50 protein-coding genes (1 of these 50 only partly in view) are annotated in these 56,997 nt (G+C 74.8%); 20 read left to right on the top strand and 30 right to left on the bottom strand.

The window, feature by feature from the left end:
• Window positions 1-19: 19 nt before the first annotated feature.
• Entirely contained in the window at window positions 20-1,447 is a 1,428-nt protein-coding gene (locus AB0O91_RS10805; RefSeq protein ID WP_363430117.1) for an AarF/ABC1/UbiB kinase family protein, read from the top strand.
• 189 nt (window positions 1,448-1,636) lie between these two features.
• Here AB0O91_RS10805 and AB0O91_RS10800 read toward each other — a convergent pair whose 3' ends face one another.
• The 4 genes from AB0O91_RS10800 to AB0O91_RS10785 form a co-directional block, all read right to left on the bottom strand.
• Window positions 1,637-2,038 (bottom strand): hypothetical protein, encoded by a 402-nt coding sequence (locus AB0O91_RS10800; protein WP_363430115.1) that lies wholly within the window; start codon window positions 2,036-2,038, stop codon window positions 1,637-1,639.
• Entirely contained in the window at window positions 2,035-2,352 is a 318-nt protein-coding gene (locus AB0O91_RS10795; protein WP_363430149.1) for a WhiB family transcriptional regulator, read from the bottom strand. The genes AB0O91_RS10800 and AB0O91_RS10795 overlap by 4 nt, the downstream gene beginning before the upstream one ends.
• 219 nt (window positions 2,353-2,571) lie before the next feature.
• Window positions 2,572-3,018 (bottom strand): hypothetical protein, encoded by a 447-nt coding sequence (locus AB0O91_RS10790; RefSeq protein WP_363430113.1) that lies wholly within the window; start codon window positions 3,016-3,018, stop codon window positions 2,572-2,574.
• 295 nt (window positions 3,019-3,313) lie between these two features.
• Complete coding sequence (locus AB0O91_RS10785; protein ID WP_363430147.1) at window positions 3,314-5,482, bottom strand: ATP-dependent DNA helicase UvrD2; 2,169 nt, start codon at window positions 5,480-5,482, stop codon at window positions 3,314-3,316.
• A gap of 308 nt (window positions 5,483-5,790) precedes the next feature.
• Here AB0O91_RS10785 and AB0O91_RS10780 point away from each other — a divergent pair, with 308 nt between their 5' ends.
• Window positions 5,791-6,048 carry a mycoredoxin gene (locus AB0O91_RS10780; protein ID WP_363430111.1) on the top strand — a complete coding sequence of 86 codons (258 nt, stop codon included), beginning with the start codon at window positions 5,791-5,793 and terminating at the stop codon, window positions 6,046-6,048.
• A gap of 25 nt (window positions 6,049-6,073) precedes the next feature.
• Here the strand turns inward: AB0O91_RS10780 and AB0O91_RS10775 are convergent, their stop codons facing one another.
• From AB0O91_RS10775 to AB0O91_RS10750, 6 genes are all read right to left on the bottom strand, one after another.
• Window positions 6,074-6,913, bottom strand: a complete 840-nt coding sequence (locus AB0O91_RS10775) for a GntR family transcriptional regulator (RefSeq protein ID WP_363430109.1) — start codon at window positions 6,911-6,913, stop codon at window positions 6,074-6,076.
• Between the two features lie 232 nt (window positions 6,914-7,145).
• Window positions 7,146-8,087, bottom strand: coding sequence for an NAD(+) diphosphatase (gene nudC / locus AB0O91_RS10770; protein ID WP_363430107.1), 942 nt, complete (start codon window positions 8,085-8,087; stop codon window positions 7,146-7,148).
• 79 nt (window positions 8,088-8,166) lie between these two features.
• Entirely contained in the window at window positions 8,167-9,570 is a 1,404-nt protein-coding gene (locus tag AB0O91_RS10765; RefSeq protein ID WP_363430105.1) for a dipeptidase, read from the bottom strand.
• Window positions 9,571-9,827: 257 nt separating this feature from the next.
• Window positions 9,828-12,731, bottom strand: coding sequence for an ABC transporter permease (locus tag AB0O91_RS10760; RefSeq protein WP_363430103.1), 2,904 nt, complete (start codon window positions 12,729-12,731; stop codon window positions 9,828-9,830).
• Window positions 12,728-13,492: an ABC transporter ATP-binding protein gene (locus tag AB0O91_RS10755; RefSeq protein WP_363430101.1), complete on the bottom strand. Its 765-nt coding sequence runs from the start codon at window positions 13,490-13,492 to the stop codon at window positions 12,728-12,730. The genes AB0O91_RS10760 and AB0O91_RS10755 overlap by 4 nt, the downstream gene beginning before the upstream one ends.
• Window positions 13,493-13,668: 176 nt before the next feature.
• Window positions 13,669-14,298 carry a PadR family transcriptional regulator gene (locus AB0O91_RS10750; protein ID WP_363430099.1) on the bottom strand — a complete coding sequence of 210 codons (630 nt, stop codon included), beginning with the start codon at window positions 14,296-14,298 and terminating at the stop codon, window positions 13,669-13,671.
• A gap of 67 nt (window positions 14,299-14,365) precedes the next feature.
• On the opposite strand from AB0O91_RS10750, the gene AB0O91_RS10745 reads away from it, so the two are divergent.
• The gene (locus AB0O91_RS10745) at window positions 14,366-15,337 is read left to right on the top strand and encodes an endonuclease/exonuclease/phosphatase family protein (RefSeq protein ID WP_363430097.1); all 972 of its coding nucleotides are present in this window, start codon (window positions 14,366-14,368) and stop codon (window positions 15,335-15,337) included.
• A 50-nt stretch (window positions 15,338-15,387) separates the two neighbouring features.
• On the opposite strand, the gene AB0O91_RS10740 is transcribed toward AB0O91_RS10745, so the two are convergent.
• The 4 genes from AB0O91_RS10740 to AB0O91_RS10725 form a co-directional block, all read right to left on the bottom strand.
• Window positions 15,388-16,575: a PP2C family protein-serine/threonine phosphatase gene (locus AB0O91_RS10740; protein WP_363430095.1), complete on the bottom strand. Its 1,188-nt coding sequence runs from the start codon at window positions 16,573-16,575 to the stop codon at window positions 15,388-15,390.
• A 193-nt stretch (window positions 16,576-16,768) separates the two neighbouring features.
• On the bottom strand, window positions 16,769-19,978 hold the full coding sequence (locus AB0O91_RS10735; protein WP_363430093.1) for an ATP-dependent DNA helicase: 3,210 nt from the start codon (window positions 19,976-19,978) through the stop codon (window positions 16,769-16,771).
• A 192-nt stretch (window positions 19,979-20,170) separates the two neighbouring features.
• Entirely contained in the window at window positions 20,171-23,488 is a 3,318-nt protein-coding gene (locus tag AB0O91_RS10730; protein WP_363430091.1) for an ATP-dependent DNA helicase, read from the bottom strand.
• Window positions 23,489-23,572: 84 nt separating this feature from the next.
• A complete protein-coding gene (locus tag AB0O91_RS10725; RefSeq protein WP_363430089.1) occupies window positions 23,573-23,941 on the bottom strand; it encodes an MGMT family protein in 369 nt (122 codons plus the stop codon).
• Between the two features lie 143 nt (window positions 23,942-24,084).
• Between AB0O91_RS10725 and AB0O91_RS10720 the strand changes: the two genes are divergently transcribed.
• The gene (locus AB0O91_RS10720; RefSeq protein ID WP_363430087.1) at window positions 24,085-26,874 is read left to right on the top strand and encodes a lysylphosphatidylglycerol synthase transmembrane domain-containing protein; all 2,790 of its coding nucleotides are present in this window, start codon (window positions 24,085-24,087) and stop codon (window positions 26,872-26,874) included.
• 61 nt (window positions 26,875-26,935) lie between these two features.
• Here the strand turns inward: AB0O91_RS10720 and moeZ are convergent, their stop codons facing one another.
• The 5 genes from moeZ to AB0O91_RS10695 form a co-directional block, all read right to left on the bottom strand.
• Complete coding sequence (gene moeZ, locus AB0O91_RS10715) at window positions 26,936-28,114, bottom strand: adenylyltransferase/sulfurtransferase MoeZ (protein WP_363430085.1); 1,179 nt, start codon at window positions 28,112-28,114, stop codon at window positions 26,936-26,938.
• Between the two features lie 229 nt (window positions 28,115-28,343).
• Window positions 28,344-29,351: an NAD-dependent epimerase/dehydratase family protein gene (locus AB0O91_RS10710; RefSeq protein WP_363430083.1), complete on the bottom strand. Its 1,008-nt coding sequence runs from the start codon at window positions 29,349-29,351 to the stop codon at window positions 28,344-28,346.
• Window positions 29,352-29,434: 83 nt separating this feature from the next.
• Window positions 29,435-30,511: a hypothetical protein gene (locus tag AB0O91_RS10705; protein WP_363430081.1), complete on the bottom strand. Its 1,077-nt coding sequence runs from the start codon at window positions 30,509-30,511 to the stop codon at window positions 29,435-29,437.
• Window positions 30,511-32,205: a DUF3492 domain-containing protein gene (locus AB0O91_RS10700; RefSeq protein ID WP_363430079.1), complete on the bottom strand. Its 1,695-nt coding sequence runs from the start codon at window positions 32,203-32,205 to the stop codon at window positions 30,511-30,513. Before AB0O91_RS10700 ends, AB0O91_RS10705 begins: the two co-directional genes overlap by 1 nt.
• Window positions 32,206-32,534: 329 nt before the next feature.
• On the bottom strand, window positions 32,535-33,437 hold the full coding sequence (locus AB0O91_RS10695; RefSeq protein WP_363430077.1) for an alpha/beta fold hydrolase: 903 nt from the start codon (window positions 33,435-33,437) through the stop codon (window positions 32,535-32,537).
• A 221-nt stretch (window positions 33,438-33,658) separates the two neighbouring features.
• Here AB0O91_RS10695 and AB0O91_RS10690 point away from each other — a divergent pair, with 221 nt between their 5' ends.
• The 3 genes from AB0O91_RS10690 (at window position 33,659) to AB0O91_RS10680 (ending at window position 35,143) form a co-directional block, all read left to right on the top strand.
• Window positions 33,659-34,318 carry a TetR/AcrR family transcriptional regulator gene (locus tag AB0O91_RS10690; protein ID WP_363430075.1) on the top strand — a complete coding sequence of 220 codons (660 nt, stop codon included), beginning with the start codon at window positions 33,659-33,661 and terminating at the stop codon, window positions 34,316-34,318.
• Between the two features lie 134 nt (window positions 34,319-34,452).
• Window positions 34,453-34,680: a DUF3107 domain-containing protein gene (locus AB0O91_RS10685; RefSeq protein ID WP_270144341.1), complete on the top strand. Its 228-nt coding sequence runs from the start codon at window positions 34,453-34,455 to the stop codon at window positions 34,678-34,680.
• A gap of 106 nt (window positions 34,681-34,786) precedes the next feature.
• Window positions 34,787-35,143: a hypothetical protein gene (locus AB0O91_RS10680; protein WP_363430073.1), complete on the top strand. Its 357-nt coding sequence runs from the start codon at window positions 34,787-34,789 to the stop codon at window positions 35,141-35,143.
• A gap of 10 nt (window positions 35,144-35,153) precedes the next feature.
• Here AB0O91_RS10680 and AB0O91_RS10675 read toward each other — a convergent pair whose 3' ends face one another.
• Window positions 35,154-35,882: a ferritin-like fold-containing protein gene (locus tag AB0O91_RS10675; RefSeq protein WP_363430071.1), complete on the bottom strand. Its 729-nt coding sequence runs from the start codon at window positions 35,880-35,882 to the stop codon at window positions 35,154-35,156.
• A gap of 583 nt (window positions 35,883-36,465) precedes the next feature.
• Between AB0O91_RS10675 and AB0O91_RS10670 the strand changes: the two genes are divergently transcribed.
• The 5 genes from AB0O91_RS10670 to AB0O91_RS10650 all read left to right on the top strand — a co-directional run bounded on the left by AB0O91_RS10670 (window position 36,466) and on the right by AB0O91_RS10650 (window position 42,117).
• A complete protein-coding gene (locus AB0O91_RS10670) occupies window positions 36,466-38,637 on the top strand; it encodes a DEAD/DEAH box helicase (protein WP_363430145.1) in 2,172 nt (723 codons plus the stop codon).
• A gap of 141 nt (window positions 38,638-38,778) precedes the next feature.
• Window positions 38,779-39,657 (top strand): alpha/beta fold hydrolase, encoded by an 879-nt coding sequence (locus AB0O91_RS10665; RefSeq protein ID WP_363430069.1) that lies wholly within the window; start codon window positions 38,779-38,781, stop codon window positions 39,655-39,657.
• Window positions 39,658-40,061: 404 nt separating this feature from the next.
• Window positions 40,062-40,220 (top strand): hypothetical protein, encoded by a 159-nt coding sequence (locus AB0O91_RS10660; RefSeq protein WP_363430153.1) that lies wholly within the window; start codon window positions 40,062-40,064, stop codon window positions 40,218-40,220.
• Window positions 40,221-40,560: 340 nt separating this feature from the next.
• A complete protein-coding gene (locus AB0O91_RS10655) occupies window positions 40,561-41,199 on the top strand; it encodes a DUF6758 family protein (protein ID WP_363430067.1) in 639 nt (212 codons plus the stop codon).
• 57 nt (window positions 41,200-41,256) lie between these two features.
• Window positions 41,257-42,117: a PHP domain-containing protein gene (locus AB0O91_RS10650; protein ID WP_363430066.1), complete on the top strand. Its 861-nt coding sequence runs from the start codon at window positions 41,257-41,259 to the stop codon at window positions 42,115-42,117.
• Window positions 42,118-42,147: 30 nt separating this feature from the next.
• On the opposite strand, the gene AB0O91_RS10645 is transcribed toward AB0O91_RS10650, so the two are convergent.
• Entirely contained in the window at window positions 42,148-42,789 is a 642-nt protein-coding gene (locus AB0O91_RS10645; RefSeq protein ID WP_363430064.1) for a suppressor of fused domain protein, read from the bottom strand.
• Between the two features lie 437 nt (window positions 42,790-43,226).
• Here AB0O91_RS10645 and AB0O91_RS10640 point away from each other — a divergent pair, with 437 nt between their 5' ends.
• Window positions 43,227-44,348 (top strand): magnesium and cobalt transport protein CorA, encoded by a 1,122-nt coding sequence (locus tag AB0O91_RS10640; protein ID WP_363430062.1) that lies wholly within the window; start codon window positions 43,227-43,229, stop codon window positions 44,346-44,348.
• A 6-nt stretch (window positions 44,349-44,354) separates the two neighbouring features.
• Here the strand turns inward: AB0O91_RS10640 and AB0O91_RS10635 are convergent, their stop codons facing one another.
• Window positions 44,355-45,200 (bottom strand): DMT family transporter, encoded by an 846-nt coding sequence (locus AB0O91_RS10635; protein WP_363430143.1) that lies wholly within the window; start codon window positions 45,198-45,200, stop codon window positions 44,355-44,357.
• 222 nt (window positions 45,201-45,422) lie between these two features.
• Between AB0O91_RS10635 and AB0O91_RS10630 the strand changes: the two genes are divergently transcribed.
• The 4 genes from AB0O91_RS10630 to AB0O91_RS10615 all read left to right on the top strand — a co-directional run bounded on the left by AB0O91_RS10630 (window position 45,423) and on the right by AB0O91_RS10615 (window position 49,255).
• Entirely contained in the window at window positions 45,423-45,962 is a 540-nt protein-coding gene (locus tag AB0O91_RS10630; protein WP_363430060.1) for a hypothetical protein, read from the top strand.
• Window positions 45,963-46,109: 147 nt separating this feature from the next.
• On the top strand, window positions 46,110-47,399 hold the full coding sequence (locus AB0O91_RS10625) for a CBS domain-containing protein (RefSeq protein WP_363430058.1): 1,290 nt from the start codon (window positions 46,110-46,112) through the stop codon (window positions 47,397-47,399).
• A 123-nt stretch (window positions 47,400-47,522) separates the two neighbouring features.
• Window positions 47,523-48,038: a DUF1003 domain-containing protein gene (locus AB0O91_RS10620; RefSeq protein ID WP_363430141.1), complete on the top strand. Its 516-nt coding sequence runs from the start codon at window positions 47,523-47,525 to the stop codon at window positions 48,036-48,038.
• A 56-nt stretch (window positions 48,039-48,094) separates the two neighbouring features.
• The gene (locus AB0O91_RS10615; RefSeq protein ID WP_363430056.1) at window positions 48,095-49,255 is read left to right on the top strand and encodes an Mrp/NBP35 family ATP-binding protein; all 1,161 of its coding nucleotides are present in this window, start codon (window positions 48,095-48,097) and stop codon (window positions 49,253-49,255) included.
• A 96-nt stretch (window positions 49,256-49,351) separates the two neighbouring features.
• On the opposite strand, the gene AB0O91_RS10610 is transcribed toward AB0O91_RS10615, so the two are convergent.
• The 4 genes from AB0O91_RS10610 to sigE all read right to left on the bottom strand — a co-directional run bounded on the left by AB0O91_RS10610 (window position 49,352) and on the right by sigE (window position 52,656).
• On the bottom strand, window positions 49,352-50,029 hold the full coding sequence (locus AB0O91_RS10610; protein WP_363430054.1) for a hypothetical protein: 678 nt from the start codon (window positions 50,027-50,029) through the stop codon (window positions 49,352-49,354).
• Between the two features lie 200 nt (window positions 50,030-50,229).
• Window positions 50,230-50,664 carry a sec-independent translocase gene (locus AB0O91_RS10605; protein WP_363430052.1) on the bottom strand — a complete coding sequence of 145 codons (435 nt, stop codon included), beginning with the start codon at window positions 50,662-50,664 and terminating at the stop codon, window positions 50,230-50,232.
• Window positions 50,665-50,788: 124 nt separating this feature from the next.
• Window positions 50,789-51,817, bottom strand: coding sequence for a zf-HC2 domain-containing protein (locus tag AB0O91_RS10600; protein WP_363430050.1), 1,029 nt, complete (start codon window positions 51,815-51,817; stop codon window positions 50,789-50,791).
• Entirely contained in the window at window positions 51,814-52,656 is an 843-nt protein-coding gene (gene sigE, locus AB0O91_RS10595; protein WP_363430139.1) for an RNA polymerase sigma factor SigE, read from the bottom strand. Before sigE ends, AB0O91_RS10600 begins: the two co-directional genes overlap by 4 nt.
• Window positions 52,657-52,830: 174 nt before the next feature.
• On the opposite strand from sigE, the gene AB0O91_RS10590 reads away from it, so the two are divergent.
• Window positions 52,831-53,463 carry a class I SAM-dependent methyltransferase gene (locus tag AB0O91_RS10590; RefSeq protein ID WP_030287423.1) on the top strand — a complete coding sequence of 211 codons (633 nt, stop codon included), beginning with the start codon at window positions 52,831-52,833 and terminating at the stop codon, window positions 53,461-53,463.
• Window positions 53,464-53,573: 110 nt separating this feature from the next.
• Here the strand turns inward: AB0O91_RS10590 and AB0O91_RS10585 are convergent, their stop codons facing one another.
• Entirely contained in the window at window positions 53,574-53,741 is a 168-nt protein-coding gene (locus AB0O91_RS10585) for a DUF3117 domain-containing protein (RefSeq protein ID WP_188303543.1), read from the bottom strand.
• Between the two features lie 294 nt (window positions 53,742-54,035).
• On the opposite strand from AB0O91_RS10585, the gene AB0O91_RS10580 reads away from it, so the two are divergent.
• Window positions 54,036-54,836 (top strand): enoyl-CoA hydratase-related protein, encoded by an 801-nt coding sequence (locus AB0O91_RS10580; protein ID WP_363430048.1) that lies wholly within the window; start codon window positions 54,036-54,038, stop codon window positions 54,834-54,836.
• Window positions 54,837-54,863: 27 nt separating this feature from the next.
• On the opposite strand, the gene AB0O91_RS10575 is transcribed toward AB0O91_RS10580, so the two are convergent.
• Window positions 54,864-55,469, bottom strand: a complete 606-nt coding sequence (locus AB0O91_RS10575; protein ID WP_363430046.1) for a DNA-3-methyladenine glycosylase I — start codon at window positions 55,467-55,469, stop codon at window positions 54,864-54,866.
• Window positions 55,466-55,882, bottom strand: coding sequence for a DivIVA domain-containing protein (locus tag AB0O91_RS10570; protein WP_363430044.1), 417 nt, complete (start codon window positions 55,880-55,882; stop codon window positions 55,466-55,468). Before AB0O91_RS10570 ends, AB0O91_RS10575 begins: the two co-directional genes overlap by 4 nt.
• A gap of 180 nt (window positions 55,883-56,062) precedes the next feature.
• Between AB0O91_RS10570 and folP the strand changes: the two genes are divergently transcribed.
• Window positions 56,063-56,875 carry a dihydropteroate synthase gene (gene folP / locus AB0O91_RS10565; RefSeq protein WP_363430137.1) on the top strand — a complete coding sequence of 271 codons (813 nt, stop codon included), beginning with the start codon at window positions 56,063-56,065 and terminating at the stop codon, window positions 56,873-56,875.
• A gap of 50 nt (window positions 56,876-56,925) precedes the next feature.
• Here the strand turns inward: folP and AB0O91_RS10560 are convergent, their stop codons facing one another.
• Window positions 56,926-56,997: the 3' portion of a TIGR00730 family Rossman fold protein gene (locus AB0O91_RS10560; protein WP_363430042.1), read on the bottom strand. Its footprint extends 738 nt past the window's final position; only the last 72 of its 810 coding nucleotides appear in the window; its start codon lies off the right edge, out of view; the stop codon is at window positions 56,926-56,928.

Genomic DNA, 56,997 nt, shown 5'->3' with positions numbered 1-56,997 from the left:
CAGGGGATTGGAGGCCCGGGTGAGCGATCTTCCGCGCAAGGCAGTGACCCGCACGGCACGGCTCGCCGCCCTGCCCCTGGGGATAGCCGGCCGCGCCACGCTCGGACTGGGCAAGCGCATCGGCGGCCGCTCCGCCGAGGTGGTGACGGCCGAGTTGCAGCAGGCCACCGCCGACCAGTTGTTCAAGGTCCTGGGTGAGCTGAAGGGCGGGGCGATGAAGTTCGGGCAGGTGCTGTCCGTCTTCGAGGCCGCGCTGCCCGAGGAGGTCGCCGGGCCGTACCGGGCCGCGCTGACCAAGCTGCAGGACGCCGCTCCCCCGATGCCCGCCGCCAAGGTGCACACGGCGCTCGCCCAGCGCCTCGGGGAGGACTGGCGTGGGCTGTTCCTGGAGTTCGACGACCGTCCGGCGGCGGCCGCCTCGATCGGCCAGGTGCACCGTGCGGTCTGGCACGACGGCAGGCGGGTCGCGGTCAAGGTGCAGTACCCGGGCGCGGGCGACGCCCTGCTCTCCGACCTCTCCCAGCTGAGCCGGGTCGCCTGGCTGCTCGGCCCGCTGATCCCCGGGCTGGACATCAAGCCGCTGATCACCGAGCTGCGCGAACGGGTCTCGGAGGAGCTGGACTACGCGCTGGAGGCGCAGGCCCAGCGCCGGCACGCCGAGGAGTTCGCGGGCGATCCGGACATCGTGGTGCCGGGCGTGGTGGCGCAGGCCGACCAGGTGCTGGTCACCGAGTGGATGGACGGCACCCCGCTGGCCGAGGTGATCGCGAACGGCACCCAGGAGGAGCGCGACCGAGCCGGGCGGCTGCTGGCCCGGTTCCTGTTCGCCGGCCCGGCCCGGACCGGTCTGCTGCACGCGGACCCGCACCCGGGCAACTTCCGGCTGCTGAAGGACGACGGCCCGGCCGAGGGCTGGCGGCTGGGCGTGCTGGACTTCGGCACGGTGGACCGCCTGCCGGGCGGGCTGCCCGCGCCGATCGGGGCCTCACTGCGGATGGCCCTGGACGGGGACGCGGCGGGCGTCCTGAAGATGCTGCGCGAGGAGGGCTTCGTGAAGCCCTCGATCCAGCTCGATCCGGACGCGGTGCTGGACTATCTGCTGCCGATCATCGAGCCGGCCGCGGTGGACAGCTTCCACTTCACCCGTACCTGGATGCGCGCCCAGGCCACCCGGATCGCCGATCCGCGGTCGCCCGCGTACAACCTGGGCAAGCAGCTGAACCTGCCGCCCGCGTACCTGTTGATCCACCGGGTGACGCTGAGCACCATCGGGGTGTTGTGCCAGCTGGGTGCCAAGGCACCGTTCCGGGCCGAGATGCTGGAGTGGCTGCCCGAGTTCTCCGGCGAGCCGCCCGTGCGGCGGGCCGAGCGGGACGAGCGGAACAAGCCGGCTGAGCCCGCCACGACACGCCCGCAGGCGAAGCGGGCCAAGCCCACCCGCCCCTGAGCCCACCGCCTCCCTCCCGGGCCCGTCACCACCCACCGGGCACCACTCACCGCACACCCGTCGGCCAATCGACTCCGGCCGGACGACGACCGACGACAACGACCGCAGGCCGCTCCCAGCGAACGGGGGCGGCCTGCGGCACGACGGGGGTCAGTCGGATCAGCGCTGAGGCTCTCGTGACGGGAGCGACTACATCAGCGCGACGGCGAGCGCCTTGCGGGCCCGCAGCGAGGCCCGCTCGGCCCGCTGCCGGAGCCGGCGCGCCCGCGCGACCCGGCTGACGAGGCGTTGCTCCTCGGCCTCGTGGAGCCTGTCTTGCATATGGGCACGGGCCAGGGATTCATGCAGAAGTTGCATTTCGAGGGTCCTGTTCTGGATCTGAAGTTCGGTGGTCTGCTCAGCGCGGACGGTGGGATCGATGGCGGCGGGGGTCATGTGGTGGTCCTGCTCGTGGTGCGTGCTCGGGAATGGGATGGTGCGGGCTGCTGCGTCGGCCTTGGCGGCGGCGAGCCGTACGGATCGGCGCAGGGCGCTGTCCAGCGGGGGCTGCTCTCCCCGGCGGACGACCCTGGGCTCGTTGGCGGGGTTCACGCCATGACCTCGGTCTTGCGCGGGCGGCCACGCGGCCGCTTGCGGGCCACGACGACACCCTGGACGAACAGCTCGCCGCCCCAGACGCCCCACGGCTCGCGTCGCTCGAGGGCGCCGGTGAGGCAGACGTCCTTCACCGGGCAGGTCCCGCAGAGGGACTTCGCGTACTCGACGTCGGCGGGCGTCTCGGCGAAGAAGACCTCGGGGTCGAAGGCGCGGCAGGGGATGGGAAGGCCAAGCGCCTCGGCCTGCTCGATCGAGTTGAGCTGCATGAACGGAACCTCCGGAGGGTCGGCCTGGTCGGCCTTGGTGATCTGGCTTGTCGGCGGTACGGACGGGATGGGCGGCGTGATGACCGTGGACACTGTGGGCGTCTTCCTCGTCTTCTCAGTGGTTCCGGCCCAGGGGACTGGTGGTGCTGGGCCGGAGGCCCCGGAGGGCCTGGGTGGTCTTGCGTACCGGACAAAACAGAAGGGCCGCGGATCCCGGTGTGACGGGTTCCGCGGCCCTGGAGGTGCCGACCTGAGGCGTGCTCAGGTTCGTTCTCTCCAGGGTTCAGGCCCGCGGAAGGCCCGCATCCGGATGGCCTTGGCGCCGATAAAGGCGGCCACGGCCTGGTTGATCTGCTGCTTGTTCTGCTTCTGGGCGTTTCCGGCACCGATGACCTGCGCATAGTCGCCATGCATGGCGGCCATTACGACTGACTTCGGTGCCTGGAGCGGTCGCTCGTCGCACTCGGGACGCGACGTGCCGACCTGCGCCCAGCCACGGGACAGACCGGTCTCGACAACGGTGCCTTCGACACTCCTGCCGCCCGTGAGGCACAGATCAGTGTGTCCAAGACCACTGACAACGGAGGCGACGGAGACACCGGTGGCGTCGAGACCCAGACCGGTTCCACCGAGCTCGGCGAGCGCCCGCAGACGGGCGGCACGCAGGGAGGCAGCGACAACGGTCTGGCCAGTCATTTTGGTGATCATGATGTTTCCCACTGTCTTCGCCTCCTCTCGGCGTCTCGCGGAGCCTGGTTCCCCTGGCTCCGAATGTTCGGATGTCTGTCTCGGTGTAGCTGTGTGGCGAGGGGGATCAGCACAGGTTTCACCCCGTGCGACCGCGTCCCCTTGACCGCTCCGGCAGGCTATTGCGCTCCCGGTATGCCGCGCAAACTATTTTTCACGCGAGTTCACGCGACGCCATCGACGGCGTGATCCGCGCGACGCCGCGCAGCGGTTGCGAAGTCCCCCGAGCAGTCCCCTGGACCGCGCCCGTGCCGGCTCACGCCGGATCGACCGGACCGTCGTCCTCGACGCCGTCCGGATCCTCCTCGGGCTCCTCCCCCGCACACAACGAGAGCACGGCTGCCCCGTACTTGTCCAGCTTCATGGCGCCGACCCCGGAGATCAGGGCCAGTTCCTGGCGGGAGGAGGGCACGTCCTCGGCGATCGCCATCAGGGTCGCGTCGGTGAACACCACGTAGGCCGGGGCGCCCTGCTCCTTGGCCCGCCCGGCCCGCCACTCGCGCAGGCGTTCGTACAGCCCCTCGTCCATCGTGGACGGGCAGCCCTCGCAGCGGCGCAGCTTGCGTTCGACGGCGTCGGTGAGCGGCTTGTCGCAGACCCGGCACTTGACCGGGCCGCGGACCCGTCGGGCGGCGGAGCGCTCGCCGGGCTCGACGCTCCCCCGGCCGTTCCGCGCGCCGGTGCGTGCGCCGGGGGCGGCGGAGCCGGGGCGCAGCCCGTCCATGAAGCGGCTGGGCTTGCGGGAGGCGCGGCCGCCCGGGGAGCGGGAGAGGGCCCAGGAGAGGCTGAGGTGTTTGCGGGCGCGGGTGACGCCGACGTAGAGGAGGCGGCGTTCCTCCTCGACCTGTTCGTCGGTCTTGGCGTAGATGATCGGCAGGGTGCCCTCGGTGAGGCCGACGAGGAAGACGGCGTCCCATTCGAGGCCCTTGGCGGCGTGCAGGGAGGCGAGGGTGACGCCTTCGACCGCGGGGGCGTGCTGGGCGTTGGCGCGGGCGTCGAGTTCGGCGACGTAGGCGGCGAGGTCCGTTCCGAGGCCTTCGGCGGTGCGGGTGCGCTCGAACTCCTCGGCGAGCCGGACGAGGGCGGCGAGGGACTCCCAGCGGTCCCGGACGGCGCCGGAGCCGGCGGGGGGTTCGGGGGTGAAGCCGCGGCTGGCGAGGACGGCGCGGACCTGGCCGGCCAGGTCGGGGGCGCCGGCGGTGAGCGGGTCGTCGGCGGCACGGGCGGCGCCGCGCAGCAGGACGCCGGCGTCGCGGACCTCGGGGCGTTCGAAGAACCGTTCGGCGCCCTTGAGCTGGTAGGGGACGCCGACGTCGGCGAGGGCCTGTTCGTAGACCTCGGACTGGCCGTTGGTGCGGAACAGGACGGCGATCTCGCTGGCGCGCACGCCGGCGGCGAGGAGGTCCTTGATCCGGCGGGCGGTGGTCTCGGCCTCGGTGGGTTCGTCCTCGTACTCGGTGTAGACCGGTTCGGGGCCGGCCTCCCGCTGGGAGACGAGTTCGAGGCGGTGGCGGGCGGCCTCGCCGCGGGCCTGGGCGAGGAGTCCGTTGGCGAGGTGGACCACCTGGGGGGTGGAGCGGTAGTCGCGGACGAGCTTGACGACGGTGGCCTGGGGGTGGCGGCTGCGGAAGTTGAGCAGGTAGTCGGGGGTGGCGCCGGTGAAGGAGTAGATGGTCTGGCTGGCGTCGCCGACGACGCAGAGGCTGGCGCCGCCGCCGGGGCCGGTCCACTGGTCGAGCAGGCGCTGCTGGAGCGGAGAGACGTCCTGGTACTCGTCGACGGTGAAGTGCCGGTACTGGTTGCGGACCTGCTCGGCGATGTCCGGGCGGTCCTCCAGGATGGCGGCGGTGAGGAGCAGGACGTCCTCGAAGTCGATGTTGCCGCGGCGGGTCTTGGTCTCTTCGTAGACGCGGTAGACCTGGGCGGTCTCGGCCGGGTCCCGGGGGGCTTCGCGGCCGGACTTGGCGACGGCGGCGGGGTAGTCCTCGGGGGCGGTCTGGGTGACCTTGGCCCATTCGATCTCGGCGGTGAGGTCGCGCAGTTCGGTGCGCTGGACGCGCAGCCCGCAGCGGCCGGCGGCCTCGGCGACGAGCTGGACCTTGCGTTCGAGCAGCTGGGGCACGGGGCCGCCGACGGCGCGCGGCCAGAAGTACTGGAGCTGGCGCAGGGCGGCGGCGTGGAAGGTGCGGGCCTGGACGCCGTCGGCGCCGAGCTGGCGCAGTCGGCCGCGCATCTCGCCGGCGGCGCGGGCGGTGAAGGTGACGGCGAGGACCTGGGCCGGCTGGTAGACGCCGCTACGCACGCCGTAGGCGATGCGGTGGGTGATGGCGCGGGTCTTGCCGGTGCCGGCGCCGGCGAGGACGCAGACCGGGCCGTGCAGGGCGGTGGCGACGGCGCGCTGTTCGGGGTCGAGCCCGGCCAGCACGGCGTCGGGGCCGGTGGCGGTGCCGGGGTCGGCCCAGGCGGAGCCGTGGGGGCCGTCGTACGGGCTGCCGCTCAAGAGGTCTTCCTGCATGCGTTCCATCCTCTCAGCCCGGGAGGACAACCGGGGCGGGGTTGTCCACAGGCCCGGTGCGATCGCAGGATGATCACTCGGCACACCGGCCAGCCGCCGCCGGTCGGGCCCGAGCAGTCGGAGTTTCCGGAGCGCCCGGAGCACCGGAATGCCTGCCACGCGGTGGACGTTGCGCCTGTGAGAACGTACGAACCCCCTCTTCCGAAGGAGCCCCCTCGATGTCCGGCACCGTGACGATGTACAGCACGACCTGGTGTGGTTACTGCAACCGGCTCAAGAGCCAGTTGGACCGCGAGGGCATCGGCTACACCGAGATCAACATCGAGGAGGACCCGGCGTCGGCGGAGTTCGTCGAGTCGGTGAACAACGGCAACCAGACGGTGCCGACGGTGCTGGTCCGGCCGGTCGGCGGCGGCGAGCAGGTCGTGATGACCAACCCGAGCCTGATCCAGGTCAAGAAGGCCCTGGCGGCCTGACCCGGCGGTGGCGGGTCGGCGCGCCTCACGGCGCGTCGGCCCGGGCGGGGTCGACGGGGGCGGCGGGGGCGGGCAGGGTGGTGCGCGCGCCGAGGTCGCCGATGCCGTAGACGAGCCGGCTGCGGTCGGCGGAGTAGCGGGTCTCGATGACCCGGACGGGGCCGCGCCGGTCGTAGGTGACGCGGGTCTGGACCATCAGCGGCACGCCCGGGCCGCCCTGGAACCACTGGGCCTCCTCGGGGCCGGGCATCCGGGCGACGAGGTGGTCGACGGCGCCGACCTCGGTGCGGCCGAGGGTGGCGAGCACGGCCTCGTCGCCGCCGTCGACGGGGTCGGGTTCCATCAGCGGGGTGCCGGCGGCGAGTCCGGCCCGGTAGTGGCTCTCCTCGATGGAGTACGGCTCGCGGTCGAGCAGGCGCAGCTGGCGGCGGACGACGATGGCCTCGCCGGGGCGCAGTCCGAGGCGTTCGGCGATGTCGACCCGGGCCCGGACGATCATCATCTCGAAGTCGGTGCTGAGTTCGCGCCCGGCGTCGGCGGCTTCGCCGAGGTAGACGGTGGAGGGCGCGGCGAGGCAGTCGCGCGGCGCGGGGGGCAGGGTGGGCCCGTAGGCGCGGTGGTCGAGCACGGGGTGTTCGCGCAGGTAGGTGCCCTTGCCCTGGAGGCGGACCAGGCGGCCCTCGTTGACCAGGACGTCGACGGCGAGCCGGACGGTGTTGCGGGCGACGCCGTACTGGCGCTCCAGTTCGCTCTCGACCGGCAGGGCGGCGTCGGCGGTGAACTCGCCCTCGGCGATCCGGCGGCGCAGGTCGGCGGCGAGGCGCTGGTATTTGGGGGATTGGGCGGTGCCCCGGGGGATTGTCACCCGAGTGAATGTAGCGAGCACGGTGACACGGTTTCAGCCGTTTCCGGCAATGTCGTCCGGGCGGGTCGACGGTGGGGGCGTCGGGGTGCGCTGCGGTAGCAGAACTGGCCCGTCCGGTCACGAACAGCCGGTCGTGAGGGATTCGGGAAGGGCGTGGAAAGGAATTCGGGGGCGCGCGGTATAAACCACGCGCCCCTCTACCGCCGGGATCGCACCCGGAATTCGTACAGGATTACCAGCGCGCCGCCGACGGCAGCGGTTCGCCGTACCAGAGTTCGACCAGGTGGCGGGCGATCGAGATGCCGGAGGGCGGCAGGATCTCGCCCGCCTCCATCCCGGCCCGCAGCTCCTCGCGGGAGAACCAGCGCGCCTCGGCCAGCTCCTCGCCGTCCACGGTGATCTCGGTGCCGCCGGGCACCGCCTTGCCGGTGAAGCCGAGCATCAGGCTGGACGGGAACGGCCAGGGCTGGCTGGCGACGTAGCGGACCTCGCCGACCCGCACCCCCGCCTCCTCCTGCACCTCGCGGGCGACCGCCTGTTCGATCGACTCCCCCGGCTCGACGAAGCCGGCCAGCGTGGACCAGCGGCCCTCCGGCCAGAGCGCCTGGCGGCCGAGCAGGCAGCGGTCCTGCTCGTCGGTGATCACCATGATCACCGCCGGGTCGGTGCGCGGGTAGTGCTCGGCCGCACAGGAGGTGCAGCGCCGCACGTGCCCGGCGCCGGCCTTCTCGGTCGGGTGGCCGCAGCGCGAGCAGAAGCTGTGCAGCCGGTGCCAGTGCTCCAGGGCGACGGCGTGCACCAGCAGCCCGGCGTCGCGGTCCGACAGCAGCGCGCCGACCTCCCGCAGCCCGGCCGGACGGGCGTCGCCGTCCAGTCGGCCGGGCAGGCTCTCGCCGGCCAGCGCGAAGTAGGAGACGCCGTCCTGGTCGGTGCCGAGGAAGTAGCGGTCCCCGGTCTGCGGCGCCTCGAAGGAGGGCAGCAGGACGAGTTCGGTGCCCTCGGCGGTGTCGACGACGAAGGCCTCGCCGCCGGCGATCGGCAGCACCCGGGTGGTGGGGTGGCTCCAGGCGGCCGCCAGCCAGGGCTCGTCGAACCGGTGCTCGGCCGCCCGGTCCACCCCGGCCCTGGCGAGGGCCAGGGCCTGCGGGCGCTCGGTCTCAGGCACGGTGCTCACTTCGTTCCATCCCCATGTGGTGAATCATCCGGATGAGTGATCTGACTGCCGTGGTGCGAAAACGCGCTCCGGCACGGGCTCACGCGCCGGGCCGGAAGTTCTCGGCCAGGTCGCCCCACAGGTAGGCGGCGGTCTCGACGCCCTTGGCCAGCAGGTCCAGCTCGACCTTCTCGTTGACCGAGTGCCAGCCGTCCGAGGGCACCGAGATGCCCAGGAACAGCACCGGCGCGCCGAGCACGTCCTGGAGGTCGGCCGCGGGGCCGGAGCCGCCCTCGCGGGTGAACAGGATCTCCTGCTCGAAGGCCCGGCCCATCGCGCGCACGGTGGCCTGCAGCGCCGGGTGGTCCAGCGGGGTCAGGCAGGGCCGGGTCGCGCCGGGGAAGACCAGCTCGTACCGGATGCCCTCGGGGACCTGCTCGGCGATCCAGGCCCGGACCGCCTCGCGGACCTTCTCCACCTCCTGCCCGGCGACCAGCCGGAAGGACAGCTTGAGGTGCGCCGAGGACGGCACGATGGTCTTGCCGCCGGGGCCGGTGTAGCCGCCCCAGATGCCGTTGACCTCGGCGGTCGGGCGGGCCCAGACCCGCTCCAGGGTGGAGTACCCGGCCTCGCCGCGGGTGCCGGACGACTTGGCGACGCGCAGCCACTGCGCCTCGTCGAAGGGCAGCGCGGCGAAGAGCGCGCGCTCGCGCTCGGTGAGCTCCACGACCCCGTCGTAGAAGCCCGGGACGGCGACCCGGCGGTCGGCGTCGTGCAGGGCGGCGGCCAGCTCGGCCGCGACCTGGGCCGGGTTGGGGACGGCGCCGCCGAAGGAGCCGGAGTGGATGTCGGTGTCCGGCCCGTAGAGGTCGAGCTGGGCGTCGGCGAGGCCGCGCATGCCGGTGCACACGGTCGGCGTGGTCTCGGACCACATGCCGGTGTCGGAGATGACGACCACGTCGGCGGCCAGCCGGACGGCCTCGCGCCGGACCAGGTCGGCGAAGTGCGGCGAGCCGGACTCCTCCTCGCCCTCGACCAGCAGCTTGAGGTTGACGGCCGGGGCGGTGCGGCCGGTGGCGGCCAGGTGGGCGCGCACACCGAGGGTGTGGAAGAACACCTGGCCCTTGTCGTCGGCCGCGCCGCGCGCGTACAGCCGGCCGTCGACCACGGTCGGGGTGAACGGCTCGGTGTCCCAGCCGTCCTCCTTCGCGGCGGGCTGCACGTCGTGGTGCCCGTAGACCAGGACGGTCGGCGCGGACGGGTCCCCGGACGGCCACTCGGCGAACACCGCCGGCAGCCCGTCGGTCTCCCACACCTCGGCCACCGGGAAGCCGGTGTCGCGCAGCTTGGCGGCCAGCCAGTCCGCGGAGCGGCGGACGTCGCCGGCCCGCGCCGGGTCGGCGGAGACCGAGGGGATGGCCAGCCACTCGCCGAGGTCGGCGAGGAAGGAGGCCTGGTGCCGGTCGATGAAGGAGCGGACGGCGCTGTCCGGGGTTTTCGTCATACCGACGACTGTAGTTCGCCCGCGCGGGTGCCCGCCCCGGCCCTCGGGGTGGCGGACGCGGTCGGGGCTGTAACCTCCGTCACCCCGCCGAACCCCGCCGGCCTCCGTCACCTCACCGGCCCCCGCCACCTCACCGGCCTCCGCCGCCCCCGCCGCCGGGGAGACGGCGGACGGGGGTGACCGGCGGACGGGGGTGACCGGCGGACCGGGGCGACCGACGGACGACGCGGACCGACGCCCGGGCCCCCGCCCCTGCCTCAGCCGCTGCGGCGCAGCAGCGAGATCCGCGAGCGGGTGAGGACCGCGGCCAGGCCCGCCGCGACCAGCGGCAGCACCACGACGGTGGCGGCGACGGTGGGCCAGGGGAAGACCACCGACGACTTGTCGGCGATCTCCTGGGCGCTCATCCCGGCGAAGGTGCTCGCCTGGCCCTGGACCTTGCGCAGGGCCACCGCCGGCAGGATGCCGCAGACGGTCCCGAGCAGGGTCCCCATGGCGGCGATCACCCCGCACTGGAAGCCGGACAGCGAGCGCCGGATGCGCGGTTCGGCGCCGACCGCGGCGAGGGTGGTCAGGTCGCGCTGGGAGTCGGCGGCGGCCAGTCCGGTGGCGATGCCGGCCGCGCCGAGGGCGACCAGGGCGGCGAAGCCGTTCAGGCCGAGGCCGATCAGGCCGGCCCGGGACTGGTAGCCGCGCTCGACCGAGAAACCGATCTGCTCGCTGACCTTGGACAGCGCGCCGGTGGCCTTCTGTTCGGCGCCGTCGGAGGGCGCGGCGGCGGGCAGCCAGACCGAGCCGGTCGGGGTGCTGCCGAAGCCGAGCCGGGTGGCGGTCTCCGGGCTGAGCACGGCCTGGCCGTGGGCCGGGACGGAGGCGGTCGCGAGGACGGCGTCGACGAGGTGCTCGGTGCGCACCGTCTTGCCCCTGGTGCTGCTGGGCGCGCTGTAGTCGATCGGCTCGGTGGTCTCGATGACGAGCTTGCCGTCCTTGACGTACCGCGGGTCGAAGACGACGGCCTTGCCGGCCGCGAGGGCCTTGCCGGCGGCCGGGTCGGTGACGCCGAAGAGGTTGTGCAGCAGGGTGGCGTCGCCGGCCGTGAGGCTGCCGTAGTGGTTGCCGGCGCGTTCGTTGACCTGGCAGCGCGCGTCGGTCCTCATGATCCGGCTGATCTCGTCCTGCGAGCGCGATTCGTCGTAGTCGAGGACGGGGCAGCGCAGTTCCTTGGGAGGCTCGAGCCGGATGTAGCCGCAGAGCCGGCCGCCCGTGCAGTCGCCCTTGTAGGTGACCCGGGCGACGTCGGCGCGCGGGCCGAGGTCGGGCACGGTGTGTTCGACGGTGTCGCGCAGCTGGGGCAGCAGTTTGACGTCGTTGTCGCTCACCCAGCCGCCGAGCAGCACGGCGCCGGCGGGGCCGGCCGCGACGTACTCGCGGCTCTGCTGGTCGTCGTAGCTGGCGAGGTAGATGCTGACCGCGACGGAGCCGGCGACGGCGGCCATGACGGCGGCGACGGCGGGTGCGGTGCGGCCGCGGTGGCGGACGGAGTCGCGCAGGGCGAGCCGGGGGCCGAGCGAGAGCCAGCGGCCGAGCTTGCCGAACAGGCCGACCAGGTACGGGGTGAGGGCGACCATGCCGAGTTCGGCGAGGGCGGAGCCGCCGAGGACGGCGAGGCTGCGGCTGGCGAAGCCGCTGGTCGCGCCGACCAGGGCGAGGGCCGTTCCGGCGGCGAGCATCAGCAGGCCGAGCAGGGCGAGCTTGCGGCTCGGGGGCTTGAGCGTGTCGCGGCCGGTGAGCGCGGAGACGACGTCCTGGCGGGAGGCCTGGACGGCGGGGACGACGGCGGCGAGCAGCCCGGTGACCAGGCCGACCAGGAGCACGCCGAGCAGGTCGAGCGGCTGGAGGTTGAAGTGGCCGAAGCGCACGCCGGCGTACTCCTCGGCCTGGGTGCGCAGCAGGGCGACCAGGCCGACGCCGAGGGCGAGGCCGATGGCGGCGCCGGTGAGGCCGAGGACGATTCCGCCGCCGAGGACGACGGCGCGGACGTTCGCGCGGTCACCACCGGCCGCGGCGAGCAGGCCGAGCTGCCGCCGGGAGCGCCGGGCCCCGACGGCGAAGGCGGGGCCCGCGAGCAGCACGATCTCCAGCAGGGCCATGCCGGCGACGGTGGCCAGGATGACGACGGAGGTGCGGTCGAGGAAGGCGGTGCCGGAGCCGCCGCGGCGCTTGTCCAGGTCGACGTAGAAGGGGACGTCGGCGCGGGCGGGCGGGTCGAGCAGGACGGCGCGGGAGGCGACGCTGTAGCCGTAGCTGTTGAACTCGGTGACCTTGGCCCAGTCGATGGTGGCGCCGGCCGGGAGCTTGACCAGCCAGCGGGTGGCGTCGTCGGGGCCCTGGGAGGGCTTGGCGGCGGTGTCGGCGCCGGGGCTGCGGCCCTGGTCCGGGGCGGCCGGCCGGCCGGCCAGCGGTGCGACCAGGGCACCGGGCCGGGCGATGAGTTGGGTGGCCTTGAGCTCGCCGGGGAACTCGACGGCGGCGGTGATGGTGAAGGGGGTGGACTCCAGTCCGCGCACGCTGGTGCGGTCGCCGAGCTTGAGGCCGGAGCGGTTGAGGAACTCGCGGGTGGCGGCGATCTCGTGGTCGTCGGCGGGCGCGCGGCCCTGGACCAGCTGGATCCGGCCGTTCCAGATCGGGTCGTTCAGGTCGGCTTCGCTGGTCTGGGTGGCGAGCAGGCCCTCGGCGCTGCTGGCCGCGGTGCTGGGGCCGGTGTACTCGGGCACCAGGGTGCTGCCGGCCGGGAGCACCTCTTGGAGCAGCTTGAGCGGTTCGGTGTCGAGGGAGCGCTGCTGGGCGGGGTTGTAGACGGGGGCCGCGCCGTCCTTGGTCGCGTACTTGGGGTTCTCGGACATCGAGCCGTCGTCGGGGTTGGGCGCCTGCTTGACGGTGGCGCCGCGGTCGCTCAGGTTGATCTCGGCGTCGGCCCGGCCCATGATCCGGACGACCTGTTCGGCGGGTTCGAGGGTGGAGCTGCGGTAGAACACGTCGGCGCCGGTGACGCCGAGGACGGGCAGGGCGACCATCGCGACGACCAGGGCGCTGCGGCCCTTGGCGCGCAGGGCGTCACGGCGGGCGATGCGCAGGGCGACCCGCCAGGCGCTGAGCTTCACTCGTCCACCTTCGCGCTGTTGGTGGCGGCGGTGACGAGCAGGCTGGCGGCGTCCTGGCTGACGGACTCGTCGACCATCCGGCCGTCGCGCAGGAAGACCACGCGGTCGGCCCAGGCGGCGTGCCGGGCTTCGTGGGTGACCATCATGGCGGCGGCGCCGGCGTCGCAGCGGGCGCGCAGGACGGCGAGGACGGCCTCGCCGGTGGTGGAGTCGAGGGCGCCGGTGGGTTCGTCGGCGAGGACGAGACGGCGTTCGCCGATCAGGGCGCGGGCGATGGCGACGCGCTGCTGCTGGCCGCCGGACATGTCGTCGGGGAAGCGGTCGGCGAGTTCGGGGATGCCGAGCTCCTCCAGGGCGGCGAGGGCCTCGCGGCGGGCCGCGCGGGCGGACAGGCCGTCGAGTTCGCGGGGCAGCGAGATGTTCTCGGCCGCGGTGAGGGCCGGTATCAGGTTGTAGTCCTGGAAGACGTAGCCGACGGAGCGGCGGCGCACCTGGGCGAGCTTCTTGCGGGTGAGTCCGCCGAGGGCGACGCCCTCGACCAGGACCTGTCCGGTGCTGGGGCTGTCGAGGCCGCCGGCGAGGGTGAGCAGGGTCGACTTGCCGGAGCCGGAGGGGCCCATGACGGCGACGAACTCGCCGGGGTGGACCTTGAGGTCGACGCCGCGCAGGGCCTGGACCTCGGCGGCGCCCTGGCCGTGGACGCGGGTGACGTTCTCCAGGTGCAACACCGGTGTCTGCCGGGGCTGTTGGGTGTGGGACACGGTTCCCCCCTCAGTGCTGGGTACGGGTGCGGCGCCGCGGCGCCCGCCGGTGGTCCGGCAGGTCGGGCGCGACTGCGGCGACGGGTGGTGGTTTCGGGTGGCCGGGCACGGCGGTGGCGGCGGCCGGTGTCGGGTGACCGGGCGCGGCCGGTGCGGCGGCCGGTGGGCGGCGCGGCCTAGGCGTGGCTGCGGCGGCCGAGCCGCTTGGGTTTCGCGGCGCCGTCGCGGGCCGCCTCGGCGGCGCGGGCCTGCTGGAGTTCGGCCTGTTGGGCGAGTCGGGTCTCGCAGTGGTCGAGCCAGCGGATCTCGGCCTCGGTCTGGAAGATCAGTTGGTCGAGGACGAGCAGCCAGGCGAGTTCGTTGCTCTCCGAGGGCGCCGTGCCGGGTCTGGTCTCGCCGGCGAGCGCGCGGCCCTTGAGCCGGGTGTAGTCCTGGAGGGCCTTGATGCTGTGCCGGCGCTGGCCCTGGACGACGGCGGAGACGTCCACGCCCGGGACGGTCACCGCCATGGCGAGCTTGATCGCGAGTTCGTCGCGCGGGGGGTTGGTCCGGGGCACCGGGGTGTCGAACCAGGCCCGCAGTTCGGCGCGGCCGGCGTCGGTGACGGCGTAGAACTGGTGGCCCTCCTCGTCCTCGCCGGCGGCCTCGACCAGGCCGTCGCGCTCGAGTCGGGACAGCGTGGTGTAGACCTGCCCGACGTTGAGCGGCCAGGTGGCGCCGGTGCGCGCCTCGAACTCGGTGCGCAGCTGGTAGCCGTAGCGGGGGCCCTGATCGAGCAGGGCGAGCAGACCGTGGCGGATGGACATACTCAGTATGTATACCCGGTATGCCCTGCGGCCTCAAGCCGCGCGCCCTCCGGTACCGTCGTGCGGTGTGAGCCAGTTGCGCATCGCCACCTTCAACCTGTTGCACGGCCAGCCGCTCGGCCCGGACGGTGCGCCGCTGCCCTACCCGGCGGACCCGGGCGCCCCGTTGGCCGAGGCGGTGGCCGCGCTGGACGCCGATGTGCTGGCCCTCCAGGAGGTGGACCGGCACCAGCCGCGCTCCGGGGGCACGGACCAGGCGGCGGTGGCCGCCGCCGCGATGGGCGCCGGCGACTGGCGCTTCGCCGCCGCGCTGCACGGGCGCCCCGCGCCGGTGGCGGGCTGGCTGCCGGAGCCGGCCGGGCCGAGCGGTCTGCGGGTGTACGGGCCGGCCGAGCTGGGCGACGGCGCCCCGCCCTCGTACGGGACGGCGCTGCTGACCCGGCTGCCGGTGCGGCACTGGCGGGCCCGGCGGTTCGCCCCGGCGCCGTTCGGGCTGCCGCTGCGGGTGGCCGGGCGGCGCGGGCTGACTCCCGTGCCGGACGAGCCCCGGGCGGCACTGGCGGCGGTACTGGAGGGCGAGCGCGGGCCGTTCACCGTGGTGGCCGCGCACCTGTCCTTCGTGCCGGGCTGGAACATGGCGCAGCTGGCCGGGATCCGGCGGTGGATCGCCGACCTGCCGCAGCCGTACCTGGTGCTGGGGGACTTCAACCTGATCGGCGCGGTGCCGCGCACGGTGCTCGGCGGGGCGACGGCGCTGGAGCGCACCGCGCCGCGGGCGCGGGTGCGGGAGCTGCGGGCGGCCCGGCGGGCCCGGCCGGTGCTGGCGGAGCCGCGCCGGCGGCGGGTGCGGGAGCCGCGGGCGCGGCTGCAGGGCTGGTACGACCTGGCGCGCACGCCGACCTACCCCGCGCACCGGCCGGCGGTGCAGTTCGACCACGTGCTGGCGGTGGGGGTGCCGCGCGCGGCGGTGGGTCCGGCGGCGGCGCCGCACGCCGGGGTGTCGGACCACCGGCCGCTGCTGGTCCGGGTCTCGCTCTAGCCGCCGACCCGCCGGGGCCCGTCGGACGGGCCCGGCCGGTCAGCGGGCGCTCAACGGTTCGTCAGGATGCCGATCTGCTGCGGCAGATGGGCGATGGCGGGCGGGGTCGGGTCGTACTGCAGGAGCAGCATCGCGGCGTCGTCGCCGAGTTGGCGGCCGACGTGCCGCACCACGTCCTCGTGCAGGCGCTGGAGGACGTCGGCGGGGCGGCCGTCGGCGCAGCGCGGGAAGCGCTCGGCGAGCGGGTAGAAGGCGCCGGCCCGGTCGCGGGCCTCGATCACCCCGTCGGTGAACAGCAGCACCCGGTCGCCGCCGTGCAGCGGCACCCGGTGCACCGGGGGGCGGACGTCGGCCGGGTCGAGGACGCCCAACGGCGGTACGGTCTCGGCGAGTTCGAGCGGGTGGACGGCGCCGCCGCGGAGCAGCAGGGGCGCCGGGTGGCCGCAGTTGACGAGTTCGGCGGTGCCGTCCGGTCCGACCCCGATCAGGACCAGGGTGACGAACTCCTCCTCCACGCCCGGGTGGTCGTTCTCGTGCAGGGCGCGGTCGAGGCTGACGGCCAGCCAGCCGGCCACCCGGTCGAGGGCGGGCTCCTGGTGGGCGGCCTCGCGGAAGGCGCCGAGGACGGCGGCGGCGGTCTCGACCGCGCCGAGGCCCTTGCCGCGCACGTCGCCGACCACGGCCCGGACGCCGTGCCGGGTGTTGACGACCTCGTACAGGTCGCCGCCGATCCGGGCGTGGGCGGCGGCCGCCTCGTAGTGGACGGCGGCGCGCACGCTGCCGACCCGTTCGGGGACGGGCCGCAGCAGCACCCGCCGGGCGATCGAGGCGACCAGTTGGGCGTCGGCCAGGGCGCGTTCCTGGCGCAGCCGCAGGGTGGCGCTGACCCAGCCGATCGTGGCGACCAGCAGGATCGCGATGACGCTGGCGGCGTGCACGGACTCGCCGAGGGCGTCGCTGCGGATGGCCATCAGGAAGGCCGCCGCCTCGGTGCCCAGTCCGATGGCGAGCGGGTACCAGGTGCGGCGGCTGACCACGGCGGCCAGCGCGGGTACGGCGGTGAGGGCGGGTTCGACCGTCACCTCGGTGCCGCTGAGGTAGTCGAGGGCGACGATCAGCACCATGCCGATGAAGGGCAGCGCGAGCGCCGTCCTCGGCCAGGTGCCGGTCGTGCCCGGAGCGGGTCGTCCCGGGTTCGGCCCGGTGAACCGCTCTCTGATCCATCCGGTCGCGCTCAACGTCGGTCTCTCCAGCAGAAGACGCCGGTGCCGTGGGCACCTGCGGCGATGACTGAGGGTTAGGGAATGCGGGCCTCGCTGGCGGCCGGAGCACGGGGGTTGACCGGTTACCGACCCCACAATAGGCGCGAAACGTGCACGACGCACAGGTTTCGGGCGTCGGCGCGATGACTTGGGTGCTCTGGGTGACTCATTAGTCACTGTTCCCGATCAGGAGCCGTTCCAACTCTTTTCGGCCGGGAAGTCCTTCCGGGCGCACGATCCGGCCACTGCGGACGTACAGGAACGACGCCGTGACCTGCTCGGGATCAACGCCCGCCTGCTCGGCCCAGGCCAATCGGTAGACCGCGAGCTGGAGCGGGTCGGCGGTCTCCTCCCGGTGGGTCTTCCAGTCCACCACTTCGTAGCGTGACGCACCACCGGATTCCGACACCCCGTCATCTTCCCGGTAGACCGCGTCGATCCGGCCGCGCACCACCCGCCCCGCCAGCACCAGGTGGAACGGCGCCTCCACCCGGTACGGCCGGCGCCGGGCGTACGGGGTGCGCAGGAACGCCTCCTTGAGCCGCTCCAGGTCCTGCTCGTCCTCGATGCCGTCGTCGTCGGCGCCGGGCAGCGCGCCGGGTTCGACCAGTAGCAGCGGCTCGATCCGGGACTGCACCCAGGCGTGGAAGCGGGTGCCGCGCCGGGCGGCGGGCTGCGGGGGGCGCGGCATCGGGCGGGCCAGGTCGTGCGCGAAGCCGTCCGGATCGGCGGCCAGCCGCAGCAGTTGGGTGGCCGACAGCGCGGGCGGCAGCGGCACCTCGCGGGCGGTGCGCCGGGAGCGCTCCAACTCGCCCAGCAGCGCGGTCAGGTCGCGGTCCCAGGAGGCGACCTGGCGCTGGTCCTCGGCGGCCAGGGGTTCCGGTTCGGCGGCGGGGGCGCCGGCCTGCCGGGCGCGCACCACCTCGGCGACCCGGCGGCGGGCGTGCTGGGCGGCCGGGTCCAGCGGCAGCGGCCAGGGGCGTTCGACGGCGGCGGCCAGCGCCGGGTTCTCGGCGCCCTTCCCGGGCTGCTCGGCCCAGTGCTCGACCTCGCCCGCGCCGGGCTGCCCGCAGTGGTCGCGCAGCTGCTCCAGGAAGGCCGAGGGGCCGCGGACGGTCCGCTGGCTCGGCCCCCACCAGTGCCCGGAGGCCAGCAGCAGCGACCGCGGGCGGGTGAACGCGACGTAGCCCAGCCGCAGTTCCTCGGTGCCGGAGTGCTCGGCCAGCTCCTTGCGGAACGCGGACATCGACTTGGCGTTCCAGCCGCCCCGGACGTCGGGCAGGGTGGCGGCGTCACCGCGCAGGGCGTGCGGCAGGACCCGCTTGGTGCTGGTCCAGCGCTCGCGCGCGGTACCGGACGGGAAAGCGCCCTTGACCAGGCCGGGGACGGCCACCACGTCCCATTCCAGGCCCTTGGACTTGTGGGCGGTGAGCACCTTCACGGTGTCCTCGCCGCCGGGCAGGCTGCTGTCCAGGCCGCGCTCGTACTCCTGGGCGGCGCGCAGGAACCCGAGGAAGGCGGCCAGGCCCGGGTCGCCGTCCAGGTCGGCGAAGGAGGCGGCGACGTCCAGGAAGGCGTGCAGGGTCTCCCGGCGGCGGGCGGCCAGCGCCTGCGGGGAGGCGGCGAGTTCGACCTCCAGACCGGTGACGGTCAGCACCCGGTGCAGCACGTCCATCAGCGGGTCGGCGAGCGAGCGGCGCAGCTCGCGCAGTTCGGCGGCGAGCCGGGCGAAGCGCACCCGGGCCTCGGCGGAGAACGGCAGGTCGTCCGGCTGGTCGGCCTCCAGGAAGGTCTCCACCGCGTCGGCCAGCGAGACCACCTCGGTCGGGTCGGCCTCGGCGACGGCCGCGGCCAGCGCCTCCACGCCCTCGGGGCGCTCGGTGCGCACCAGGTCGGCGGCGCGGCGGCCGAGCAGGGCGAGGTCGCGCGGGCCGATCCGCCAGCGCGGGCCGATCAGCAGCCGGACCAGGGCGGCGTTGGCGGTCGGGTCCTGGAGCACCTCGCAGACCGCCACCAGGTCGGCGACCTCGGGCAGTTGCAGCAGCCCGCCGAGGCCCACCACCTCGACCGGCACCTCGCGGGCGACCAGCGCGGCGTGGATGTCCGGGAAGGCCCCGCCGCCCCGGCACAGCACCGCGATCCGGCCCGGCGCGGTGCCGGTGCGCACCAGGTGGGCGATCGAGTCGGCGAGCCAGTCGACCTCCTCGGCGTGGGTGGGCAGCAGCGCGGCGCGCACGTAGCCGTCGAGTTCGGCCCCCGGGGCCGGGCGCAGCGCCTCGACGCCCTCGTGCGCGGCGCGCAGCGGGGCGGCGAGCTCGTTGGCGAAGGCGAGCAGCCGGCCGCCGCTGCGGCGGTTCTCGCTGAGCGCGTAGCGGTCGGCGGGACGGCCGTCGGCCCCGGGGAAGTGCCGGGGGAAGTCGTCGAGGTTGGCGACGGAGGCGCCGCGCCAGCCGTAGATGGCCTGGCAGGGGTCGCCGACGGCGGTCACCGGGTGGCCGGTGCCGCGGCCGTCCGGGCCGGCCCCGAACAGGCCGGCGAGCATCAGGCGCTGGGCGACCGAGGTGTCCTGGTACTCGTCCAGCAGGACGACCCGGTACTGGCCGCGCAGCAGTTCGCCGACCTCGGGGCGCTGCTGGGCGAGGCGGGCGGCGGCCGCTATCTGGTCGCCGAAGTCCATCAGCCCGGCGGCCTGCTTGCGGCGGCGGTACTCCTCGACCAGACGTAGCAGTTCCAGCCGGGCACGGGCGGTGACCGGGACGGCCCGCAGGTCGTCGTTGGTGAGTTTCACGGTGGCGAGGGTGTCGAGCAGGTCCTCGTCGTGGGCGCGCAGGGCGGCGGGCTCGACCAGGTGCTCGGCGAGTTCGCCGTCCAGCGCGGTGAGGTCGGCGACCAGGTTGGCGAAGGTGCCGGTGAGGGCGGGGAACGGGCCGCGGGCGGTGCGCAGCACCTTGGCGGCGAGCTGGAAGCGGGTGGCGTCGGCGAGCAGCCGCACGTCCGGTTCGATGCCGATCCGCAGGCCGTGCTCCTTGAGCAGGCGGCCGGCGAAGGCGTGGTAGGTGGAGATCTCGGGCTCGCCGAGCGGTTCGGCGCCGTCCCGGTCCGCCACGCCGGCCCTGAGCAGGGCGGTGCGGACGCGTTCGGCGAGTTCGCCGGCGGCCTTGTTGGTGAAGGTGAGGCCGAGCACCTCCTCGGGCCGCACGGCGCCGGAGCCGACCAGCCAGACCACCCGGGCGGCCATCACGGTGGTCTTGCCGGAGCCGGCGCCGGCCACGATCACGGCCGGGGCGAGCGGGGCGCCGATGGCCGCCATCTGTTCCCGGTTGAACGGGATCCCCAGCAGCTCCTTGAGCTGGTCGGGATGGCTGAGCACGGCGGTCACCCCGCAACCGTAACCGGAACGGCGGACAACCCGGATCGGGCCGTGCCCCGAGCCGAAGGGCGCGCCGGTGCCGAAAGGGTGGGCCCCTCCTGCCCGATGGCGGGCAAGGAGGGCGAGCGAGGGAGCGACGCAGGAGCGAGGGAGCGCCGACCGTCGGCACCGGACCGGAGCGCCCGGAGGCGAGCGGGCACCTCAAAGAAGCTGCGCGCCGTCCCGTACGGCGGAGCAGCTGCGGCGGAAGGAGCAGCGGTCGCAGCCGCCGCCGGTGCGCGGGACGAAGCGTTCGGCGAGGACCTGGCCGGCGGCCTCGGCGAGCAGGTTCTCGATCCACGGCTCGCCCTCGGGCGGTTCCTGGCGCTGCACCTTGGGGGCGTCCTGGTCGGTCCTGGCGGCGGCCTCGCGCAGGTGGACGAGTTCGGCGCCGCCGGTGGCCGGCGGGTGTTCGGTGAAGCCGGGCAGTTCGTTGAGGGCGCCGGCCCGGACGGCGAGCTGGTAGACGGCGAGCTGCTTGTGCTCGGGCAGCGACTTGTCGGTGGGGATCTGCTTGCCGGTCTTGAAGTCGACCACGTAGGCGCGGCCGGCGCGGTCCTTCTCGACCCGGTCCATCGAGCCGCGGATGCGCACCGAGACGCCGCCGACGTCGAGGGTGACGTCGAAGCCGTGTTCGGTGGCGACCAGCTCGCGGCCGCGTTCCAGGACGTGCCAGTTGAGGAAGCGCTCCAGGGCGGTGCGGGCCTGGGTCTTCTCCTGCTGGGACTTCCAGGGGGCGTCGAAGGCGAGGGCGTCCCAGACGGTGTCCAGGCGGGCCATCAGGACGGCGAGGTCGGCGGGGGTGCGGCCGGAGCCGACCTCGTCGGCGAGGGCGTGCACGACGTTGCCGAAGCCCTGGGCGGCGGTGCCGGGGGCCCGGGCCCTGACCTCCTTGTCGAGGAACCACTGGAGCGAGCAGTTCTCCAGCTGTTCGAGGCCGCTGCCGGACAACCGGACGGGCGCGTCGGCGTCGCGCAGCGGTTCGGGGGCGGTGGTGGGGTCGTCCAGGCCCCACCAGCGGTCGGGGTGGGCGGCGGGCACCAGCGGCAGCCCGTCCTGGTCGGCGGCGGTGGCGAGGACGGCGAGGCGTTCGGCGGCGGCGCGGCGCAGTTCGGGCGAGCGGGCGGGGTCGACGGTGACGGCGCGCAGTTCGGCGACCAGGGCGGCGACCGACAGCGGGCGGCGCGGGCGGTGGGTGACGTCCTCGACGGTGACCGGCGGGGTGCGGCGCAGGACGCGGCCGGTCCTGGGGTCGACGTCCTCGCGGTAGAGCTCGCGCAGGAAGCGGGAGGGCTCGTCGCCGTCGTCGGCGGGGGCCTTGACGGCGGTGACGATCAGCCGTTCCTTGGCGCGGGTCGCGGCGACGTAGAACAGTCGGCGCTCCTCGCCGAGCAGGGCGGCCGGGGAGAGCGGTTCGGCGAGGCCGTCGCGGCCGATCCGGTCGGCCTCCAGCAGGGAGCCGCGGCGGCGCAGGTCGGGCCAGAGGCCGTCCTGGACGCCGGCGACGACGACCAGGCGCCATTCCAGGCCCTTGGAGCGGTGGGCGGTCATCAGCCGTACCGCCTCGGGGCGGACGGTGCGGACGGTGAGGGTGTCGGCGGCGATGTCCTGGGCTTCGAGTTCGGCGAGCAGGTCGAGGGCGCTGCGGTGGCCGGTGACCTGTTCCTCGGCGCGGGCGGCGGTCTCGAACAGGGCGCACAGCGCGTCGAGGTCGCGGTCGGCGTTGCGGCCGGCGGCGCCGCCGCGCAGGGCGGCCCGCTCCAGGCGTTCGCGCCAGCGGCGGCTGCCGTCCCAGAGCTCCCACAGGGCGTCCTCGGCGGTGCAGCCGCCGGCCAGCAGTTCGCGGACCTTGCGCAGCAGGGTGCCGAGGTCGCGGGCGCGGCGGGCGGTGGCCGGGTCGAGGGCGATCAGGCGCTCGGGTTCGGCGAGGGCCTCGCGGACGAGTTCGCCGGCCGGGCGCGGGGCGGCGGCGGGGTTGCCGTCGGCGCGCAGCGCGGCGCGCTCCTCCTCGCGCAGGGCCCGGCCGAGGCGGCGCAGGTCGGCGCCGTCGAGGCCGCCGAGCGGGCCGGTGAGCAGGGCGTGGGCCAGTTCGACGGTGAGCGGGTCGGGGGCGTCCGGGTCGCCCTGCCGGTCCCGGGCGGCCTGTTCGGCGCAGACCCGCAGGCCGAGCAGCAGTTGGGCGACGGCGGGTTCCTCGCGCAGCGGCAGGTCGTCGCCGTCGATCTCCAGCGGGACGCCGGCCGCGCCGAGGGCCCGCCGCACGCCGGGGATGGAGCGGGCGCCGGCCCGGACCAGCACGGCCATCTCGCCCCAGGGCACGCCGTCCTCCAGGTGGGCGCGGCGCAGCAGGTCGGCGATCGAGTCGAGTTCGGCGCCGGGGGTCGGGTAGGTGTACACCTCGACCCGGCCGCCCTCGCGGGAGGGCAGCAGGGCGCGGTGCTGGGCGAGTTTGTCGGCGGGCAGCCGGCCCATCGGCATCCGGCGGGCGAGTTCGCGGGAGGCGGCGAGCAGGACGGCGCCGGAGCGGCGGGAGACCCGCAGCACCTTCACCTCGGCGGGGGTCCCGTCGGGGCGGCGGAAGGTCTGCGGGAAGTCGAGGATGCCGTTGATGTCGGCGCCGCGGAAGGCGTAGATCGACTGGTCGGGGTCGCCGACGGCGACCAGGTCGCGTCCGCCGCCGGCCAGTTGGCGCAGCAGCCGGACCTGGGAGGGGTCGGTGTCCTGGTACTCGTCGACGAAGACGACGTCGTAGCGCCGGCGCAGTTCGCCGCCGGTGTCGGGGCGTTCGGCGAGCAGGACGGCGCGGTGGACGAGTTCGGCGTAGTCGAGGACGCCGCGCAGGTCGAGCACGTCGAGGTAGTCGGCGAGGAAGTGCGCGGCGGCGGCCCAGTCGGGGCGCTGGACGCCCTGGGCGAAGCGCTCGAGTTCGGCCTCGCCGAGGCCGAGTTCGCGGCTGCGGGCGAGGACGGCGCGGACTTCGTCGGCGAAGCCGCGGGTGGTGAGGCAGGCCCGCAGGTCGAGCGGCCAGGCGGTCCGGCCGCGGCCGTCGCGGGCGTCCTCGGCGCCGCCGGCCAGCAGTTCGCGGACCATCACGTCCTGTTCGGGGCCGGAGAGCAGCCGCAGCGGCTCGGCGTAGTCCTCCGGGTCCTGGTGGGCGCGCAGCAGGGCGTAGCAGAAGGAGTGGAAGGTGGTCGCCTGGGGGGCGGCGGCGGTGCTGCCGAGCCGGCCGGACATCCGGTCGCGCAGTTCCACGGCGGCCTTGCGGCTGAAGGTGAGGACGAGGATCCGCTCGGGGTCGGTGCCGCCCTGGATCCGCCGGGCGACGGCCTCGACGAGGGTGGTGGTCTTGCCCGTGCCCGGGCCGGCGAGGACGAGCAGCGGGCCGCCGGGGTGCTCGACCACGGCGCGCTGGTAGGCGTCCAGCGCGGGCGGGTCGGGCTGGACGAGCGGGCTGCGCACGAGCCGGTAGGGGGAGCTCACGGACGGTCTTCCTGGGTGGTGCGGAGGGAACGGCGGGGGCGGGCCCGTGGGGCCCGCCCGCATCGAGCCTACGATCCTGCCCCGTCATTCCCGTCCGCGCGGCGGTTTCGCCGAAGTCCGCGTCCCGTCCCAGCGGGCCCGCCGGAGGTCGACCCGGGGCGGGTCGGCGAGTTCGCGCAGCGGGGTGCCCTCCTCGCCGTAGTGGGCCAGGGCGCGGTGCTCGTGCCCGGGGAGCAGGCGGCCGTCCGCGCGGATCACCCGCCACCAGGGCACCGAGCCGCCGTACAGGGCCATCACCCGGCCGACCTGGCGGGGGCCGCCCTGGCCGAGGTACTCGGCGACGTCGCCGTAGGTCATCACCCGGCCGGGTGGAATCCGCTCGGTCAGGTCGAGCACCAGTTCGGCGAACGGGGGCAGGGCGTCCGGGACGCCGTCGTCTGTTACGTCCGTCACCTGCGGCATTCTTCCTCACGGGGGCGCGTCGGCGCCCCCGTACGAACGACCCGCCGCGCCCGATCCGCCCCCTGTCCAGCACGGGGGGTCGGGGCATGCCACCATCTTCGGGGCGGTGAGTGGTGATACGAGGACAAGACCAGATGACCGGGACGGCTGACGTGGGCGTGGACAGGGGCTCCGACGAGTCCGGCTCCGCCGTGCCCGCGGCCCCCGGTGACGAGCCCGAAGGGCGGCCCGCGCACGGGCCGACGCCGGAAGTCTCCCTGATCAAGGACCGGACGATCAAGACCCCCACGCCCGAGAAGTCCGCCGGGTCGCCGCCCGCGCCCCCGCAGTCCCCCGAGTCCCCGGAACCGGTCGGGTCCCCGGACCCGGCCGGGCCGCCCGTCCCGGCCGTCGTCCCGCCCCCGGCGCCGCCGGTCCGGCGGGCCGACCACCACGACCCGCTGGAGGACGCCCCGCACCTGGATGTCGACGAGCCGCTGCTCGCCGCCCGGGCGCACCGCCCGTCCGACCTGATCCGCTTCCTGGCCGGGGTCTTCGGGATAGTCGCGGTCTTCGTCCTGGCCGGCATCGCCACCTCGACCACCACCGGCATCGAGCAGGACATCGCCACCAACGCGCCGCACTTCTCCGCGGTGCTGTCCACCATCACCGGCCTGGTCTCCAGCGTCGCGGTGCTCGCCGTGCCGCTGGCCTTCGCTGTCGAGCGGCTGATCAAACGCGACGGCCTGCGGGTCGCCGACGGGGTGCTCGCCTCGGTGCTCGCGTACGGCGTCTCGCTGGGCATCGACTGGTGGGTGGCCGAGGGCGCCTCCGAGCACATCAGGACGGCGCTGACCCGGCTGCCGCTGGACAGCAACGGCAGCCTCACCGACCCGGTGCACGGCTACCTCGCCCCGGTGATCGCCTACATGACCGCCGTCGGCATGTCGAGCCGTCCGCGCTGGCGGGTGGCCCTGTGGGTGGTGGTGGTCTTCAGCGGCGTCACCGAGCTGCTCGGCGGCTACACCACCCCGCTGTCGCTGATGCTCACCGTGCTGATCGGCTGGTCCGTCGCCTACGGCACGCTGTACGCGATCGGCTCCCCCAACATCCGGCCCACCGGCCAGCACCTGATGATCGGCCTGCGCAAGGTCGGCTTCACCCCGGACGGCGCCCACCGCGCCCCGGACGCCCCCGGCGGCACCCGCCGCTACTACGTCACCCAGCAGGGCGGCCCGCCGCTGGACGTCCACATCATCGACCGCGAGCAGCAGGCCTCCGGCTTCTTCTACCGGGGCTGGCGCCGCCTGCGGCTGCGCTCGGTGGCGGTGCGCCGCAGCCCCCAGTCGCTGCGCCAGGCGCTGGAGCAGGAGGCCCTGATCGCGTACGCGGCGGCCGCCTCGGGCGCCCGGGCACCGCAGCTGGTGGCCACCTCCGAGCTGGGCCCGGACGCCGCGATCCTGGTGTACGAGAACGTCGAGGGCCGCACCCTCGACGAGCTGGCCGACGAGGAGGTCACCGACCTGGTGATGGCCTCGCTGTGGCAGTCGGTGGCCGCCCTGCACGAGCGCCGGATCGCCCACCGCCGGCTGACCGGGGAGTCGCTGCTGGTGGTGGACGGGAAGACCGCCTGCCTGGTCAACCTGTCCGGCGGCGACATCGCCGCGACCGACCTGACCCTGCGGATCGACGTCGCCCAGCTGCTCACCACCTTCGCGCTGCGGATCGGCCCCGAGCGGGCCGTCGCCACCGCCAACGCGGTGCTCGGCGCGGACCGGGTCGCCCAGGCGCTGCCGCTGCTGCAGCCGGTCGGGATGAGCCGCTCCACCCGGGTCGACCTCGCCAAGCTCACCAAGGAGCGCAAGACCGCCGCCCGGGCCAAGGCGCTGGAGCAGGTCGCGGCCGGCGAGCGCACCCAGCAGCAGGCCGAGGAGGACATCGCGGCGGCCGGCGAGGACCTGCTCAGCCGCATCCGCGGCCAGATCCTGCAGATCGCCCCCGAGGCGCCGATGGAGCCGGCCAAGCTGGAACGGCTGAAGCCGAAGAGCCTGATCATGGTGATCGCGCTCACCTTCGCCGCCTACCTGGCGCTGACCACCATCAAGCCGGCCCAGCTCAAGCTCTCCCAGATGAACTGGGCCTGGGCCGCGGCGGCCCTGCTGGCGGCCGCGTTCAGCTACGTCGCCGCGGCGATGAGCCTGACCGGCTTCGTGCCCGAGAAACTGCCGTTCCGGCGCACCGTCGCGGCCCAGCTGGCCGGCTCCTTCGTGAAGCTGGTCGCCCCGGCCGCGATCGGCGGCATCGCGCTCAACACCCGCTACCTGCAGAAGGCCGGCATCCGGCCCGGCCAGGCGGTCGCCTCGGTCGGCGCCTCCCAACTGGCGGGCCTGGCCGGGCACCTGCTGCTGCTGTTCAGCTTCGGTCTGATCACCGGCAGCCAGACCAACGGCGACCTCTCCGCCTCCCGGGCGGTGATCATCGGGGTGCTCACCGCCGCGGTGCTCGCCCTGGTGGTGGCCGCGGTCGCGCCGCTGCGCCGCTTCGTGCTGGGCCGGCTGCGCTCGCTGTTCTTCGGCGTGGTGCCGCGCATGCTCGACCTGATGCAGACGCCCAGCAAGCTGGTCACCGGCTTCGGCGGCATCCTGCTGCTGACCCTCTCCTTCACCGCCTGCCTGGACTTCTCGGTGCAGGCCTTCGGCGGGGACATCAGCTTCTCGGCCGTGGCGGTGGTCTTCCTGACCGCCAACGCGGCCGGCTCGGCGATCCCCACCCCGGGCGGCATCGGCCCGGTCGAGGTCGCCCTGATCGGCGCCCTGACCGTCGCGGACGTCTCCCCCGCGGTCGCCACCCCGGCGGTGTTCCTCTACCGGGCGCTGACCTTCTGGCTGCCGGTGCTGCCGGGCTGGATCGCCTACAACGTGCTCCAGCGCAAGCAGGCGCTCTGACGGACCCGCGGATACGCGGAAGGGGCCCGCCACCCGGCGGGCCCCTTCCGCGTACGTCGGCCTAGTAGACCGGCTTGTGCGGCTCGATCTGGTTCACCCAGCCGAGCACGCCGCCGCCCAGGTGGACGGCGTTGGCGAAGCCCGCGGCCTTGACCACGGCCAGCACCTCGGCCGAGCGCACGCCCGACTTGCAGTGCAGCACGATCTTCCGGTCCTGCGGCAGCTTCTCCAGGGCGTCGCCCATGAGGAACTCGTTCTTCGGGATCAGCACCGCGCCGGGGATGCTGACGATCTCGTACTCACCGGGCTCGCGGACGTCGATGAGGTAGATGTCCTCCTCGTCGTCCTGCCACTGCTTGAGCTGCTTCGAGGTGATCGTCGAACCGGCGGCGGCGGCCTGGGCCTCCTCCGACACGACGCCGCAGAAGGCCTCGTAGTCGATCAGTTCGGTGACCGTCGGGTTCTCGCCGCAGACGGCGCAGTCCGGGTCCTTGCGGACCTTCACCTGGCGGTAGTTCATCTCCAGGGCGTCGTAGATCATCAGCCGGCCGACCAGCGGGTCCCCGATGCCGGCCAGCAGCTTGATCGCCTCGTTCACCTGGATCGAGCCGATGGACGCGCACAGCACGCCCAGCACGCCGCCCTCGGCGCAGGACGGGACCATGCCCGGCGGCGGGGCCTCCGGGTAGAGGCAGCGGTAGCACGGGCCGTGCTCGGCCCAGAACACGCTCGCCTGGCCGTCGAAGCGGTAGATCGAGCCCCACACGTACGGCTTGCCGAGCAGCACCGCGGCGTCGTTCACCAGGTAGCGGGTGGCGAAGTTGTCGGTGCCGTCCACGATCAGGTCGTAGCCGGCGAAGATCTCCAGCACGTTGGAGTTGTCGAGGCGCTCCTCGTGCAGCACCACGTCGACGTAGGGGTTGATCTCCTTGACCGAGTCCCGCGCGGACTCCGCCTTGGAACGGCCGATGTCGGCCTGGCCGTGGATGATCTGACGCTGCAGGTTGGACTCGTCGACCACGTCGAACTCGACGATGCCCAGCGTGCCGACACCGGCCGCGGCCAGGTACATCAGCGCGGGCGAACCCAGGCCACCGGCACCGACGCACAGCACCTTGGCGTTCTTCAGCCGCTTCTGCCCGGCCATCCCGACGTCCGGGATGATCAGGTGGCGGGAGTACCTGCGGACCTCGTCAACGGTGAGCTCGTCAGCCGGCTCGACCAGGGGTGGCAACGACACGGGGACTCCGATGGGTCTCTTGTTCAGGTGGCCAGGGCCGGCCTCGGACGGGGTTGTTGCACCGCCACTGGGGTGGCTCTCTAGGCCAACAGTGTCACGCCCCTCCGGTATTCCGAGACAGCCCGTCCGATGGGCGAGACGGGCCGCGCCGGATCGTGGAACCGCCCGACGGGCCCCGGAGACGGCTGCGGGCCCGTGGACACGGGCCCGCAGCCGTCTCGCGCCGGACTCAGACCCGACAGGCCGTCTCCAGCCAGACGTCCCCGAGCGACTCCTCCAGCGGCACCTGTGTCCGCCAGCCGAGACGGTCCCGGGCGGTGCGCACGTCCGCCTGCCGCCACGGCACCGGCTCGCCCGGGGCGGGCCGCCCCTCCGGCCGCCGCTCCTCCACCCGGTGGCCCGGCAGGTACGGGCCCGAGTGGTGGCCGTGACCGGGCAGGTGGTCGCCGCCGACCCCGCCGACCTGCGCGGGAAGCAGCACCGGCCGGTTCTCCTCCACGATCGCCCCCTCGAAACCGGAGGCCCGGACCAGCAGCTGGGCCGCGTCCCGGGCCCGCACCGCGTGCCCGCTGCCGACGTTGATCACCCCGGTGGCGGCCGACACCGCCGCCGCCTGGATCGCCCGGGCGACGTCCCGCACGTCCACGAAATCCCGGTATCCGGACAGGTCCGGCATCCGCACCTGGCTCTCGTCCCGCTCCAGCGCCCGCCGCAGGCCCTCGGCCAGCCGCCCGAACAGCGAGGCGGTCGGCGACCCCGGGCCCACCACGTCGAACACCCGCAGCACCGCCGCGTCCAGCCCGGAGGCCAGCACCAGCTCCGTCCCCGCCAGCTTGGACACCCCGTACGGGCCGACCGGCCGCGGCTCGGCCTGCTCCGACACCGGCACCCCGCCGGGCACCGGCCCGTACTCGGCGGCCGAGCCGACGTGCACCAGCCGGGCCGGCTCCCGGCTGCGCCGGATCGCCTCGCAGACGGTCGCGACGGCCAGCGTGTTCGACCGGATCAGGGTCCGCGAGCTGCCGTAGGTGGCGCCCGCGCAGTTGATCACCACCTGCGGCGCGACCGCGTCCAGGAAGCGGGCCAGCGCGCCCGGGCTCCCGGTGGTCAGGTCGAAGCGGATGTCGGCCGAGTCGCGCCGGCCGAGCACCGTCACCTGCAACTCCTGGTCCATCAGCAGACGATCGGTCACCCGGCGGCCGATGAAGCCGTCGGCGCCCAGCAGCAGCACCCTCATCGGGGGCGTCCTTCCACGAAGCGAGGTCGGGGACGACCTGGCGGACTGAGAAACAACGAACGAAATCCGAGATCCGGGCGGGCTCAGCGGTGCGCACCGGCCCGGCCGAGCACCGCCCAGCCGTACGCCAGCAGCACCGGCGCGACCGCGCCGCCGCCCAGCAGGACGGCCGACGGCCAGGGGCGGCCCAGCACCAGCGGCACCGCCGCCGCGACCGGCCCGGCCACCGCGCCCAGCGCGGCCGCGACCGCGCGCCCGCAGCGGGCCAGCAGCGCGGGCAGCACCAGCAGCAGGCCCAGCACGCCCTGCGCCGCCCACGCCGCGGTGCCGGCCCGCTCGACGGCCAGGTGCAGCAGCCCGCCGCCGTGGCCCGGCCCGGGACGCGGCGCGACCACCGCGAGGACGGCCAGCGCGGCGTAGGTCAGCACCCCGAGCACCGCCAGGTGCAGCGCGACCGCGACCGGCAGCACCGGGCGCATCCGGGAGCGGAACTCGGCCAGCGTGCCGGCCGACCCGAGGTGCCCCCGGCCGACCTGCCGGTACCAGCGGGCCGCCCGCTCCGCCGAGCCCACCGACACCGCGGCGGCCAGCACCAGCGCGGCGGCCAGCGGCCGGTCCGCGCCCGGCGCCGCCAGCGGGAGCAGCAGCAGCGCGGCCAGGCCCAGCCCGTACCCGAGCGCCGCGGGGTGCCGGCGGGAGCCGGCCGGACCGGGCGCGGTGCGGACCGGGCCGAGCTCCGTCGGGCGGGCGCACGGCAGCGGTCCGGCCCCGGCCGGGGCCGGGCCCGTCGGCGCGGGCAGCAGCGCCAGCGGCACGGCGGCGGCCAGCAGCACCGGCGGGCTCGCGCCGAGCGCCACCGCCGCGGCGCAGGGCAGCGCGGCCAGCGCGGCCGCGGTCAGCGCCGCCCGGGCCGCGGCCCCGCAGCGCCGGGGTTCGGGCGGCTCCGGCGCCGGCGGGCGGCGGGGCACCCGGGCGTACAGCTCCTCGGCCAGCGAGAACAGGTCGGCGTGCCGGCAGCGCGCCGCGGCGTCCGGGCCGAGCCCGGCCTCCTCCAACCCGGCGGCGATCTCCAACGGGTCGACGGCGCGCTCGCAGAGCTCCCGGTGCTCGGCCATCAGCTCGCGCACCGGGTCCGCGCTGACCCCCACCGGGCCGGACATCAGACGGCCTCCGCGAGGGCCGGGGCGGCCGGACCGGCCGCGGGCGCGGCGAGCACGGCCGCCGCGGCGAGCTGCCCGGCCCCGCGGCGCGGGCCGGCGGTGGACCCGTCGGGCCCGGCCTCGCCCTCCCCGCCGCCGTCCTCCCCGGCCCCGCCCCGGTCCTCCCGGCCGCCGCGCGGCCCGTCGCTGAGCCAGTACTCGGCGGGGCGGGCGAAGGGACGCGGCGCCGGGCCGCCCGCGCCGCCGCCCCCGGGGTAGGCGGGGTACTGCGAGACCAGCTCCAGGTAGATCTCCCGGAAGGCGCCGATGACCGGCTCGACGGCGAAGCGTTCCTGCGCGCGCAGCCGCCCGGCCAGGCCCAGCCGGGACCGCCGCTCCTCGTCACGCAGCAGGGCCAGGCAGGCCCCGGCCAGGGCGCGCGGGTCGCGGGCGGGCACCAGCAGCCCGGTCGGGCCGACCACCTCGCGGGCCACCCCCACGTCGGTGGACACCACCGCCCGGCCGCTGAGCATGGCGTCGGCGAGCAGCCGCGGGCTGCGCTGGGAGAGCGCCGAGAACACCGCCACCGTGCCGCCCTGCCAGACCTCGGCGAGCGGGCCGGGCCGGCCCGCGAAGTCCACCGCCCGGGCCACCCCCAGCCGTTCGGCGACCGCCGCGCAGTGCGCCCGGTAGCCGGGGGCCGCCTCCTCGCCGTGCACCACCAGCCGGGCCGCGGGCAGTTCGGCCCGGACCCGGGCGAAGGCGTGCAGCATCAGCTCGGTGTCGCGGCCCGGCTCCAGCGCGCCCGCCCAGACCAGGGTCGGCCGCCCGGGCTCCGGGCCGGCCGCCGGGCGGTCCACCGCCGGGGTGCCCTCGTACACCACCCGGGTGCGCGCCGGGTCGGCCCCGCAGCGGCGCTGCCACTGCTGGTCGTGGGCGCTGCCCGGGGTCAGTACCGCGGCCTGCCGGTAGGTCTCCTCGGTGAGCGCCCGGAAGAAGGACAGCAGCAGCGCCCGGACCGGCCAGCGGTACGGCGCCTCGCGGTAGCCGAGGTACTGCTCGCGCAGGTGCAGGCCGTGCTCGGTGACCACGAACGGCACCCCGTGCAGGTGCCGGGCGACCAGGGCGGGCAGCGCGGCCGGGCCGCCGCCGACCACGTGGCACAGGTCGGCGCCGCCCAGGCCGCCGGGCCCGGTGCCGTACCAGGGCGCGGACAGCGGGCGCAGGCACTGCTCCAGCAGGTCCGCGGCGACCAGCACGTCGCGCACCAGCGGGCGGCCGGCCGAGGTGTCCGCGCCGGGCAGCCGCCAGGTCCGCTCCAGCACCCGCCGGGCGGGCCCGGAGGCCAGGAAGGCGGGCAGGGCGGCGCCGTCCTCCCGGGCCAGCGCGGCCAACCGGTACAGCCCGGCCCCGAAGCCGGCCCGCTCGCCCGGCAGCACCAGCGCCCGCACCAGTTCCTCGTACGCCCGGGCGTACCGGCGTCCGCGCAGCGCCCCGGGGGCCCGCCCGCACGGCCGGCGCCCCCACAGGGCCAGGTCGTGCGCGCCGCGCCAGGCGGGCGAGAGCCGCGCGGCGGCGCCGGCGCCGTCCGGGCCGGTGAGCAGGTACAGCTCGAACTCGTGCTCCGGCAGGCCGTCGGCCAGCCGGTCGCACCAGGCTCCGGCACCACGTTCGGAATGCGGACGGGCACCCTCGGTGAGCAGGGCGACGCGCACGGGAGACCTCCTTCTGCCTCGGAGCGGACACGGTGACGGCAGCCTCGGTCGGGGCCGGTCGTGCCCTCGCGCCCCTGGGACGCCCCTGGGCGGGGCCGCGGGAGCCGGGGGGCCGTACGCCGGGACGCTTGCTCGGGCCGTGCGCCGCGTGCTCCGACGCCGGCGGCCCTCCCCCACACCTGTTCGGTCCGGCAGCAGAAAGGTAGGACCGGCCCGGGGCGATCCATCGGTCACATGCCTGGCTGCCACCTGAACGAGTGAACCGCCGTGACCTCGCCCCGAACCGGGCCGTTAGCGGGCGCTATACGCCGCTCCGCCGTGCCGCCCGGTCAGCCGGCGGTGCCCGCGATCAGCTCGCGCACGGCCCGGGCGACCGCGTCCGGGTGCTCCATCATCGCCACGTGCCCGGACTCCGGCAGCACCAGCAGCCGGGCGTCCGCGAAGGCCGCGCAGGCCCGGCGGGCGGAGCGGTAGCCGACCAGCTTGTCGCGCAGCCCGTACACCAGCAGCACCGGCGCCGCCACCTGCTCGGCCTGCCGCCAGAGCGCCTGGTCGCCGCGCTCGGTGTACGCGGAGACGATGCCGCGGGCCGAGCCGATCAGCGCGGGCAGCGCGTGCGGCAGGCCGAGCCGGTGCCGGTACTCGGCCACCGCGTCGGCCCGGGCGGCCGGGCTCAGGCCGGCCGGGTCGCCGAAGACCAGCCGCAGCAGGTCCTCGGTGGCCGCCTCGGCGTCGCGCCGGCCGGCCGGCAGCCGGCGCAGCAGCGCGGGCAGGCCGGGCAGGGCGAGCAGGCCGGTGGGCCAGGCGGAGCGCTGCGGGGGCAGTTCGGGCAGGGCGGGCGAGACCAGGGTGAGGCTGCGGACGAGGTCCGGGCGCAGGGCGGCGAGCCGGACGGCGACGGCGCCGCCGAGCGAGTTGCCGAAGAGGTGGACGGGGCCGCGGCCGGAGGCCTCCAGGTAGCCGATGACGGCCCGGACGTGGCCGGAGAGGCTGAGGTTGCCGTCGGCGGGCGGGCCGGAGCGGCCGAAGCCGGGGAGGTCGACGGCCTCGCCGTCGACGAGGCCGGAGAGCCGGTCCATCAGCGCGCTCCAGTTGGCGGCCGAGCCGCCCAGGCCGTGCACGAAGAGCCCGGGCTCGCGCCCGTCCGGATCGGCTCCGCCGGTGGGCCGGTGCACCGCGAGCACCGCACCGGGAACCTCGACCGTACGTACCTGCTGCTCAGCGCTGCTCATGGTGGACGATGGTAGTGAGGCCCGGTCGGGGGCGGCGGGGGTGGTCCGGCCGTCCCGTCCCTCCCGTCCCGGCACTGCCGATGCCGAGGTCAGCGCCGTATTGTGGGCTCCTGACAACGGACCGAGCAGCTTTTCTCGCCTTCGCCGGGGGCGGGCGCGGTTACCGAAAAGTAGAATCGGCCCTCTTGCCAGCCCCGAACAACCCCGAAGTGAGGAGCGCCGTGACGGCCATCCAGGAGGCGCAGGAGCGCCCGCGCGGTGCCCGCCTGCCGCGAAGCGCCCGCCGTGAACAACTGCTCGGTGCCGCCCAGGAGGTGTTCGTCGCGCAGGGGTACCACGCGGCCGCCATGGACGACATCGCCGATCGTGCCGGGGTGAGCAAGCCGGTGCTCTACCAGCACTTCCCCGGGAAGCTGGACCTCTACCTGGCGCTGCTGGACAAGCACTGCGACGCCCTGGTCGAGTCGACCCGCGAGGCGCTGGGGACCACCACCGACAACAAGCTGCGGGTCGCCGCGACGATGGAGGCGTACTTCAACTACGTCTCCAGCGAGTCCGGCGCCTTCCGGCTGGTCTTCGAGTCGGACCTGACCAACGAGCCGGCCGTGCGCGAGCGGGTGGAGCGGGCCTCCGAGGCGAGCGCGACGCTGGTCAGCCAGGTGATCCAGGAGGACACCGACCTGCCGGAGGCGGAGTCCAAGCTGCTGGCCGCCGGGGTCTGCGGCCTGGCCCAGATCACCGCCCGGTACTGGCTGTCGCAGGGGCTGGAGATCCCGCGCGACGAGGCGGTGCGACTGGTCGCCAGCCTGGCCTGGCGGGGCCTGAAGGGGTTCCCGATGCACCCGGCCGACCTCGCCCCGGAGGGTTCCGCCCAGCACTGACGATCCGCTGACCTTCGCCTGGCCGGTGATCGGGTGCTCTATGGTGAAGCCGTACGGCGCGGTCGCCGCGGTCGCTTGTCCCAGGCGGTCCGGTCACCGCGCGTGGAGGCTGCAAACCCGGAGGGACGGAAGCCGTGGAGGTCAAGATCGGCGTGCAGAACGCGCCGCGCGAGATCGTCATCGAGAGCTCGCAGACTGCCGATGAGGTCGAGAGCGCGGTCGCGAAGGCGCTGGAGGGCTCCACCAAGCTCTTCTCGCTCACCGACGAGCACGGCCGCCGCGTCATCGTCCCGGCCGAGCGCCTGGCGTACGTGGAGATCGGCGAGCAGGCCGCCCGCAAGGTCGGTTTCGGCACCCTCTGAGGCGCCGCCCGAGCCGGGTGTCCGGTGCCCCGTTCCCTCCGGGAGCGGGGCACCGTCGTGTGTAGGGCCGGATCGGCCGGGGTACGGCGACTGGTACACGGCGCCGGTGCCGTACGCCCGCCCCCGGGAGGCCGCCTTGCTGGTCGAATCGCTCGTCTTCGCCCTGGTCGGGCTGGCCGCGGCCGCGGTGGCGCTGCTTGCCCTGCCGACGTACTTCCGGGCCTCCCGCGCCACGGTGGCGGCGACGGCGCTGGCCGCCGCGCTGCTCGGCGGGACGGTCGCGCACTTCTGCCTGGACGGACGCTACCCGGTCGTCTCGGTGGCGTTCTCCGCGCTGGCGGCGGGGGTGCTGACCTCGCTGCTGGCCCGGCCGGACCTCGCCGCCGGGCTGGCCCCGCCGCACCGGCACCACCCGCACCGGGCCGGCGCCCACCGCGCGTCGCGGCGGCACCGGCCGGCCTGACCCCGGTCGGTCAGCTGGCCAGGCCGAGGGCGGCCATCCGCCGGGTGTGCGCCTCGGTGATCCGGTTGAACATCTTGCCGACCTCGACCAGGTCGAAGCCCTGCACCTGCACGCCGCCGACCAGCAGGTTGGACAGCGCGTCCCGCTCGGCGACCACCCGCTGGGCCTGGCTGAGCGCCTCGCCCATCAGCCGCCGGCCCCACAGGGCGAGGCGTCCGCCGGCCCGCGGGTCGGCCTCGATGGCCTGGCGGACCTTGTCGACGGCGAACTGGCCGTGGCCGGTGTCGGACATCACGCCGAGGACCAGCTCGCGGGTGTCGTCGTCCAGCCGGACGGCCACCTCGCGGTAGAAGTCGGTCGCGATGGCGTCCCCGACGTAGGCCTTGACCAGGCCCTCCAGCCAGTCCGAGGGCGCCGTCATGCGGTGGAACAGCTCCAGCGGCTCGACGAAGGGGCGCATCGCCTCCTGCGGGTCGGCGCCGATCTCGGCGAGCCGGTCGTGCAGCCGCTGGTAGTGCTGGAACTCGGCGGAGGCCATCCGGGCCAGGGCCGCCTTGTCGGCGAGGTCGGGAGCCAGCTTGGCGTCCTCGGCGAGCCGCTCGAAGGCGCTCAGCTCGCCGTACGCGAGCGCGCCGAGCAGGTCCAGCACCGCCGCCCGGTAGCCCGGCTCGGCCGAGCACGTGGCCCAGTCGCCGATCGAGCCGCCCGTGCCGTCCTGCGTCTCACCTTGGGTCTCCATGACCCGCCACCTTAGTCCCGGCGGGCCCGCTCCCCCACCACCCGGCGCACTCGTTGACCTGCCGGATCGGCCGGTGACGGGCCGGTCGCCGGGGGCAATGTCAGACGCGTCACGTGTTCGAGTCGTCGCCTGACTGTATGGTGGTGGGGAGCCCCGTCGTGTTCGCACGGTGCCACCGCCGTCTCGGTGGCCCGCACGAGCCCGCTCCGTAGCGGCACCGTCCCCTCGGACGTGTCCGCCCCGGCGCCAGGGGTACTCACGTACGCGGATGCCCGGTCGGAGAGCCGATCGGCTCCGACCATGGCTTGGACTTCAAGCCTTGGCACCGCATCAGTGGCCGAGCGAGGGCCGCCGAGACCACGCCCACCTGGCGGAGGTCCCGCGCAGGTCCCTCACGGGAATCCTCCCCGACGCCGCCGGCGACGCGCCCCGCCATCGGGCCGCGCGCACCGGCCGGCCGCAGGGACCGGCGCGGTTGTGCGTCCGCGCAGCTGTCATCAGGGCCGTCAGGCCCGTACGCAGCCGCGCGGCTGCCCGCCCGCCGCTCGCTCTCGGCCCCTCCGAAAACGGAAGAGGCAGCACCCTGTCCACCACCGCTGAACCCATCAAGACGACCTTCCGGGATCTGGGGATCCTCCCGGAGACCGCCGAGGCGCTCGAGTCCGTCGGCATCGTCCATCCCTTCCCCATCCAGGAGATGACCCTCCCGGTCGCGCTGACCGGCCACGACGTCATCGGCCAGGCCAAGACCGGCACCGGCAAGACCCTCGGCTTCGGCCTGCCGCTGATCGAGCGCGCCGTGGTGCGCGCCGACGTGGACGCCGGCCGGGCCGCCGAGGAGCAGCTCTCCGACTTCCCGCAGGCGCTGATCGTCGTCCCGACCCGCGAGCTCTGCACCCAGGTCACCAACGACCTGCAGACCGCCGGCAAGGTCCGCAACGTCCGCGTGCTCGCGGTCTACGGCGGCCGGGCGTACGAGCCGCAGGTCGAGGCCCTCAACAAGGGCGTCGACATCGTGGTCGGCACCCCGGGCCGCCTGCTGGACCTGGCCGGCCAGAAGAAGCTGAACCTGTCCAAGGTCCGCGCGCTGGTCCTGGACGAGGCCGACGAGATGCTCGACCTGGGCTTCCTGCCCGACGTCGAGAAGATCATCACGATGCTGCCCGCCAAGCGGCAGACCCTGCTGTTCTCGGCCACCATGCCGGGCCAGGTCATCAGCCTCGCCCGCCGGTACATGAGCCAGCCGACCCACATCCGGGCCGCCGCCCCGGACGACACCGGCGCCACCGTCGCCAACATCGAGCAGCACATCTTCCGTGCGCACTCGCTCGACAAGGTCGAGACGGTCTCGCGCATCCTCCAGGCCGACGGCCGCGGGCTGGCGATGATCTTCTGCCGTACCAAGCGCACCGCCGCCGACGTCTCCGACCAGCTGACCCAGCGCGGCTTCGCGGCCGGCGCCGTCCACGGCGACCTCGGCCAGGGCGCCCGCGAGCAGGCGCTGCGCGCCTTCCGCAACGGCAAGGTCGACGTCCTGGTCTGCACCGACGTGGCCGCCCGCGGCATCGACGTCGAGGGCGTCACCCACGTCATCAACTACCAGTGCCCCGAGGACGAGAAGACCTACCTGCACCGGATCGGCCGCACCGGCCGGGCCGGCGCCTCCGGTACGGCCGTCACCCTGGTCGACTGGGACGACATCCCGCGCTGGCAGCTGATCAACAAGGCGCTGGACCTGCCGTTCAACGAGCCGGAGGAGACCTACTCCACCTCGCCGCACCTGTACGAGCTGCTGAAGATCGCGCCGGGCACCAAGGGCGTGCTGCCGCGTTCGGAGCGCACCCGGGCCGGGCTCGGCGCGGAGGAGATCGAGGACCTCGGCGAGACCGGCGGGCGGGGCGCCCGCACCGGTCGCGGCCGGAGCGGGAACGCGACCACCGCAACCGGCCCCGGGCGGAACGGCTCGGGCCGCTCCGCCGCCGCCGACGCCCCGGCGGAGGAGAAGCCGCGCCGCACCCGTGAGCGCCGCCGCACCCGCCGCGGCTCCACGGTCGGCGAGGGCGAGGCCGCTGCGGTGACCGAGGCGGCTCCGGCCGTCGAGGGTGCCGAGGGCGACGCGCCGCGTCGCCGTCGCCGCCGCTCGCGCGGGGGTGCCGGTGGCGGCGAGACCGTCGCGGTGGCGGCCGAGGCCGTGGCCGAGGCTGCCGCGGTGGTCGAGGCCGCCGTGGTCGCGGTCGTCGCCGAGCCGGTGGCCGAGGAGAAGCCGCGCCGGACCCGGACCCGCAAGCCCAAGGCCGAGGTCGCCGAGGCCGTCGAGGCCGCCGCGGTGGTCGAGGTCGTCGAGGCCGCCGCCGTGGTCGAGGCTCCGGCCGAGGCCCCCGCCGAGGAGAAGCCCCGCCGGACCCGCGCCCGCAAGCCCAAGGCCGAGGTCGCCGAGACCGTCGAGGCCGCCGCGGTCGTCGAGGCTCCGGCCGAGGCCCCCGCCGAGGAGAAGCCCCGCCGGACCCGGACCCGCAAGCCCAAGGCCGAGGTCGCCGAGACCGTCGAGGCCGCCGCCGTGGTCGAGGCCCCGGCCGAGGCCGTGGCGGAGAAGAAGCCGGCCGCCCGCACCCGGACCCGCAAGCCGAAGGCCGTCGCCGAGACCGCCCCGGAGGCGCCCGCCGCCGAGGCCCCGGCCGACGAGGTGCCGGCCCCGCGCAAGCGGACCCGGACCCGCAAGGTCGCGGCCGCTCCGGAGCCCACTCCGGAGGGCTGACCCACCCCACCCCCGAGGGGGCGGACGGACCGTCGTGGTCCGTTCGCCCCCTCGGGCGTTCCCGGGCGTCCCGGCCGGTCGGGCGGGGTGCCGGACGGGCATAGGCTCGCTGCGTCGCCTGCCCCGGGAGGGAAACCGCTCATGAGTACTCCGCCGTTCCTGGCCCTGCCCGACTGCGCCCGCGCCGAGCGGGTGGTCACCGCACGCGGGGAGTTCGCCGCGCTGCGGGCGGAGCCGGACGGCCCGGTGCGCGGGTCGGCGCTGCTGGTGCCGGGGTTCACGGGCAGCAAGGAGGACTTCATCGCGCTGCTCGAACCGCTCGCGGCCGCCGGGTACCGGGTGACGGCCGTCGACCAGCGGGGCCAGTACGAGACCGGCGGGCCGGACGACGCGGCGGCGTACGCCGTCGACGCGCTGGGCGCGGACGTCCGGGCGCTGACGGAGCTGCTGGCCGCGGAGGGCGGGCCGGTGCACCTGCTGGGGCACTCGTTCGGCGGCCAGGTGGTCCGGGAGGCGGTGCTCGCGGCCGCCGCCGAGGGAACCCTGCCGTGGCGTTCGCTGACCCTGCTGTCCACCGGTCCGGGAGCGATCGAGCCGGCCGAGGCGGCCCGGACCGGGCTGCTGCTGGATGCCCTGCAGGCGATGGGCCTGGAGGAGATCTGGCAGGTGATGCGGCAGCTGGACGAGGCCGCCGGGGAGTCGAAGCCGACCCTGGCGCCGGACGTCGCGGAGTTCCTGCACCGCCGCTGGGTGGCGAACGTGCCCCGGGCGCTGGCCGTGACCGGCGGGCACCTGGTGGCCGCGCCGGACCGGGTGGCCGAGCTGGCCGCGGTGACCGCCGGGGTGCTGCCGGTGCTGGTGCTGTCCGGGGAGCAGGACTACGCCTGGCCGGTGCCGGAGCAGACCGGGATGGCACAGCGGCTGGGCGCCCGCCGGGTGGTCGTGGCGGGCGCGGGCCACTCCCCCAACGCCGAGCGGCCGGCCGCCACGGCGGCGGCGCTGGTCGCGTTCTGGGCCTGAGCGGCAGGTCGGGCGGCAGGTCCGACGACGACCCGGGCGGCGGGCCCGCCCTAGTGGTCTGAACCACTTCCGGAGGTTCGCCCGGGTCCGGCGCAGGACAAAATTCGTTAGTTACGGTAATCTTTGATTCTGTCCGGGAATCATCGCCGGCCCTCACGAAGGCGCCAATCAGTCGAAACCCGGACGTTACGGACGGGCAACGGCCCGGTAGCACCGCCACGGCACCGTGGTTGCACGAGGCACTGGACGCACCAGGCAAGCAGGGGGAGCCCTTGCCGCAGCAGACCGCCGCACGTACGACGCGCCCGATCCGGCCGCAACGCCGGATCCGCAGGACCCCGAACGGGCTGATACCGACTCAGCCGCAATCGCCCCGCCCGACGGGGCCAGGAAAGGAGACGCCCATGACCAAGCCCATGCGCTTCGAGATCCTCCGGCTGGACGAGGCCGACGGCTCCGCGACCGCCCGCGTGATCGCCGATGCCGAGACCGTCCGCGAGTACGTCCAGGACGCCGCCCGCACCGGCGAACGCCTGCTCATCCGCCCGTGCCCGACCGTCTGATCCGGCGCGGCGCCCCCGACCGGGAGGCCCCACCCGCCGCCGACGAGCCGGGAGCGTCCGATCCGGACGTACCGATACCCGACTGACGCCCCGTCACCGCGATCGCCGATGACGGGGCGTCAGTGCGTCCGGCCCCGGACCGTTCCCGGAACCCGTCCCGGGCCCGCCCCGACCCGCGGCACGTTTGCCGCCGCCCGCCACGGGACATCCCCAACGGGAACCGCCCGCGCAGCACCCCACCCGCGCCGGCCGGGCGCCCTGCACCGGCAGGTGCGGCCGCGCCATCCGTACGGGTGATCGTCCTTGACGCGGCGGTCCGGAGGGAGGAGCGTTGTCGGCTATGAGGGGCGAGCCAAGCTGCCCGAGGTGCGCCGGTCGGGTCCGCGCCCCCGGTCTTTTTTCGGACACCTGGCAGTGTGACCGGCACGGAGCGGTGCACCCGATGCAGCCGGTGCTGCCCCCGAGTGTGGAAGCCCTGGGCGTCGCCGTCGCCCGCTCGCAGGTCCCCGTCTGGCTGCCCTGGCCGCTCCCGGTCGGCTGGCTCTACACCGGCATCGCCCACGTCGGCGACGACGTCTCGGGCGCCCGGGCCACCGCCGTCGCCTGCTCCGGCCCCGCCCCGCTCGGCGGCTTCGGCGAGCTGGTGCTGGTCGCCGAGGAGCTGGGCGTCGGGCTCGGCGCCCGCTACGCCGGGCTGCCCGGCCCCGACCCGGGCGACTCGGTCGGCCTGTACAAACCCGCGGACGCCAAGCTGATGGCCGCCGGGCGGCCCACCCCGATGTTCCACGTCGCGGACGCCCCGGCCGACCGCGCGGTGTTCGTCGGCGAGGCCCGCGGGCTCTGGCTGTGGGCGATCGCCTGGCCCGAGCAGTCCGCCCTGGTGATGTACGACGAACTGGTGCTCACCGACCTGCGCGAGGCCGGCGCCGAGCTGGACCTGCTGCCCTGCGGCGCCCTCTCCCCCCGGTTGCTGGGCTGACCGACCCCCGGACGGCCTATCCTGGGCGGCACCCACGAGCACCCAGGAGTCCGCCCCGTGCGCATCGACCTGCACGCCCACAGCAACGCCTCCGACGGCACCGACAGCCCGGCCGAGCTGGTCGCGGCGGCGGTCGCGGCCGGGCTCGACGTGGTCGCGCTCACCGACCACGACACCGTGGCCGGCCACGCCGAGGCCGCCGACGCGGTGCACGCGCTGCCGGACTCCGCCCGGCTGACCCTCGTCCCCGGCGCCGAGCTGTCCTGCGCGGTGGACGGCGTCAGCCTGCACCTGCTGGCGTACCTGTTCGACCCGGCGGAGCCGGAGTTCGCGGGCGAGCGGGAGCTGGTGCGCACCGACCGGTTCCGGCGCGGCCGGGCCGTCGTCGAGCGCTGCCGGGAGCTCGGGGCGGACATCACCTGGGAGCAGGTGCAGCGGATCGCCGGGGCCGGCTCGGTCGGGCGGCCGCACATCGCCAGCGCGCTGGTCGAGGCGGGCGTGGTGGCCACCGTCTCGGACGCCTTCACCCAGGACTGGCTGGCCAACGGCGGGCGGGCGGACGTCCGCAAGCACGAGACCGACCCGGTGCGGGCGGTCCGCCTGGTCCGGGCGGCCGGCGGGGTGCCGGTGTTCGCCCACCCCGGCGCGGTCAAGCGCGGCCGGACGGTCCCGGACCAGGTGATCGCCGACCTCGCGGCGGCCGGGCTGGCCGCGCTGGAGGTCGACCACACCGACCACGACGACGAGACCAGGCGGCGGCTGCGCGGGCTGGCCGGCGAGCTCGGCCTGCTGGTCACCGGCTCCAGCGACTACCACGGCGGCCGCAAGACCGTCCGGCTCGGCGAGCACACCACCGACCCCGGGGTCTACGAGGCGCTGCTGGCCCAGGCCACCGGGGCGAAGCCGGTCGGGCGCTGACGGCCCCGCCCGGCCGGGGCCGAGGCCCCGTCAGTCGAGCGGGACGCCGCGCCGCTGCGGGTCGCGCAAGTCAGTGCCCCGTTCCAGCCAGCACTCCTGGAGCGCGGCCGCGCCGTGCACCCGCTTCCAGCCCGCCTCGTTGGGCGTCATCGGCAGCAGCGGCAGGAAGCGCACCGGCTCGGCGGGCTCGGCCAGTTCCAGGTCCTCGACCAGGCCGCCGGGTTCGGCGGCCAGCACCGAGGTGAAGGGGGCGCCGTCCCAGAGCGGGGCGCCGAGGTCCAGCGAGCCGCCCGGGGCCACCACCAGGCCCTCGACCTGCGGGGTCGCGGCGAAGGTGGCGAGGCTGCGCAGCACGCCGTCGCGCCCGCCGCGCACCGTCAGCACCAGTTCGGCGCGCGGTCCGCGCAGTTGGTCGGCGACCGGCGAGGTCGGGTCGGCCATCGGGGCGGCGGACATCCCGAGCGTCGTGTAGCGCACCAGGCCCTCGGCGTCCGGGCCGAAGCGCAGCACCTCGATCCGGTCGGTGCCGAGGAAGGTGACGGCGGCGCGGCCGCTCGGCTCGCCGAAGGTGGCGATCAGCCGGGCCTCGACGGCGGCCAGCACCGCCGCCCGGGTGAGGTCCGGGGAGCTGCCGCCGTGGGGATCGCCGAAGGACGGGAAGTCGTGCGCCATGCCGGTGAGCGTAACCCCGCGCGCCGGTCCGGTCCGCGCGGGGGCGTGCCGGGGCGTTCCGGGGGCGTGCCGCTGACGTGCGGGCAAAGGCCCGGGAAAGCCCGGGACACCGATGCCCGGTCAGATGTTAGGGTGAGCGACTGGCCACCGGGATCGTTCGTCCCGGGGCGGCGGCGCGAAGGAGGTGGTTGCGGTGGATACCGGCCGACCATGCAGTACCGGCAGCTCTGCCCGGCCCGCACTTCCCCGCACCCCCCGCCTCGCAGGCCGTAACGGCTGACCCAGCCGTATTGGCCCGAGAGCGGGCCGGCGGCGGACGGACCGGCCGGGAGAGCACCCTCATCCCCTTCACCGGTGTTCCTCGCCGTCGCACCACGGCCCTGCCCGCGGCCCCTTCCGTGCCGCCGTGCGACGGCTCCTGCCCCAGGGAGCCTGCCATGTCGATGATCAACAGCCTGCGCGCCGCAGTCCGCACCAACCGCCGCCGGGGCGCCACCGGCGCGTACGACGCCGTCCCCGAGGGCAGCGGCTCGGCGGTCGTGGACTGCGCGGTCTACCAGCACGGCCGGCGCAACGGCGAGGCGTGCAGCCCGCGCGAGGCCGCCCGCCGGGTCAAGGCGGCGCACCAACTCCCGGACACCTCGGGGTCGTTCAGCTGGATCGGGCTGCACGAGCCGACCGGGGCCGAGTTCGAGGGCATCGCCCAGCGGTTCGGCCTGCACCCGCTCGCGGTGGAGGACGCGGTGCACGCGCACCAGCGGCCCAAGGTGGAGCGCTACGACGACGTGCTGTTCGCCGTCTTCAAGACCATCCGCTACGTCGAGCACGACCAACTCACGCCCACCAGCGAGGTGGTGGAGACCGGCGAGCTGATGGTGTTCGCCGGGCGGGACTTCGTGATCACCGTGCGGCACGGCGGCCACGGCTCGCTGCAGGAGCTGCGGCACCGGCTGGAGGCGGACGCGGACGAGTCCGGGCTGCTCGCCAAGGGCCCGTCCGCGGTGCTGCACGCGATCGCCGACCATGTGGTGGACAACTACCTGCTGGTCGCGGAGCGGCTGCAGAACGACGTGGACGAGATCGAGTACGGCGTCTTCTCGGCCAAGGGCGCCCGCAGCGCGGACGTCGGCCGGGTGTACCAACTCAAGCGCGAGGTGCTGGAGTTCAAGCGCGCGGTGGCGCCGCTGCTGCGCCCGATGCAGCAGCTGTCGGAGCCGCTCCAGCGCCTGGTGGACCCGGACATCCAGAAGTACTTCCGGGACGTCGCGGACCACCTGGCCCGGGTCACCGAGCAGGTGCACGGCTTCGACGAGCTGCTGAACTCGCTGCTCCAGGCGAACCTGGCGCAGGTGTCGGTGGCGCAGAACGAGGACATGCGCAAGATCACCGCCTGGGCGGCGATCTTCGCGGTGCCCACCATGATCACCGGCGTGTACGGCATGAACTTCGACTACATGCCCGAGCTGCACCACGCGTACGGCTACCCGCTGGTGCTCGGCGCGATCGGGGTGATCTGCGTCGGGATGTACCGGGGCTTCCGCCGCAACGGCTGGCTGTAGCCGGGCTCAGCGGCGCCCGCCGCGGGCGACCAGGACCAGCCCGAGCAGGATCAGCACCACCGCCGGGTAGGCGGCCGTCGGCGGCCACTGGCCGAGCCACAGGGCGGCGATCAGGGCCGCGCCCGGGGTCTCCAGCAGGATCGCGGTGGAGGTGACGGACGGGCCGAGGGCCTTCACCACCCGGTTGCTCAACGAGTGGCCGAGCAGCTGGGCGGTGACCATCAGCAGCACGATCTGCCACCAGGCCCCGGCCGACCAGCCGGACAGCGCGGTCCCGGTGACCAGGCAGATCACCAGCAGGCCGACCGCGGTGGTGGTGTAGCAGACCAGGGTGTACGCGGTGGTGCTCACGGTCTTGCGGACCTCGGCGCCCAGCAGCACGTACCCGGCCGCGGCCAGACCGGCGGCGAGCGCCAGGGCGTCGCCGAGCAGGGCCCGCGGGGACATCGAGAGGTCCACCCCGGTCAGCACCAGCACGCCGACGAAGGCGACGGCCGTGCCGAGCCAGACCATTCGCGGCGCCCGGACGCCGAACAGCCGCATCAGCAGGATCGTCCACAGCGGGGTGGTGGTGACCAGGGCGGTGGCGGAGGCCACCGAGGTCATCCGCAGGCTGGGCATCCAGAGTGCGAAGTGCACCGCGAGCAGCGCCCCGGCGGCCGTCGCGAGCAGCAGCGCCCGGCGGCCGATCCCGCGCAGTTCGGCGCGGTGGCGCAGCAGCGCGTACGGGCCGAGCACGCCGACCGACATGACGTTGCGCCAGAAGGCGATGGCCAGCGCGGGCGCGGCGGTGGCGGAGATCAGCGGGCCGGAGAAGGAGATGCCGGCGATCGAGACCGCGAGCAGCAGCAGGTCGAGGGTGGGGAGCGGGTGCGCGGGCCGCTGGTCGGCGGCGTCGGCGGGGGCGGGGGCGGTCGCGGGCCGGGCGGCGGGCACGGCGCTCCTTCGCTGGTCGCAAGGTCGGGGCGCTCATACGGTAAGGCCCGTGGGCCGCCGATGGAACTGTCGCCCGGGGGCTGAGACGTCCCGCGGACGGAACGCGCGGCGGAACCCGGACCCCGTACGCTGTCCGCCATGGACCGCAACGCCGCCGCCGTGACCGCCGACGACTTCCTCGACCGGGCCCTGCTGGAGGAGGCCGCGAAGAAGTCCGGGCTGCTCTGGGTGCGCGCGGACGGCGAGACCCAGGCCCGCCCGCTGTGGCACGCCTGGCACGACGGCGCGGTGGTGGTGGTCGGCGGGGGCGGCGAGCAGCCCCTGCACGGCCTGGCCGCCGGTGCCCGGGCCGTGGTCACCGTGCGCAGCAAGGACAAGGGCGGCCGGCTGACCGGCTGGGCCGCCGAGGTGGAGGAGCTGGCGCCCGGCGGCGAGGCCTGGTCCGGCGCCGTCGAGGAGCTCAAGGGCAAGCGGCTGAACGCGCCCGACACCGACACCATCGCCGAGCGCTGGGCGCGCGAGTGCCGGGTGCTCCGGCTGCGGCCGCTCGGCGCGCTGACCGAGCGTCCGGGCGCCATGCCGGACGGCTCGCACGCCGCCGAGCCGATGCCCACCGCGGCGACCACCCGCCGTCCGATCCCGGCCGGGCTGCCCAAACTGCTGTTCAAGCGCCGCTAAAGGTTCATGCCGAGGACTCCTGCGGCCGCTACCGTGCCTCACCGGGCCGGGCGTACGCCGCACGGGTAGCCTGGGCCGGACGTGCGCCCCGGCACGCCCCGCGGGGCCGCCGGCGGACAGGGCCAGTCGAGCGAGTCGAGGGAGTTCATGGCAGGTCCAGGTACCCGGGTCTTCATCTCCCATCTCTCCGCCATCGCGGTCTTCGACCCGAACGGCGACCAGGTCGGACGGGTCCGGGACGTGGTCGTCTCGCTGCGCCTCGGCGGTCGCCCGCCGCGGGTGCTCGGCCTGGTGGTCGAGGTGGTCGCCCGGCGGCGGATCTTCCTGCCGATGACCAGGGTGACCAGCCTGGAGTCCGGCCAGGTGCTCACCACCGGCCTGATCAACCTGCGCCGCTTCGAGCAGCGCCCGGCCGAGACCCTGGTGCTCGCCGAACTGCTGGACCGCACCCTCACCCGGTCCAAGACCGGTGAGGAGGTCACCGTGCTGGACGTCGGCATGGTGCAGACCCGGCTGCGCGAGTGGGAGGTCAGCAAGGTCTTCGTCCAGGTCGGCCGGGCCTCCCGGCTGCGCAAGGGCAAGGGCGAGCGGCTGACCCTGGACTGGCAGGACGTCACCGGCTTCGCCCTGCCCGAACAGGACCAGGGCGCGGCCAACCTGCTCGCCACCTTCGAGCAGCTGCGCCCGGCCGACCTCGCCAGCGTGATGCACCACCTGTCCGCCAAGCGCCGCGCCGAGGTGGCCGCCGCGCTGCCCGACGAGCGGCTCGCGGACGTCCTGGAGGAGCTGCCCGAGGACGACCAGGTCGAGATCATCGGCAAGCTCCAGGAGGAGCGGGCGGCCGACGTCCTGGAGGCGATGGACCCGGACGACGCCGCCGACCTGCTCTCCGAGCTGCCCGGCGACGAGGCCGAGCGGCTGCTCGGGCTGATGGAGCCGGAGGAGGCCGAGCCGGTCCGCCGGCTGCTCTCCTACGAGGAGGACACCGCGGGCGGTCTGATGACCACCGAGCCGATCGTGCTGGAGCCGGACGCGACGGTCGCCGAGGCGCTGGCCCGGATCCGGATCCGCGACCACAAGCCCGCGCTGGCCGCCCAGGTGTACGTCTGCCGGCCCCCGAACGAGACCCCGACCGGCAAGTACCTGGGCGCGGTGCACTTCCAGCGGCTGCTGCGCGAGCCCCCCTACGTGCTGGTCGGCTCGCTGGTGGACGACGACCTGGACGCGCTGCCCCCGGACACCCCGCTGTCGCTGGTCACCAGCTACCTGGCGACGTACAACCTGGTGGCCGCGCCGGTCGTGGACGAGGCCGACCACCTGCTGGGCGCGGTGACCGTCGACGACGTGCTCGACCACCTGCTGCCCGAGGACTGGCGCGACGCCGCGCTGCACGCCCGGGACGACGAGGACACCCGGCACGACGAGAGCGAGGAGTGACCGGTGGACGGTGACCGCAACGGACGGCCGGGCGACTCCGCGCGCCGGCGCCTGCAGGGCGAACTGCGGGAGCTGCGCCAGCTGCGCGAGCTGCGCACCCGCGAGGGCAGTGGCCGGGACCGCCTGGAGACCTCCCCGATCACCGGCTCCAACCGCACCCGGCTCGACCAGCCGCGCACCGCCCGGCCCGGCCTGCTGACCCTGCCGTCCTACGACCCCGAGGCCTTCGGCGTGCTGTCGGAGCGGATCGCCCGCTTCCTCGGCACCGGGCGGTTCATCGTCTGGATGACGGTGCTGATCGTCGTCTGGGTGCTCTGGAACACCATGCTGCCGCCGGACGTGCGCTTCGACGAGTACCCGTTCATCTTCCTGACCCTGGTGCTGTCGCTCCAGGCCTCGTACGCGGCGCCGCTGATCCTGCTGGCGCAGAACCGGCAGGACAACCGGGACCGCGTCAACATGGAGCAGGACCGCGCCCGCAGCGACCGCAGCATCGCCGACACCGAGTACCTGGCCCGCGAGGTCGCGGCGCTGCGGCACGGGCTCGGCGAGGTGGCCACCCGGGACTTCGTCCGTTCCGAGCTCCAGGCCCTGCTGAAGGAGATGGACGAACGCCGGGACGCCTCCGAGGCGTTGTGACCCTCGGCACGCTACCGGCCGGTTAAGCGGTTCGCCCGGCGCCGTACCATCAAGGCATGGCCAACGAGACAGAGGTCGCGGCCGGCGTCACGGAGGAGTCCGTACGCCAGGCGCTGGCGACCGTCAACGACCCGGAGATCAACCGCCCGATCACCGAGATCGGCATGGTGAAATCGGTCGGGATCGCCGAGGACGGCGCGGTGCACGTCGCGGTCTACCTGACCGTCTCCGGCTGTCCGATGCGCGACACCATCGTCACCCGGGTCCGCGAAGCGGTCGGCCGGGTGCCCGGGGTGACCGGCGTCGAGGTCGAGCTCGACGTGATGAGCGACGAGCAGCGCAAGGAGCTCTCCCAGCTGCTGCGCGGCGGCGCCCCCGAGCGGGAGATCCCGTTCGCCAAGCCGGGCACGCTCACCCGCGTCTACGCGGTCGCCTCCGGCAAGGGCGGCGTCGGCAAGTCCTCGGTGACCGTCAACCTGGCCGCCGCGATGGCCGCGGACGGGCTGAAGGTCGCCGTCGTGGACGCCGACATCTACGGCCACAGCGTGCCGCGCATGCTGGGCGTCGAGGGCCGGCCGACCCAGGTCCAGGACATGATCATGCCGCCGCAGGCGAACGGCGTGAAGGTCATCTCGATCGGCATGTTCACCCCGGGCAACGCCCCGGTGGTCTGGCGCGGCCCGATGCTGCACCGCGCGCTGCAGCAGTTCCTCGCCGACGTGTACTGGGGCGACCTGGACGTGCTGCTGCTGGACCTGCCGCCCGGCACCGGCGACATCGCGATCTCGGTGGCCCAGCTGGTCCCCAACGCCGAGATCCTGATCGTCACCACCCCGCAGATGGCGGCCGCCGAGGTGGCCGAGCGGGCCGGCACCATCGCGGTGCAGACCCACCAGAAGATCGTCGGCGTGATCGAGAACATGTCCGGCATGCCGTGCCCGCACTGCGACGAGATGATCGACGTCTTCGGCACCGGCGGCGGCCAGACCGTCGCGGACGCGCTCACCCGCACCGTCGGCGCGACCGTCCCGGTGCTCGGCTCGATCCCGATCGACGTCCGGCTGCGCGAGGGCGGCGACGACGGCCGCCCGGTCGTGCTCGCCGCCCCGGACTCCCCGGCCGGCGCCGCCCTGCGCGCCGTGGCCGGCAAGCTCGGCGGCCGCCAGCGCGGACTGTCCGGGATGTCGCTCGGGCTGACGCCCAAGAACAAGTTCTGATCCGACCGTCCCGCCCCGTCGGCCCGGGGAGGGACGAGCGGTACCACGAGGGGCCGGGCGCTGCGGCGCCCGGCCCCTCGTGGTGTCCGTACGCCCTTACGGGCGGGTGTAGCCGCCCAGGTCGGGGACGGTGGCGAAGCCGACCCCGTAGGCGCTGACGCCCCGGCCGAAGGCCCCGAGGAGCACGCCGGGGGCCTCGCCCGCCAGCACCCAGCCGTACTCGGACTCGCGGTAACGGAAGGGCTGCGGCAGGCCGTTGACGGGCAGGCTGAGCGGGGACCAGCCGGGGCCGGCCAGATCGTCGGCGAGGTCCCAGGCCAGGTTGCTCTGCTGGTCCAGCCAGTCCTGGCGCAGCGCGCGGTCCAACTGGCCGGGCCAGGTCGCGGCGAGCAGCCCGGAGCCGGCCAGCCAGGCGGCGGAGGAGGCGGAGGTCGCCTCCAGCGTGCCGGTGTTGTCGGCGCTGCGGCGGCTGTCCCGGCGGGCCACGGTGACCACGACGGCGAACTTCCGCATGTCCCGCGGCTCGTACTGCTTGGCCGGCTCGTCGCCGTGGCCGAGGGTGCCGTAGTCGACGCTGCCGGCCGCCCCGCCCCGGGGGCCGCCGGCGCCGGCCTGCATCAGGTAGCGGCGGCCGGTCCAGCCGTCGTCCAGGCCGTACCAGGGGAAGTCGGCGGACAGGTAGGGCAGCAGCGGGTCCGCCGGGCCGGCCTGCCCGCCGACCACCGGGCCGCCGGCCGTGACCGTCGCCCCTCCCGCCTGACTCGTCGCGTCCATCCCCGGGCCTCCTCAAACGCACGTGTGCCTGCCGTGGCGCGCTCCCATGGTGGCGCACCTCGGCGTCCCCGGTGGCCGTTCCTGGTCCGCGCGGACGCGGATGTGACGGACGGCTCAGCGGGAACAATCAGCACAATAGCGGCGCACACGCCGCCGCCCCGCTCAGCCGGGCGGCCGGGCGGGGCGGTGACGGACGCGCCCTACGTCGCGTCGGGGTCGAACGGGGGCCGCTCGCCGGGCTGCAGCGGGGCTCCGGCGGAGGCGGGCGCGGGCGCGGCCTTCTCGAAACTCACGCTGCCCGCACGGCCGTTCACCGGCACCGCGGGCTTGTCGTCCAGGACGGAGCGGATGTCGAGCGACTCCTTCATGTCCTTCAGGCCCAGCGGGTCCTCCTGGTCGCCGATGAGCTGCTTGCGGACGAAGGTCTTGGGGTTGAGGTCCTCGAACTCGAAGTCCTTGAACTCGGGCCCGAGCTCGCTGCGGATGTCCTCCTTCGCGGTGTCGGCGAAGGAACGGATCTTCCGGATGAAGCCCATGGTGTCCTGGATCAGCTTCGGCAGCTTGTCCGGGCCGAAGATGACGATCGCCATCACGATCAGGGTCAGGATCTCCAGCCCACCTACGTCGCTGAACACCTTTGCTCCCTAGCTCGCCGGACGACGGTTCCTACAGGGTAATGGCCACCGGCGGGTCCCTGGTCCACAGCGGGATGAAGCCGTGGTAAAGACCAGCCGGTGGCCAGGGGCCGAAGTCCGGTGCTCAGCGGATCTGCTGCCGCAGCGCGGCGATGTTGCCCGGGTAGCGCTCCGGCGAGGAGGACGGCTCGGCGTCGCGGGTGGCGGCCACCGGGCGGCCCTGGAAGTCCACCGGGACCTGTGCGGTCATCGGGACCAGGCCGGTGCGGCCGGTGCCGCCGACCGGGCTGACCGTGGTGCCGTGCTGCTCCTCGCCCTGGGTGAGCCCGCCGACGCCGCCGAGGGTCACCGCGGCGACCGAGAAGGCACCCGCGGCCGCGAACACCAGTCGGCGCCCGCGCGCCGCCGAGGGCCGCGCGACGGCCGCGGCGGCGGGCTGCGGCCGGGCGGGGGTGCGGTCGGGCCGGGCGGCGGCCTCCGGGCGGCCGGTGCGCCGGCCGATCAGCGGGCGCAGCACCGAGCCGCGGCCGAAGGCGCGCGGGTCGACCCCGGGCAGCGGGCTGTCGGCGCCGAGCGCGCCCGCGCCGAAGGAGGCGCCCGCGCCGCGGCCGAAGGAGCCGCCGTTCAGTCGGCTGCCACCGAGCGTGCCGGTGACGTTCACTCCGCCACCGGGGAGGTCGTCGTCGTCGCGGCCGCGGCCGCGGGGCCAGCCGGCGTCCGCCGGGGCGTCCTCCGGGAGGCTGCCGACGGCCATCAGCCGGGCCATCAGGGCGGAGGAGGGGCCGGGGGTGTCGGTGCGGGTCAGCAGGTGCTTCACGGACCGGCTCTCGTCGGCCTCGGCCTTGCACTGCGGACAAGTCGCCAGGTGGGCCAGCACCCGCTCGCGGGAGTCGTGGCCGAGTTCGCCGTCCAGGAAGGCGGACAGCCGGTCGCCGAGGTGGTGCTCCTCGACCGCGGGTTCGACGGGCCGTACCGGCACCGCGCGCAGTGCCGTGTCGGCGGGCAGCGGGAGGGCGGCCGCCAGGGGGTCACCGGGCTCGCCGCCCGCCGGGTCCCCGGTGCCGCGACGGCCCGGCAGTGCCCAGCTCCGCCAGGCCGAGGACCGTTCGGACGCATCCGAACGATCCGGACCGGACCAGCTGGTTCCGCTCACGATCGCCTCCGTCCGCGCCCGCCCGGCGCGGCCGCGACCTCGGCGACGGCGCCCACCGGGACCGGCTCCTCCGAGCCGCCGCGGCGCTCGCGCCCCGGGGCCGAGCCGGGCGCGCGGTGCTTCAGCGCGGCGCGCAGGTGGGAGCGGCCGCGGTGGATGCGGCTGCGGACGGTGCCGAGCTTGACACCCAGCGTGGCGGCGATCTCCTCGTAGGACAGGCCCTCGATGTCGCACAGCACCACGGCGGCGCGGAACTCCGGGGCGAGGGTGTCCAGCGCCTGCTGCACGTCGGCGTCGAAGTGGGTGTCGCTGAAGTGCTGGGCCGGGCTGGGCTCGCGGGAGGCGAGCCGCTCGGCCGCGTCCTCGCCGAGCGCGTCGAAGCGGATGCGCTGGCGGCGGCGGACCATGTCCAGGAACAGGTTGGTGGTGATCCGGTGCAGCCAGCCCTCGAAGGTTCCGGGGGTGTAGGTCGACAGCGAACGGAACACCCGGACGAAGACCTCCTGGGTGAGGTCCTCGGCGTCGTGCTGGTTGCCCGTCAGGCGGTACGCGAGGCGGTAGACGCGGGCGCTGTGCGCCTCGACGATCTCCTCCCACGTGGGCGGAGTCCAGCTCTGCGAGTCGGGACCCTCGGCGAAGGTCGCGAGGACGGGGGCCTCGGTGGTGCCGGCGGCCGACGGCGCGGCGGCGGGCTGGTCCTGGTCGGAGTGCGCAGGCTGGTTCATCACGGGCTTCGGCGTACGGGCCGACGCGGTGCCGCGGGAGTGCCGCCGCACAGGGACGTCGCCCTCGGCCACACCTCCTCGGTCGGCTCTTCTGCCCAGCAGGGCCACCACCATATCCACCTCACCCGTCAAGCCCGGATAAAAGTGCCCGGGAGGTCTTGCGCACCCGGTCGTGAGTGACAACGGCCCGCCGCCGTACGCGGTTCCCGCCCGGCCAGTAATCTGTGCCAGGAAATATCGACATCCCCCGGCACCGGGCCGCCACCCGGGGCTCCGAAAGAGGCAGCCATCAGCGAGTTCGGGCCCGCGCGCGCGGCCCTCGCCGACACCTACGTGGGCGAGGACGCGGTGCTGACCTACGCCCGGGCCCAGTCCGCGCGGACCGGGATACGGGCCATCGGACCGAGCGGCGGGGCCTGCCTTCGGCTGCTCGCCGCGGCCCTGGACGCCAAGGCGGTGGCCGAGATCGGCACCGGCACCGGGGTGTCCGGGGTATACCTGCTGCGCGGGATGCGGCCGGACGGCGTGCTCACCACCGTCGACTCCGAACCGGTCCGCCAGCAGCTGGCCCGCGAGGCCTACCAGGCGGCCGGGTTCGCGGCCAACCGCTCGCGGTTCATACCGGGCCGGGCCCTGGAGGTGCTCCCCCGGCTCGCCGACGGCCAGTACGACCTGGTGTTCTGCGACGGGGACCCGGCCGAGTCGCGCGAGTACCTGCTGGAGTCGCTGCGGCTGCTGCGGCCGGGCGGGATGGTCTGCTTCGAGGGGGTCTTCCAGGAGGGCCGGCTCGCCGAGCCGGAGCTCCAGGACCCGCAGACCGGCGCCGTCCGGGACCTGGTCCGGGACGTGCGGGAGAGCGACGCGCTGCTGCCCGCGCTGCTGCCGGTCTCCGACGGGCTGCTCTGCGCGGTCAAGCGCTAGCGTCCCGCCGCCGGGAGGGCCCGGCGGGGGAACGCACGGGCCCGGGCCGACGCGATGTCGTACCCGGGCCCGGCACTACGTCTCCAGGAGACGACGAGCACCTGCTGCGGTCAGCCGGTGACCTTCTTCAGGGCATCGCCCAGGGCGTCGGCCTCGTCAGGCGTGAGCTCCACCACGAGGCGTCCGCCGCCTTCGAGCGGAACGCGCATGATGATGCCCCGTCCCTCTTTGGTGACTTCGAGCGGGCCGTCACCCGTCCGCGGCTTCATGGCCGCCATGCTCGTTCCCCTTCCTGCAACCGCTCAGCTACGCACCGGCAGTCCGTCCACCGCCGGTATCGAACGCATTGATCGGAAGCCATTATCCCGCATGCCACGGCCTGATGACCAACATCACTCTCGGCGCAACCACGGCCGGACCGGCCGCAACCACCGCAATTGGCGCCATAAGCCCCGGCGTGGCGGTGGTGACGGCACCACTGGAAGGTGCGATACCTCACACTCCCGGCCCGCCCCGGGCTCCGGCATCCTGGCACGACACCGACCCGACGATCGTTGAGGGAGCCCTCACCCATGTCCGATTCCGTGCTGTACGAGCTGGACGGCGGCCTGGCCGTCATCACCGTCAACCGCCCGGAGGCGATGAACGCCCTGGACGTGGCCACCAAGGTGGCGCTGCGCGACGCCGTGACCGAGGCGGCCGGGAACCCGGCCGTGCGGGCCGTGCTGCTGACCGGGGCGGGCGAGCGGGCGTTCTGCGTCGGGCAGGACCTGAACGAGCACCTGGCGCTGCTGAAGCGGTTCGAGGAGACCGGCGAGGGCGCGCTGCGGACCGTCGCCGAGCACTACAACCCGCTGACCCGCGCGCTGGCCGGGATGCGCAAGCCGACCGTCGCCGCGGTCGGCGGGGTGGCGGCCGGCGCGGGCGCCTCGCTCGCCTTCGCCTGCGACTTCCGGATCCTCTCCGACCGGGCCGGCTTCAACACCGCCTTCGCCGGGATCGCCCTGACCGCCGACTCCGGCGCGTCCTGGACCCTGCCCCGACTGGTCGGGCACGCCAGGGCCACCGAGCTGCTGATGCTGCCCCGGACGGTCAAGGCGGCCGAGGCGATGGACCTGGGCCTGGCCACCAAGGTCGTCCCGGCCGAGGAACTCGCCGCCGCCGCACGGGCCTTCGCCCGCGAGCTGGCCGAGGGCCCGACGCTCGCCTACGGCGCCATCAAGGAGTCACTGGCGTACGGCGCCTCGCACTCGCTGGACGAACTGCTCGACAAGGAGGACGAGCTGCAGACGCTGGCCGGGGAGAGCGAGGACCACCGGATCGCGGTGCGCGCCTTCATCGCCAAGGAGAAGCCGAAGTACGTCGGCCGCTAGGCGCTAGGCCGGCCGGGCCCGGCCGGCCTAGCGCTTGCGCTGCTTGCGGCCGGTGCGGACGTGGCAGTCCGCCAGGTGGTCGTCGACCAGCCCGCAGGCCTGCATCAGGGCGTAGGCGGTGGTCGGGCCGACGAAGCGGAAGCCGGCCTTCTTCAGCGTCTTCGCCAGCGCCGTCGACTCGGGGGTGACGGCCGGGACCTCGCCCAGCGTGCGGGGGGCCGGCCGGTCCGGGTCGGCGGCGAACTGCCAGATCAGCGCGTCCAGGCCGCCGTCCAGGTCGCGGGCGACCCGGGCGTTGGCGATCGCCGCCTCGATCTTGGCCCGGTTGCGGATGATGCCGGCGTCGGCGAGCAGCCGCTCCTTGTCGGCCTCGCCGAACTCGGCGACCTTGCCGATCTCGAAGCCGGCGAACGCGGCCCGGAAGCCCTCCCGGCGGCGCAGGATGGTCAGCCAGGACAGGCCGGACTGGAAGGCCTCCAGGCAGACCCGCTCGAACAGGGCGTCGTCACCGTGCACCGGACGGCCCCACTCGGTGTCGTGGTAGGCCCGGTAGTCGTCGGTGGAGTCGCCCCAGCCGCAGCGGCGCAGGCCGTCCGCGCCGAGCACCGCGCCGTCGCCGGCGGGCTCGCTCACCGGTCCGTCACCGGCTTCGCGTCCTCGGTGGCGGGGGCCGCGGCCGGCCGGACCACCTCGGCGAACGCCTCCAGGCCGGGCAGCGGTTCGGCGGCCGGGTCGGGCACCGGGGACGCCTCGACCGAGCCGCGCAGGTGGGCGGCGGCCTCCAGCTCGGCGATCCGCGTGTCGCGGTAGGCGAGTTCGGCGCCGAGGCGGTCCAGGACGTCGTCCACCTCGTCCATCCGGTAGCCGCGCACGGCCATCGGCAGGCGCAGGTCGTCCACGTCCGTCTTGCTCAGCGGGCGGTCCTGCGGCAGCCGGGCGGCGATGCGGTCCGGCACCGCCTCCGGCATCGAGCCGCCCCCGCCGAGCGCCACCAGCGCGGCGCCGCCCACCACCACGGCCATGGCGACCACGATCACCCAGAACACGAGCTGTCCTCCCGAACTCCCGGTCGGCCTCCGCCAGGGGGCCAGGGAACCGGGCTGATCATGACAGCATGGTCCCTAGTGAGGCCGGGGGCCATCATCGCACCCGCAGGAGCTGTGGAGGAGACATCGGTGGCACTGCGCCTGGGACCGCGCGAATTCGGTGACGACGAGCTGGTGATCATGGCGATCGTGAACCGGACCCCCGACTCGTTCTTCGACAAGGGCGCGACCTTCGCCGACCAGGCCGCGTTCGCCGCCGCCGACCGGGCGGTGGCCGAGGGTGCGGCGATCCTGGACATCGGCGGGGTGAAGGCCGGCCCCGGCGACGAGGTCACGGTCGAGGAGGAGCTCCGGCGCACCGTGCCGTTCGTGGCCGAGTTGCGCAGGCGCCACCCCGGCGTGGTGATCAGCGTGGACACCTGGCGGCACGAGGTCGGCGAGGCGGTCTGCGAGGTCGGCGCCGACCTGCTGAACGACGCCTGGGGCGGGGTGGACCCGAAGCTCGCCGAGGTGGCCGCCCGGTACGACGCCGGGCTGGTCTGCACCCACGCGGGCGGCGCCGAGCCGCGCACCCGGCCGCACCGGACCGGCTACCAGGACGTGATGGCGGACATCCTGCGGGTGACCGTGGGGCTCGCCGAGCGGGCGGTGGAGCTGGGCGTCCGCCGGGACGCGGTGATCATCGACCCGGGGCACGACTTCGGCAAGAACACCCGGCACTCGCTGGAGGCGACCCGGCGGCTGCCGGAGATGACCGCCACCGGGTTCCCGGTGCTGGTCTCGCTCTCCAACAAGGACTTCGTCGGCGAGACCCTGGACCGCCCGGTGAACGAGCGGCTGCTCGGCACCCTGGCCACCACGGCGGTCTCGGCCTGGCTGGGCGCCCGGGTCTACCGGGTGCACCAGGTCGAGGAGACCCGCCAGGTGCTGGACATGGTCGCCTCGATCCGGGGCACCCGCCCCCCGGCGGTCGCCCGCCGGGGGCTGGCCTGAGAGCCCTCTTTCGGCCGCTCGGCTCGCCTCCGGGGCGCTCGCGGCGGTCGCTAGATCCCGTCGGCCGGCCGACGGGCCTCGGCGAGGATCTTCAGGACCTCGTCGACCTCGTCGGTGATGTG

The sequence above is a fragment of the Kitasatospora sp. NPDC089797 genome (assembly GCF_040684795.1).
Lineage (GTDB): Bacteria > Actinomycetota > Actinomycetes > Streptomycetales > Streptomycetaceae > Kitasatospora.
Note: the sequence above shows the minus strand (reverse complement) of the source record. Positions and strands in the feature narration are given on the sequence as shown.

Bases quoted from the DNA above. Each gene is read 5' to 3' on its own strand.
- AB0O91_RS10580 (WP_363430048.1), top strand. From the start codon at position 54,036: ATGTCCGATTCCGTGCTGTACGAGCTGGACGGCGGCCTGGCCGTCATC.
- AB0O91_RS10780 (WP_363430111.1), top strand. From the start codon at position 5,791: ATGTCCGGCACCGTGACGATGTACAGCACGACCTGGTGTGGTTACTGC.
- AB0O91_RS10585 (WP_188303543.1), bottom strand. From the start codon at position 53,741: ATGGCGGCCATGAAGCCGCGGACGGGTGACGGCCCGCTCGAAGTCACC.
- AB0O91_RS10765 (WP_363430105.1), bottom strand. From the start codon at position 9,570: ATGACGAAAACCCCGGACAGCGCCGTCCGCTCCTTCATCGACCGGCAC.
- AB0O91_RS10640 (WP_363430062.1), top strand. From the start codon at position 43,227: ATGTCGATGATCAACAGCCTGCGCGCCGCAGTCCGCACCAACCGCCGC.
- AB0O91_RS10660 (WP_363430153.1), top strand. From the start codon at position 40,062: ATGACCAAGCCCATGCGCTTCGAGATCCTCCGGCTGGACGAGGCCGAC.
- AB0O91_RS10630 (WP_363430060.1), top strand. From the start codon at position 45,423: ATGGACCGCAACGCCGCCGCCGTGACCGCCGACGACTTCCTCGACCGG.
- AB0O91_RS10675 (WP_363430071.1), bottom strand. From the start codon at position 35,882: ATGGAGACCCAAGGTGAGACGCAGGACGGCACGGGCGGCTCGATCGGC.
- AB0O91_RS10720 (WP_363430087.1), top strand. From the start codon at position 24,085: ATGACCGGGACGGCTGACGTGGGCGTGGACAGGGGCTCCGACGAGTCC.
- AB0O91_RS10645 (WP_363430064.1), bottom strand. From the start codon at position 42,789: ATGGCGCACGACTTCCCGTCCTTCGGCGATCCCCACGGCGGCAGCTCC.
- AB0O91_RS10710 (WP_363430083.1), bottom strand. From the start codon at position 29,351: ATGAGGGTGCTGCTGCTGGGCGCCGACGGCTTCATCGGCCGCCGGGTG.
- AB0O91_RS10610 (WP_363430054.1), bottom strand. From the start codon at position 50,029: ATGGACGCGACGAGTCAGGCGGGAGGGGCGACGGTCACGGCCGGCGGC.
- AB0O91_RS10655 (WP_363430067.1), top strand. From the start codon at position 40,561: ATGAGGGGCGAGCCAAGCTGCCCGAGGTGCGCCGGTCGGGTCCGCGCC.
- AB0O91_RS10665 (WP_363430069.1), top strand. From the start codon at position 38,779: ATGAGTACTCCGCCGTTCCTGGCCCTGCCCGACTGCGCCCGCGCCGAG.
- AB0O91_RS10790 (WP_363430113.1), bottom strand. From the start codon at position 3,018: ATGATCACCAAAATGACTGGCCAGACCGTTGTCGCTGCCTCCCTGCGT.
- AB0O91_RS10695 (WP_363430077.1), bottom strand. From the start codon at position 33,437: ATGAGCAGCGCTGAGCAGCAGGTACGTACGGTCGAGGTTCCCGGTGCG.
- AB0O91_RS10750 (WP_363430099.1), bottom strand. From the start codon at position 14,298: ATGTCCATCCGCCACGGTCTGCTCGCCCTGCTCGATCAGGGCCCCCGC.
- sigE (WP_363430139.1), bottom strand. From the start codon at position 52,656: ATGGTGGTGGCCCTGCTGGGCAGAAGAGCCGACCGAGGAGGTGTGGCC.
- AB0O91_RS10615 (WP_363430056.1), top strand. From the start codon at position 48,095: ATGGCCAACGAGACAGAGGTCGCGGCCGGCGTCACGGAGGAGTCCGTA.
- AB0O91_RS10625 (WP_363430058.1), top strand. From the start codon at position 46,110: ATGGCAGGTCCAGGTACCCGGGTCTTCATCTCCCATCTCTCCGCCATC.
- folP (WP_363430137.1), top strand. From the start codon at position 56,063: ATGGCGATCGTGAACCGGACCCCCGACTCGTTCTTCGACAAGGGCGCG.
- AB0O91_RS10705 (WP_363430081.1), bottom strand. From the start codon at position 30,511: ATGTCCGGCCCGGTGGGGGTCAGCGCGGACCCGGTGCGCGAGCTGATG.